This window comes from Actinosynnema sp. NPDC049800 (genome assembly GCF_040656635.1).
Classification (GTDB): domain Bacteria; phylum Actinomycetota; class Actinomycetes; order Mycobacteriales; family Pseudonocardiaceae; genus Actinosynnema.
In genome coordinates this window covers 113542-170742 of record NZ_JBFAMT010000009.1, presented here as the reverse complement: position 1 = coordinate 170742, position 57201 = coordinate 113542, and the positions used below count along the sequence as shown (strand labels likewise).

54 protein-coding genes, 1 tRNA gene and 1 pseudogene (2 of these 56 cut by a window edge) are annotated in these 57201 nt (G+C 69.0%); 13 read left to right on the top strand and 43 right to left on the bottom strand.

What is annotated here, in order from left to right; translation table 11 throughout:
- The 11 genes from atpD to AB0I91_RS14015 all read right to left on the bottom strand — a co-directional run.
- Positions 1-363: the beginning of a F0F1 ATP synthase subunit beta gene (atpD, locus tag AB0I91_RS14065; protein ID WP_498775136.1), read on the bottom strand. Its footprint begins 1065 nt before the window's first position; the window shows 363 of its 1428 coding nt (coding positions 1-363); the start codon lies at positions 361-363; its stop codon lies off the left edge, out of view.
- Position 364: 1 nt separating this feature from the next.
- Positions 365-1300 carry a F0F1 ATP synthase subunit gamma gene (locus tag AB0I91_RS14060; protein ID WP_498775138.1) on the bottom strand — a complete coding sequence of 312 codons (936 nt, stop codon included), beginning with the start codon at positions 1298-1300 and terminating at the stop codon, positions 365-367.
- Between the two features lie 7 nt (positions 1301-1307).
- Positions 1308-2951, bottom strand: coding sequence for a F0F1 ATP synthase subunit alpha (gene atpA, locus AB0I91_RS14055; protein WP_498775140.1), 1644 nt, complete (start codon positions 2949-2951; stop codon positions 1308-1310).
- Between the two features lie 59 nt (positions 2952-3010).
- Positions 3011-3847, bottom strand: coding sequence for a F0F1 ATP synthase subunit delta (locus tag AB0I91_RS14050; RefSeq protein ID WP_498775142.1), 837 nt, complete (start codon positions 3845-3847; stop codon positions 3011-3013).
- A gap of 10 nt (positions 3848-3857) precedes the next feature.
- Positions 3858-4409, bottom strand: coding sequence for a F0F1 ATP synthase subunit B (locus tag AB0I91_RS14045; protein ID WP_141980869.1), 552 nt, complete (start codon positions 4407-4409; stop codon positions 3858-3860).
- Positions 4410-4440: 31 nt separating this feature from the next.
- The gene (locus AB0I91_RS14040; protein ID WP_121231937.1) at positions 4441-4686 is read right to left on the bottom strand and encodes an ATP synthase subunit C-like protein; all 246 of its coding nucleotides are present in this window, start codon (positions 4684-4686) and stop codon (positions 4441-4443) included.
- Between the two features lie 76 nt (positions 4687-4762).
- Complete coding sequence (gene atpB, locus AB0I91_RS14035; RefSeq protein WP_498775145.1) at positions 4763-5542, bottom strand: F0F1 ATP synthase subunit A; 780 nt, start codon at positions 5540-5542, stop codon at positions 4763-4765.
- Between the two features lie 152 nt (positions 5543-5694).
- Entirely contained in the window at positions 5695-6141 is a 447-nt protein-coding gene (locus AB0I91_RS14030; protein ID WP_499637055.1) for a Cg1360 family ATP-synthase-associated protein, read from the bottom strand.
- Positions 6142-6222: 81 nt separating this feature from the next.
- Positions 6223-7383: a glycosyltransferase family 4 protein gene (locus AB0I91_RS14025; protein WP_082404575.1), complete on the bottom strand. Its 1161-nt coding sequence runs from the start codon at positions 7381-7383 to the stop codon at positions 6223-6225.
- A 110-nt stretch (positions 7384-7493) separates the two neighbouring features.
- Entirely contained in the window at positions 7494-8144 is a 651-nt protein-coding gene (locus AB0I91_RS14020) for an L-threonylcarbamoyladenylate synthase (protein WP_498775149.1), read from the bottom strand.
- A gap of 99 nt (positions 8145-8243) precedes the next feature.
- Positions 8244-8891, bottom strand: coding sequence for a hypothetical protein (locus AB0I91_RS14015; RefSeq protein ID WP_499607237.1), 648 nt, complete (start codon positions 8889-8891; stop codon positions 8244-8246).
- Between the two features lie 83 nt (positions 8892-8974).
- On the opposite strand from AB0I91_RS14015, the gene AB0I91_RS14010 reads away from it, so the two are divergent.
- Positions 8975-9610 (top strand): serine/threonine kinase C-terminal domain-containing protein, encoded by a 636-nt coding sequence (locus AB0I91_RS14010; protein ID WP_498775153.1) that lies wholly within the window; start codon positions 8975-8977, stop codon positions 9608-9610.
- Here AB0I91_RS14010 and prmC read toward each other — a convergent pair.
- The 5 genes from prmC to rpmE form a co-directional block, all read right to left on the bottom strand.
- Entirely contained in the window at positions 9607-10467 is an 861-nt protein-coding gene (prmC, locus tag AB0I91_RS14005; protein WP_499637053.1) for a peptide chain release factor N(5)-glutamine methyltransferase, read from the bottom strand. The genes AB0I91_RS14010 and prmC overlap by 4 nt on opposite strands.
- 18 nt (positions 10468-10485) lie before the next feature.
- Entirely contained in the window at positions 10486-11871 is a 1386-nt protein-coding gene (gene lpdA, locus AB0I91_RS14000) for a dihydrolipoyl dehydrogenase (protein WP_499607248.1), read from the bottom strand.
- A 10-nt stretch (positions 11872-11881) separates the two neighbouring features.
- A complete protein-coding gene (locus AB0I91_RS13995; RefSeq protein WP_498775159.1) occupies positions 11882-13087 on the bottom strand; it encodes an acyl-CoA thioesterase/bile acid-CoA:amino acid N-acyltransferase family protein in 1206 nt (401 codons plus the stop codon).
- 21 nt (positions 13088-13108) lie between these two features.
- A complete protein-coding gene (gene prfA, locus AB0I91_RS13990) occupies positions 13109-14164 on the bottom strand; it encodes a peptide chain release factor 1 (protein ID WP_498775161.1) in 1056 nt (351 codons plus the stop codon).
- Positions 14165-14262: 98 nt separating this feature from the next.
- Positions 14263-14475: a 50S ribosomal protein L31 gene (rpmE, locus tag AB0I91_RS13985; RefSeq protein ID WP_230572533.1), complete on the bottom strand. Its 213-nt coding sequence runs from the start codon at positions 14473-14475 to the stop codon at positions 14263-14265.
- Between the two features lie 248 nt (positions 14476-14723).
- Between rpmE and AB0I91_RS13980 the strand changes: the two genes are divergently transcribed.
- The gene (locus AB0I91_RS13980; protein ID WP_498775164.1) at positions 14724-15134 is read left to right on the top strand and encodes a hypothetical protein; all 411 of its coding nucleotides are present in this window, start codon (positions 14724-14726) and stop codon (positions 15132-15134) included.
- Positions 15135-15203: 69 nt separating this feature from the next.
- On the opposite strand, the gene rho is transcribed toward AB0I91_RS13980, so the two are convergent.
- The 6 genes from rho to argS form a co-directional block, all read right to left on the bottom strand.
- The gene (rho, locus tag AB0I91_RS13975; RefSeq protein ID WP_499607253.1) at positions 15204-17261 is read right to left on the bottom strand and encodes a transcription termination factor Rho; all 2058 of its coding nucleotides are present in this window, start codon (positions 17259-17261) and stop codon (positions 15204-15206) included.
- Positions 17262-17605: 344 nt separating this feature from the next.
- Positions 17606-18496 (bottom strand): homoserine kinase, encoded by an 891-nt coding sequence (gene thrB / locus AB0I91_RS13970; protein WP_498775168.1) that lies wholly within the window; start codon positions 18494-18496, stop codon positions 17606-17608.
- On the bottom strand, positions 18493-19569 hold the full coding sequence (thrC, locus tag AB0I91_RS13965; protein ID WP_498775170.1) for a threonine synthase: 1077 nt from the start codon (positions 19567-19569) through the stop codon (positions 18493-18495). Before thrC ends, thrB begins: the two co-directional genes overlap by 4 nt.
- Entirely contained in the window at positions 19566-20936 is a 1371-nt protein-coding gene (locus tag AB0I91_RS13960; protein WP_499607262.1) for a homoserine dehydrogenase, read from the bottom strand. The genes thrC and AB0I91_RS13960 overlap by 4 nt, the downstream gene beginning before the upstream one ends.
- 3 nt (positions 20937-20939) lie before the next feature.
- Positions 20940-22364, bottom strand: coding sequence for a diaminopimelate decarboxylase (gene lysA / locus AB0I91_RS13955; RefSeq protein ID WP_498775174.1), 1425 nt, complete (start codon positions 22362-22364; stop codon positions 20940-20942).
- Entirely contained in the window at positions 22364-24007 is a 1644-nt protein-coding gene (gene argS, locus AB0I91_RS13950; protein ID WP_499607265.1) for an arginine--tRNA ligase, read from the bottom strand. Before argS ends, lysA begins: the two co-directional genes overlap by 1 nt.
- A 169-nt stretch (positions 24008-24176) precedes the next feature.
- Between argS and AB0I91_RS13945 the strand changes: the two genes are divergently transcribed.
- Positions 24177-25007 (top strand): thioredoxin-like domain-containing protein, encoded by an 831-nt coding sequence (locus AB0I91_RS13945; protein ID WP_498775178.1) that lies wholly within the window; start codon positions 24177-24179, stop codon positions 25005-25007.
- Positions 25008-25010: 3 nt separating this feature from the next.
- The gene (locus AB0I91_RS13940) at positions 25011-25715 is read left to right on the top strand and encodes a DUF305 domain-containing protein (RefSeq protein WP_498775181.1); all 705 of its coding nucleotides are present in this window, start codon (positions 25011-25013) and stop codon (positions 25713-25715) included.
- Here AB0I91_RS13940 and AB0I91_RS13935 read toward each other — a convergent pair.
- Entirely contained in the window at positions 25681-26082 is a 402-nt protein-coding gene (locus AB0I91_RS13935; protein WP_499637050.1) for a hypothetical protein, read from the bottom strand. The genes AB0I91_RS13940 and AB0I91_RS13935 overlap by 35 nt on opposite strands.
- 258 nt (positions 26083-26340) lie before the next feature.
- Between AB0I91_RS13935 and AB0I91_RS13930 the strand changes: the two genes are divergently transcribed.
- Positions 26341-28227: an acyl-CoA dehydrogenase family protein gene (locus AB0I91_RS13930; RefSeq protein WP_499637048.1), complete on the top strand. Its 1887-nt coding sequence runs from the start codon at positions 26341-26343 to the stop codon at positions 28225-28227.
- 215 nt (positions 28228-28442) lie between these two features.
- Here AB0I91_RS13930 and AB0I91_RS13925 read toward each other — a convergent pair whose 3' ends face one another.
- Entirely contained in the window at positions 28443-29588 is a 1146-nt protein-coding gene (locus tag AB0I91_RS13925; protein WP_498775221.1) for an ROK family transcriptional regulator, read from the bottom strand.
- Between the two features lie 177 nt (positions 29589-29765).
- Here AB0I91_RS13925 and AB0I91_RS13920 point away from each other — a divergent pair, with 177 nt between their 5' ends.
- Positions 29766-34031: a GH92 family glycosyl hydrolase gene (locus tag AB0I91_RS13920; protein ID WP_499637046.1), complete on the top strand. Its 4266-nt coding sequence runs from the start codon at positions 29766-29768 to the stop codon at positions 34029-34031.
- 11 nt (positions 34032-34042) lie between these two features.
- On the opposite strand, the gene AB0I91_RS13915 is transcribed toward AB0I91_RS13920, so the two are convergent.
- Positions 34043-34951, bottom strand: a complete 909-nt coding sequence (locus AB0I91_RS13915; RefSeq protein WP_498775189.1) for a cation diffusion facilitator family transporter — start codon at positions 34949-34951, stop codon at positions 34043-34045.
- A gap of 43 nt (positions 34952-34994) precedes the next feature.
- Positions 34995-36590 (bottom strand): SDR family NAD(P)-dependent oxidoreductase, encoded by a 1596-nt coding sequence (locus AB0I91_RS13910; RefSeq protein ID WP_499637044.1) that lies wholly within the window; start codon positions 36588-36590, stop codon positions 34995-34997.
- A 65-nt stretch (positions 36591-36655) separates the two neighbouring features.
- On the opposite strand from AB0I91_RS13910, the gene AB0I91_RS13905 reads away from it, so the two are divergent.
- Positions 36656-36730, top strand: a tRNA-Arg gene (locus AB0I91_RS13905).
- Positions 36731-37421: 691 nt separating this feature from the next.
- On the opposite strand, the pseudogene AB0I91_RS13900 reads toward AB0I91_RS13905, so the two are convergent.
- From AB0I91_RS13900 to AB0I91_RS13850, 11 genes and pseudogenes are all read right to left on the bottom strand, one after another.
- Positions 37422-38435, bottom strand: a pseudogene (locus AB0I91_RS13900) (recombinase family protein); the annotation flags it as partial.
- Positions 38436-38437: 2 nt separating this feature from the next.
- Positions 38438-38851: a recombinase family protein gene (locus AB0I91_RS13895; protein ID WP_499637042.1), complete on the bottom strand. Its 414-nt coding sequence runs from the start codon at positions 38849-38851 to the stop codon at positions 38438-38440.
- Positions 38852-39063: 212 nt separating this feature from the next.
- Complete coding sequence (locus AB0I91_RS13890) at positions 39064-39834, bottom strand: hypothetical protein (RefSeq protein ID WP_499637040.1); 771 nt, start codon at positions 39832-39834, stop codon at positions 39064-39066.
- Positions 39827-40648, bottom strand: a complete 822-nt coding sequence (locus tag AB0I91_RS13885) for a replication-relaxation family protein (protein ID WP_499637038.1) — start codon at positions 40646-40648, stop codon at positions 39827-39829. The genes AB0I91_RS13890 and AB0I91_RS13885 overlap by 8 nt, the downstream gene beginning before the upstream one ends.
- Positions 40649-40859: 211 nt before the next feature.
- Positions 40860-43040 (bottom strand): type IV secretory system conjugative DNA transfer family protein, encoded by a 2181-nt coding sequence (locus AB0I91_RS13880; RefSeq protein ID WP_499637036.1) that lies wholly within the window; start codon positions 43038-43040, stop codon positions 40860-40862.
- Positions 43033-43263 carry a hypothetical protein gene (locus AB0I91_RS13875; RefSeq protein WP_499637034.1) on the bottom strand — a complete coding sequence of 77 codons (231 nt, stop codon included), beginning with the start codon at positions 43261-43263 and terminating at the stop codon, positions 43033-43035. The genes AB0I91_RS13880 and AB0I91_RS13875 overlap by 8 nt, the downstream gene beginning before the upstream one ends.
- A gap of 150 nt (positions 43264-43413) precedes the next feature.
- Positions 43414-43611, bottom strand: coding sequence for a hypothetical protein (locus AB0I91_RS13870; protein ID WP_499637032.1), 198 nt, complete (start codon positions 43609-43611; stop codon positions 43414-43416).
- Positions 43604-44197, bottom strand: a complete 594-nt coding sequence (locus AB0I91_RS13865; RefSeq protein ID WP_499637030.1) for an MT-A70 family methyltransferase — start codon at positions 44195-44197, stop codon at positions 43604-43606. Before AB0I91_RS13865 ends, AB0I91_RS13870 begins: the two co-directional genes overlap by 8 nt.
- A gap of 208 nt (positions 44198-44405) precedes the next feature.
- A complete protein-coding gene (locus tag AB0I91_RS13860) occupies positions 44406-45107 on the bottom strand; it encodes a hypothetical protein (protein WP_499637028.1) in 702 nt (233 codons plus the stop codon).
- Positions 45104-46204, bottom strand: a complete 1101-nt coding sequence (locus AB0I91_RS13855; protein ID WP_499637026.1) for a hypothetical protein — start codon at positions 46202-46204, stop codon at positions 45104-45106. Before AB0I91_RS13855 ends, AB0I91_RS13860 begins: the two co-directional genes overlap by 4 nt.
- Positions 46201-47022, bottom strand: a complete 822-nt coding sequence (locus AB0I91_RS13850; RefSeq protein WP_499637024.1) for a hypothetical protein — start codon at positions 47020-47022, stop codon at positions 46201-46203. Before AB0I91_RS13850 ends, AB0I91_RS13855 begins: the two co-directional genes overlap by 4 nt.
- Positions 47023-47343: 321 nt before the next feature.
- On the opposite strand from AB0I91_RS13850, the gene AB0I91_RS13845 reads away from it, so the two are divergent.
- Positions 47344-48978: a hypothetical protein gene (locus AB0I91_RS13845; protein ID WP_499637022.1), complete on the top strand. Its 1635-nt coding sequence runs from the start codon at positions 47344-47346 to the stop codon at positions 48976-48978.
- A 5-nt stretch (positions 48979-48983) separates the two neighbouring features.
- Here AB0I91_RS13845 and AB0I91_RS13840 read toward each other — a convergent pair whose 3' ends face one another.
- Entirely contained in the window at positions 48984-50144 is a 1161-nt protein-coding gene (locus AB0I91_RS13840; protein ID WP_499637020.1) for a hypothetical protein, read from the bottom strand.
- 146 nt (positions 50145-50290) lie between these two features.
- Between AB0I91_RS13840 and AB0I91_RS13835 the strand changes: the two genes are divergently transcribed.
- The 3 genes from AB0I91_RS13835 (at position 50291) to AB0I91_RS13825 (ending at position 52658) form a co-directional block, all read left to right on the top strand.
- Positions 50291-50647: a hypothetical protein gene (locus tag AB0I91_RS13835; protein ID WP_499637018.1), complete on the top strand. Its 357-nt coding sequence runs from the start codon at positions 50291-50293 to the stop codon at positions 50645-50647.
- A 473-nt stretch (positions 50648-51120) separates the two neighbouring features.
- Positions 51121-51582 (top strand): hypothetical protein, encoded by a 462-nt coding sequence (locus AB0I91_RS13830; RefSeq protein WP_499637016.1) that lies wholly within the window; start codon positions 51121-51123, stop codon positions 51580-51582.
- A 248-nt stretch (positions 51583-51830) separates the two neighbouring features.
- Entirely contained in the window at positions 51831-52658 is an 828-nt protein-coding gene (locus AB0I91_RS13825) for a hypothetical protein (RefSeq protein ID WP_499637014.1), read from the top strand.
- Here the strand turns inward: AB0I91_RS13825 and AB0I91_RS13820 are convergent.
- From AB0I91_RS13820 to AB0I91_RS13800, 5 genes are all read right to left on the bottom strand, one after another.
- Entirely contained in the window at positions 52639-53850 is a 1212-nt protein-coding gene (locus tag AB0I91_RS13820; protein ID WP_499637012.1) for a JmjC domain-containing protein, read from the bottom strand. The genes AB0I91_RS13825 and AB0I91_RS13820 overlap by 20 nt on opposite strands.
- Positions 53851-53957: 107 nt before the next feature.
- Complete coding sequence (locus tag AB0I91_RS13815) at positions 53958-54080, bottom strand: hypothetical protein (RefSeq protein WP_433268962.1); 123 nt, start codon at positions 54078-54080, stop codon at positions 53958-53960.
- Between the two features lie 91 nt (positions 54081-54171).
- Positions 54172-54489 carry a hypothetical protein gene (locus AB0I91_RS13810; RefSeq protein ID WP_499637010.1) on the bottom strand — a complete coding sequence of 106 codons (318 nt, stop codon included), beginning with the start codon at positions 54487-54489 and terminating at the stop codon, positions 54172-54174.
- A 5-nt stretch (positions 54490-54494) separates the two neighbouring features.
- Positions 54495-54881, bottom strand: coding sequence for a recombinase family protein (locus tag AB0I91_RS13805; protein ID WP_499637008.1), 387 nt, complete (start codon positions 54879-54881; stop codon positions 54495-54497).
- Positions 54882-54883: 2 nt separating this feature from the next.
- Complete coding sequence (locus tag AB0I91_RS13800; RefSeq protein WP_499637006.1) at positions 54884-55084, bottom strand: hypothetical protein; 201 nt, start codon at positions 55082-55084, stop codon at positions 54884-54886.
- A 360-nt stretch (positions 55085-55444) separates the two neighbouring features.
- On the opposite strand from AB0I91_RS13800, the gene AB0I91_RS13795 reads away from it, so the two are divergent.
- Entirely contained in the window at positions 55445-56617 is a 1173-nt protein-coding gene (locus tag AB0I91_RS13795) for an NsdA family TPR-like regulatory protein (RefSeq protein WP_499637004.1), read from the top strand.
- Between the two features lie 17 nt (positions 56618-56634).
- Positions 56635-57201, top strand: partial view of a 5-formyltetrahydrofolate cyclo-ligase gene (locus AB0I91_RS13790; RefSeq protein WP_499637002.1) — the 5' portion only. The gene runs 156 nt beyond the window's last position; only the first 567 of its 723 coding nucleotides appear in the window; its start codon is at positions 56635-56637; the stop codon falls past the right edge of the window.

Below are 57201 nucleotides of genomic sequence, written 5' to 3'. Positions count from 1 at the left end.
GATTGCCCACTGCTCGCCGTCGCGGCCGAGGCCGGGCTCGTCGAGGCAGTCGCCCAGCGCGTTGAACACGTGGCCCTTGACGACGTCGCCGACGGGCACGCTGATCGCCTTGCCGGTGTCGGTCACCGCCGCGCCGCGGACGAGGCCGTCGGTGGGCTGCATCGAGATGGTGCGGACCAGGTTGTCACCCAGGTGCTGGGCGACCTCCAGGGTCAGCGTCTTGGCCACCGCCTCGGCGGTGACCTCGGCGTGCAGGGCGTTGAACAGCTCCGGCACCGCGTCGCGCGGGAACTCCACGTCGACGACGGCACCGATCACCCGGACCACACGGCCGGTGCGGGTGGTGGTGGCAGTAGCACTCATGTCACTCATCACTTCCTGCGCCACCGGTAAGCGCGGAGGCGCCACCGACGATCTCGCTGATCTCCTGGGTGATCTGGGCCTGACGGGCCTGGTTCGCCTGGCGGCTGAGGTTGCGGACCAGTTCGGTGGCGTTGTCCGTCGCCGCCTTCATCGCGGTCCGTCGCGCCGCCGACTCCGAGGCCGCCGCGTCCAGCAGTGCCGAGAAGAGCCTGGTCTTGACGTACTTGGGCAGCAACGCGCCCAGCAAGGTCTCCGCACTCGGTTCGAACGAGTACACCGACTGGAGCTTCTGCGGCTCCGGCTCGAAGTCGACGACCATCGGCGCGATCCGCTTGGCGACCGGCGTCTGGCTCAGCATCGACTTGAACTCGGTGTAGACCACGTGCAGCTCGTCCACGCCGAGCACGCCGTCGGGGCCGGGCTGGTCGCCCTCGTCGTCGCTGCCCGCGACGAACGCCTTGACCAGCGCGTCACCGGCCTCGACCGCGTTGACGTAGTGCGGCAGCTGCGAGAAGCCGGTCCACTCGCCCGCGATGGCGCGCTTGCGGAACTTGTAGTAGCCCACGCCCTTGCGCCCGATGACGTAGAGGACGGGCTCCTTGCCCTCGGACCGCAGCAGCGAGAGCAGCTCCTCCGCGGCCCGCAGCACGTTGGCGTTGTAGCCGCCGCACATGCCCTTGTCGCTCGTCACGACGAGGACCGCGGCGCGGCGCGGGTTCTTGCGCTCGGTCAGCAGCGGGTGGTCGAGGTTCGCGGACGCGGTCGCCAGCGCGGAGAGGACCGAGGTGATCTCCTCCGCGTAGGGGCGCGACGCCGCGACCCTCGTCTGCGCCTTGGCGAGACGGGACGTGGCGATGAGCTCGTACGCCTTGGTGATCTTCTTGGTCGAGTTGACCGAGCGGATCCGCTGGCGCAGCTCCCGGATCTGTGCCGCCATGCCTACGTCACTTCTCGGTCGGAGCGGGCCGGTTGACCTTCACCGACTCCTGCCCGACCTTGTCGGCGTCCATCGCGTCGGCGGGCACGTCGACGACCGACGCGCCGTTGGAGGCGGTGAACTGCTGCTTGAACGCGGCGACGGCGTCGAGGATGCCCTTCTCCGTGTCGTCCGACAGCTTCTTGGACTCGCGGATGTCGGACAGGATCACCTCGTGGCTGCGCCGGACGTGGTCCAGGAACTCCGACTCGAAGCGGCGGACGTCGCCCACCGCGATGTCGTCGTAGTGGCCCTTGGTGCCGAGGTAGATCGAGACGACCTGCTCCTCGACCGGGACCGGCGAGTACTGGCCCTGCTTGAGCAGCTCGACCAGGCGCGCGCCGCGCTCCAGCTGGGCGCGGGACGCCGCGTCGAGGTCCGAGGCGAAGGCGGAGAACGCCTCCAGCTCGCGGAACTGCGACAGGTCCAGGCGCAGCGAGCCGGAGACCGTCTTCATCGCCTTGATCTGCGCGGCGCCACCGACGCGGGACACCGAGATACCCACGTTGACGGCCGGGCGCACACCGGCGTTGAACAGGTCCGACTCCAGGAAGCACTGGCCGTCGGTGATCGAGATGACGTTGGTCGGGATGTACGCCGACACGTCGTTGGCCTTGGTCTCGATGATCGGCAGGCCGGTCATCGAGCCGCCGCCCATGTCGTCGGACAGCTTCGCGCAGCGCTCCAGCAGGCGCGAGTGCAAGTAGAAGACGTCGCCGGGGTAGGCCTCGCGGCCCGGCGGGCGGCGCAGCAGCAGCGAGATGGCGCGGTACGCCTCCGCCTGCTTGGTCAGGTCGTCGAAGACGATCAGGACGTGCTTGCCCTGGTACATCCAGTGCTGGCCGATGGTCGAGCCGGTGTAGGGCGCGAGCCACTTGAAGCCGGCCGAGTCGGACGCGGGGGCGGCGACGATGGTGGTGTACTCCAGCGCGCCCGCCTCCTCCAGCGCGGCCTTGACGCCCGCGATGGTGGAGCCCTTCTGGCCGATGGCCACGTACACGCAGCGCACCTGCTGCTGCGGGTCGCCCGAGTCCCAGGCCTTCTTCTGGTTGATGATCGTGTCGATGCAGACCGCGGTCTTGCCGGTCTTGCGGTCGCCGATGATCAGCTGGCGCTGGCCGCGGCCGATCGGGGTCATCGAGTCGATGGCCTTGATGCCGGTCTGCATCGGCTCGTTCACCGGCTGCCGCTGCAGCACGGTCGCGGCCTGCAGCTCCAGCGCGCGGTTGTCGTCGGCGACGATGTCGCCGAGGCCGTCGATCGGCTGGCCGAGCGGGTTCACCACGCGGCCGAGGAAGCCGTCGCCGACCGGCACGGAGAGCACCTGGCCGGTCCGCTTGACCTCCTGGCCCTCTTCGATCTTGTCGAAGTCGCCGAGGATGACCGCGCCGATCTGGCGGACTTCCAGGTTCAGGGCCACGCCGAGCACGCCGCCGGGGAACTCCAGCAGCTCGTTGGTCATGGTGCCGGGCAGACCCTCGACGATGGCGATGCCGTCGTAGGTCTCCGCGACGACGCCGACCTCTTCCCGGCTGACTTCCGGGGAGTAGGTCGAGACGTACTTCTCGATCGCACTGCGGATCTCGTCCGACGAGATCGTCAGCTCCGCCATGTCGTTCCTGCTCTCACTTCGTTCTGGGAAAGGGGCTTGTGGGCCGCGGTTCCGGTCGGTCAGCCGGCGAGGTCGCGGCGCAGTGACGCCAGGCGACCGGCCACGCTTCCGTCGATGACCTCGTCGCCGATCTTGATCAGCAGACCGCCGCGCAGCGTGGGGTCGACCTCGACGTGCAGCGCGATCGGCCTGGAGTAGATCCGGGTCAGCGTGGCCTCGAGGCGGTCCTGCTGCGCCGCGTCGAGCTCGACGGCGGAACGGACGTAGGCGACGGAACGTTCCCGGCGCTTGGCCGCGAGCGACGCGAGGTCGCCGAGGCCGTTGACGACGCCCTGGCCGCGCGGCTCGCGGACGAGCTGGTCCACCAGGGTCTTGGTGGTCCCGTCGACCTTGCCCGCCACAAGGCTGTCGACCAGCGCGACCTTGCCCGCGGGCTCGGCCGCCGGGTCGGACAGCGCCAGCTCCAGCTCGTGGTTGCCCGCGATGATGCGACCGAGTCGGAACAGCTCGTCCTCGACGGCGTCGAGCTTGCCGTCCCGCTCCGCCCGCACCAGCAGCGTGGTGCGGGCCAGCGACTCGATGCCGTCGACCAGCTCGCGCGGGCTGGACCAGCGCGCGGTGACGACCGTGGCCAGCACCTGCACCGTCGCGTCGTCGACCTTGCCGTCGAGCAGGCCGTGCAGCAGCTGCTCCCGGGACTCGGGGCCCGAGGAGTTGTCGGCCAGCGCCCGACGCAGCGCGGGCTGCGCCGACAGCAGGCTGACGACCGCGAACAGCTCCTCGCCCAGCTTGCCCAGGGACTCGCTGGCGGTGGGGCCGGTCGTGCCGTCCACGACCTCCAGCAACCGCAGCTCGGCGGCGGCCAGGGCGTCACGGCTAGCGGCGTGCAGCGTCATCGGCGTTCCCTCACTTGGCGGCCGGAGCCGACGTGCCGTCGAGCTCGGAGAGGAACCGGTCGACGGTGCCCCGACGGCGCACCTCGTCCTCCAGCGACTCGCCGACGACCCGGTCAGCCAGGTCGATGGCCAGTCGGCCCAACTCGCCACGCAGCTCCGCGACGATCTGCGCGCGCTGCGTCTCGAGCTGGGTCTGCCCCTGCGCGACGATCCGCGCGGACTCCTCCTGCGCCTTGGCGCGCAGCTCGCTGATGATCTGCTCGCCCTCGATGCGGGCGTCGTCGCGGATGCGGGCCGCCTCGGCACGTGCCTCGGCGAGCTGGGCCTTGTACTGCTCCAGCGTGGCCTGCGCCTGCGCCTGCGCCTGCTCGGCCTTCTCGATCCCGCCCTCGATCTTGGCGGCGCGTTCCGCGTAGACCGCCTCGAACTTCGGCGAGACGAACTTCTTGATGACGAACAAGAGCAGCAGGAACGCGATCAGGCCGATGATGATCTCGGAAGTGTGCGGGAGAACCGGGTTGATCGGTTCCCCCTCCGCCGCCGCCACGATGAGGGTTTTCATCACAAACCTCTCTTATGCGATGAACGGGTGCTCAGGCTGCCGACGCGAGGAAGTACACGACGAAGCCGAGCAGCGCGAGGACCTCGACGATGGCGAAGGTCGTCCAGGCGAGGCTCAGCAGGACGCCGCGGGCCTCGGGCTGGCGGGCGGTCCCGCTGATGACCGAGGAGAAGATCAGACCCACGCCGATGCCCGGGCCGATGGCCGCGAGGCCGTAGCCGATCGCGGCGAGACCCGCGTTGGTCACACCGGAGGCGGCTTCCTGAGCAAGAACGATGGATGCGCTCACTTGTGCTGTTCCCTTTCCAACTCGGTCCGCGAAAGGCATCGCGGATCGGAGGCTTGAATGTTTTTCAGTGCTCTTCCGCCAGCGCGGCGCCGATGTAGTTGGCGCTCAGCAGGGCGAAGATGTAGGCCTGAAGGACCATGATCAGCGCTTCCAGGAACGTCAGCGCGATGGCGAAGAGGAAGGCAATCGGGGCCACCACCACCGTGATGCCGCCGTTGAGCAGCAGGAACTCACCCGCGAGGGTGAACACCAGCAGCAGGAGGTGACCCGCGAACATCGCTGCGAAGACTCGGATGGCGAGCGTGAGCGGGTTCAGGACGAACTTCTGGAAGAACTCGATCGGGATCAGCAGGATGAGCACGAACCAGGGCGCGCCGGGGGGCATGGTGGCGTGCTTCAGGTAGCCGACGAAACCGTGGCGCTTGAACCCCACGAAGTGGTAAACCGGGTAGATGACCAGGACCGAGACGGCGAGCGGGAAGCCGATGTGCGCCATCGTGGGGAACTGGACGAACGGGATGAGCCCGAACAGGTTGTTCACCAGGATGAACGTGAAGACGGTCAGGATCAGCGGAACGAAGGGCTTGAAGTCCTTGCCACCGATCTGCTCACGCGCGATCGAGTTGCGCCCGATGTCGTAGGCCGACTCGGCGAGGAACTGGAACTTACCCGGGACGAGCTTCATGTTTCGGGTCGCCAGGATGAAGAACGCCCCGATGATGAGGACCGACAGGACCAGCAGCACCATCGGCTTGTCGACCGAGCCGAAGATCGCCGGGGGGAAGAAGTCCTTCACACCGGGTGCGACGAACTCGCCACCCGAGGCCAGCACCAACGTGGTCACTGTGTTCCTTCCGGTTCTCCCGGCCGGCGTTCACTCCGCCGGGGGAATCGTCACGATCGGGACTTAACGTACCTTACGGACCGCAAGCGCCCGCGAGAGGCACCCCACCTACCTGGGTGTCCCGTCCTGCGCGCACCGTACCAGCCGGTAGATCAGGTGTTTCCAGGGGTCGGGATGACGATCTGACTGCGACTGCGCTTGGAGGCGCGCACCTCCATGGCGGTGGCCACCAGGATGGTCGCGGCCATGGTCAGGGCCAGCGCGTTGGTGTGCAGCACGGGGAACTGGCGCAGCAGCATCATCACCGCGAACAGCAGGATGAGCTTGCCCAGGAACCCGGCGAACGCCGCGACCATGATCACCTGGAGCGGCATCGCGGCGGTGCGGTGCATGAGCAGCAGCGTCGCGGCCGACGACAGGCACGCCATGGCACCGCCGATCAGCGCCGCGACCAGGCCGGGGACCCCCGCCAGCACAGTCCAGAGGATCGCGCCCGCGACCACCGTCGCGAGCGCCGCCCACAGCGCCGCGCGGTACATTTCGCCCGCGAGTCGCTGCACGACGGCTTCGTGGGTCCACTCCGTCTTGTCCTGGCTCATGTCACCCCCAAAGGGTCGAACACCGTCCACTGGTCGAGACCGAGTGTAAAGAAGCCTTGGTCCTCACCCCACCATCGGGGGTCATGTGCGGCGCACTTCGCGAAGTCTGGGTATCGCGGAGACCAACAGCGCGAGAACAAGCCCGATGGCCAGGCACCACACCACGACGACGACGTCGAACAGCGTCAACGCGACCGCGCCGAACGCCAGCACGCCCGCCCACAAGTAGATCAGCAGCACCGCGCGGCGCTGGGAGTGCCCGATCTCGAGCAGCCGGTGGTGCAGGTGCATCTTGTCCGCGGAGAACGGGCTCTCGCCCCGCCGGGTCCGCCGGACCACGGCCATGAGCAGGTCCAGCAACGGCACGAACAGGACCGCGGCGACCACGACCAGCGGCGACAGCAGGCCCAGGACGTCCGTGGCCCGCACCGACTCGTAGTTGATCTTCCCCGACGCCGAGATCGTCGCCGCCGCGAGCATCAGCCCGATCAGCATCGACCCCGAGTCGCCCATGAAGATCCGCGCCGGGTTGAAGTTGTGCGGCAGGAAGCCCAGGCACGCGCCCGCGAGCGTGGCCGCGATCAGCGCGGGCGGGTACGCGCCCACGTCACCGCCGTTGTTGGCCAGCAGCCCGATGGAGAACACGCAGGTGGCCGCCGCCGCGATCAGCCCGATGCCCGCGGCCAGGCCGTCCAGGCCGTCCACGAAGTTCATCGCGTTGACCATGGTCACGGCCAGCAGCACGCTCAGGATCGCGCCCTGGTTCTGGTCCAGCGAGAGCAGCGAGCCGGTGCCCTCGCCGTCGTCGCCCCACGGCACCCAGAACAGCAGCCACTGCAGGCCGAACAGCACGAGGATGCCCGCCGCGGTGACCTGGCCGGCGAGTTTCGTCAGGGAGTCCAGCTCGAACCGGTCGTCCAGCACCCCGACGAGGACGATCACGCCACCGCCCACGATCACCGCGTACGGGTCGTAGGAGAAGTCGAACGCCGAGCGCAGCACCGGCAGCTGGTGCGCCAGGAGCATGCCGCCGAGCACCCCGCCGTACATCGCGAGCCCGCCCATCCGCGGCATGGGTTGGACGTGCACGTCGCGCTGGCGGGGGTAGGCGACCGCGCCGATCCGGAACGCCAGCGCGCGCACCAGGCCGACGAGCAGGAACGTCACGACGGCGGCGGTGAGCGCGACGAGCAGGTACTCCCGGACGGGGAGGACGTTGGACACGGCAGGCAACTGGCCCACGGCAGGCTAGCCCCTCGGCGATGGGGTGTCGGGTGGATCTTGCTGCAGCTGATCCAGTCGGGCTGGTTCGGGCGACGGGAGTACCACGCTACTCCGATCGGGAAGATCCACTAGCGGGCGACCTCGACTTCGACGCCGAGGGCCTTCGAGACCTCGCCGATCGGCACCGCGCCCTCCCGCAGGACCACGGGGTCCGGTCCGGTCAGGTCGACGATGGTGGAGGCGGTGTTCTCGGTGGCCGGTCCGCCGTCCAGGTAGACGCCGACCTCCTCGCCGAGCTGGTCCCAGGCCTCCTGGACGGTGCCCGCCGGCGGGAAGCCCGACTTGTTCGCGCTGGAGACGGCCATCGGACCGACGTCGCGGAGCAGCTCCAACGCGACCGGGTGCAACGGCATCCGCAGCATCACGGTGCCGCGGGTGTGACCGAGATCCCACGCCAACGAGGGCGCGTGCGGCAGCACGAGCGACAGCCCGCCCGGCCAGAACGCCTCGATCAGCGCGCGGGCCTGCCGGGGCACCCCGAGGACCAACCCGTCGATCGTGGTCCACGAGCCGACCAGCACGGGGACCGGCATGTCGGGCCCGCGCCCCTTGGCCTCCAACAGGGCACGAACGGCCGCCGCGTCGAACGCGTCACACCCGATGCCGTACACGGTGTCCGTGGGCAGGACGACCAGCCGCCCGCCCCGCACCGCTCCCGCGGCGGCTTCGAGGCCCGCCGCGCGATCGGTCTGGACACCACAATCGTAGATCGTGCTCACCCTGCTGATCCAAGCACAGCGCGACCGGGCCCAGCGGCCGAGGTCACACCCGGACGGCGAGCGGCGGGCACGGAGCGGCGGGCGCGTTCCGCGGCCCGGTCACGAACCACCGCGGCCGAACGCCGCGTCCGCGTCGACCGCCCACTTCCGCTTCCGGTGCGCCACCACGAACCCGAACACGAGCGCCGCGCCCACCAGCACACCGGCCGCGGTCACCGCCGGGTTGCCGATCGCGCTGCCCACGAACGGCAGCACGAGCACGGCCAGCCCCACCACCGCCGCCGTCCACACGTCCGGCTCGACCCACCGCCACCGCCGCGCCTCGTCCAACCTCCGGCACAGGTCGGTCGCGAACGCGATCAACTCCGGGTGCGGGCTGAGCGCCAGGACCTCCTCGGCCAGCGCACGGCACTCGGCCGCCTGACGCGCGCCCGTCACGACCAGCGCACCCCCCGGCGTGACGGCGCGCACCTCCGCCGTCCGGGCCGCGAGCGCCAGGGCGAGGTGCGTGCGCAGCACGTCGTCCGCACGGGGCGCGCCGCCACGGGCCAGCTCCGCGCGCACCACGGCCGCGGCCAGGTGGCTCTCGCCGTCGTGGCCCTCGCCCAACGCCGACGTCAGCGCGGTCAGCGCGCGGGACAGGCGCACCCGGTCGGCATCGCCGAATTCGGTCAGGTCGACGCGGGTGATGCGCGCCGCCAGCCATTCCCGCAGTTCGCTCCACTCGTTCGGCCCATTGACAGCCATCGCGGGTTCTCCGATTTACTCGGCGGAGCGTTGACGTCCAGATTATCCCGATGGCGAGGCGTCCGGTGAATGCGAGAAACCCGATGGGCGCCCTCCCCCTGGCGCTGTCGGCCGCCGCCGCGTACGCCGTCCTGGCCGGAACCGCGGGCTACCTGACGCTGGACCGGAGTCCCCCGACGACCGCACCCGGCACCTCCGCCGCGGCGGCGCCCACCCTGCCCGTCATCACCACGACCACCACCGCGCCACCGCCCACGACCACCACGACCACCGCCGCCCTCCCGCCGGACCTGCGGCGGGTCGAAGCGCCGGGCGGCCTCACCACCGTGATCCCGGCCGGGTGGGCGGTCGCCACCGGCACGGTCGCCACCACCCTCGTCGTCACCGACCCGACGTCACCGCGCCGGGAACTGCGACTCGGCGGCGCGCCGGTCACCGACCCGTCGACACCGCTGCTGGACCGCATCGCGCGCGCCGCCGCGGACCGGGAACGCGAACCCGGCCACCGCCGCGTCACGCTCACCGCGACGACGATCCGCAATCACCCGGCCGTCACCTGGGAATTCGACGAGAACACGCCGTCGGGCGCGAAACGGGTCGCCACCGCGTTCTGGGAAACCGGCGGCGTCGAATACGTCCTCTACGCCGCGGGCCCGCCCGAGGAGTGGGAGCTGACCCGGTCGCGCCTGGCCGGGATGGTCGAGCGCGCCACCCCTTAGACCCGGCGCGCGGTCGCGAAGCGCGGTCGCCACGCCAGGTCGCGGTGGTCGGCGACGTCGGTGAGCACCCGGCGCGAGGAGAGCAGCGAGGGCACGACCACGCCGTGGCTGTCGTCGTGCTCGATCGCCACGTGCCCACCGGGCTTGAGCAACCGCGCGGCGACCGCCACGACGTGCCGGATCACCTCCAGCCCGTCCGGACCGCCGAACACCGCGTGCCGCGGGTCGTGGTCGGCGACCTCCGGCTGCACCTCGGTGCCGTCCGGCACGTACGGCGGGTTGCACAGCACCAGGTCCACCTGTCCGTCCAGGTCGGACAGCAGGTCCGGCTCGGTCACGTCGCCCGCGTGCAGGGTGATGGGCGTGTCGCCCGCGGCGGCGCGGGCGTCCGCGTTGCGCCGCGCCCAGGCCAACGCCGAGGGGTCACGCTCGACCGCGTGCACGGACGCGGCCGGCAACCGGTGCGCCGCGGCCAGCGCCAGGGCGCCGGAACCCGTGCACAGGTCGACCAGCACCGGGTCCTTCGACTCCAGAGTGGACAGCGCCCACTCCAGCACCAGCTCGGTCTCCGGGCGCGGGATGAACACGCCCGGACCGACCTCCAGGTCCACGCCGCCGAGGTGGGCCCGGCCGGTGATGTGCTGCAACGGCACGCGCGTCGCGCGCTCCCGCACGGCCTTGTGCAGCGCGTCGACCACCGGCGGGTCGACCAGCGGGATCAGCGGCAGGCGCGAGCGCTCGACGCCGAGCACGTGGGCGGCCAGCAGCTCGGCGTCCACCCGGGGACTGTCGACACCCGCCGCGGCCAGCAGGCGCTCGGCTTCGTTGATGGCCGTCCGCAGCGGGTGTCGGGTCATGGACCCAGCCTAAGCCGGTCAGAAGTTGATCATGTGCCCGGCCAGGCCGTGCACGGCTTCCTTGACCGCCTCGCCCAACGTCGGGTGCGCGTGCACGTTGCGCGCCACCTCGTGGACGGTGAGGTCCCACTGCTGGGCCAGCGTCAGCTCGGGCAGCAGCTCGGTCACGTCCGGTCCGATCAGGTGACCGCCGAGCAGCTCGCCGTACTTGGCGTCGCTGATCAGCTTCACGAACCCGGCGGAGTCGCCGATGCCGTGCGCCTTGCCGTTCGCGGTGAACGGGAACTTCGCGACCTGTACGTCGAACCCGCGCTCGCGCGCCTGCGCCTCGGTCCACCCGAACGAGGCGATCTGCGGCTGGCAGTACGTCGCCCGCGGGATCATCACGAAGTCCAGCTCCATGGTCTCCGCGCCCGCGATGGTCTCCGCCGCGATGATGCCCATGGACTCGGCGGCGTGCGCGAGCATCAGCTTCGCCGTCACGTCGCCGATCGCGAAGATGTTCTCCACGTTCGTGCGGCCACGACCGTCGACGGCGATCGCGCCGCGCTCGGTCAGCTGGACGCCGGTGTTCTCCAGCCCGTAGCCCTCGACCCGCGGCTGGAAGCCGATGGCCTGCAGGACCTTGTCGGCCTCCAGGACCTCCTCGGCGCCGTCCTTGGACACGGTCACCCGCACGCGCGGCCCGGAGTCGTCGATGGACTCGACCCTCGTGGACGTCCGCACGTCGATCCCGAGCCGCTTGTACCGCTTGGCCAGCTCCGCCGACACCTCGGCGTCCTCCAGCGGCACCACCCGGTCGAGGAACTCGACGATGGTGACCTTCACGCCGTAGTTGTGCAGCACGTACGCGAACTCGACGCCGATGGCGCCCGCGCCGGCGATGACGATGCTCTCCGGCAGGTCCTGCGACAGGATCTGCTCCTCGTACGTCACCACCCGTTCGGACAGCTTCGTGCCCGGCAGGAGCCGGGTCGTCGCGCCCGCCGCGATGATCGCGTGCGTGAACGTGACCCTCTCGTCACCCACCTGGATGGTGTTCGCGTCGAGGAACGTGCCCCGGCCGTTGTACTCCGTGATGCCGTTCTTCTTCATCAAGAAGTGCACGCCCTTGACGCGCCCGTCCGCGACCTTGCGGCTGCGGTCGTAGGCGACGCCGTAGTCGAACTTCACCGTGCCGTCGACCTGGATGCCGTAGGTCTTCTGCTCGTGGGTGAACAGGTGCGCGAGCTCCGCGTTGCGCAGGAGCGCCTTCGACGGGATGCAGCCCACGTTCAGGCACACCCCGCCCCAGTAACGCTCCTCGATGACCGCCGTCTTCAGCCCCAGCTGGGCCGCCCGGATCGCGGCGACGTACCCGCCTGGCCCCGCACCGAGGACCACGACGTCAAAGTGTGCGCTCATGAGCGACACATTAGGTGCCCAGTTGGTCCGACAAGAACTCAACCGTCCGACGCCACGCGTCGGCGCGAGCGGCGGCCGTGGCGGCGGGCGTGCCGCCCATCGCGAAGTCCACGCCGGGCCCCGGGACGACGACGTCGGTGGTGGGCCGGTGCGGCGGCCCCGCGATCAGGTGTCCTGCCTCGGGGTACACCACGCGCTCGTGCCGGTGCGCGTGCCCGCGGTCGGTCAGCCGGCGCCAGGCGACCTCGCTCAGCTCCGCCGACGGCCACGACCGGTCCTGCCCGGATGAGAGCAGCAACACACCGCCCGCGATCCGCTCGACCGGGATCTCGGTGTCCTCCGGGATGCCGTCGGCGAAGTCGAACGCCGAGCTCAGCCGCACCGGCTCGCCCGAGACGACCTGCTCGCGCAGCTCGTCGGGGACCGAGTACGGCAGGTACGGCAGCGGCCTGCCCTGCCACGTCCACGACGCCGCCTCGTGGTCCAGCTTCCGCAACAACCGCGAGCCGGGCCCGATGCACTGCGTGACCACACCACTGCCCACCACGCTCACCACGGCCTTGACCTGCGGGAACGTCGCACCGACCAGCAACGCCGCCTCGCCGCCGCGCGACCCGCCCACGACACCCACCTGCCCGGCCCGCGCGCCGAGCCACTCCAGGGCCGTCCCGAAGTGCTCCAGCGGGATCTCGACCAGGTCGTCCGGCACGCCCGGCACGCCGAAGTACGCCGTCGCCAACGCCGCGAACCCGTGCCCGGCGAGCAGGGCCGCGTCCAGCTCGTGCACCCCGCCCTCGGACCCGCCCAGCACGAGCACCCCGGGGTGGACCCGGTCGTCGTCGGGCTCGAACAGCACGCCGACCAGGCCGTTCTCGCGCACCTCGGTCCGCCTGACCCCGTCGGGCACGGTCAACCGGTCCACTTCCACCTTGTCGACCCCGACGACCTCGACCAGCGTCGGGCCGCTCGGCTCACCCGTCCGGGTCATCGACCAGAACAACCCCATCGGGTCGACGCCGGAGTAGCCGCCCTCGACGGGCGCGTGCCGGGTCAGGTCCACCACCCCGCGCTCGTCGGCCACGAACACCGCGGACGACGACCAGTCGCCCGTCGACGCGCGCACCTCGACCCGTTCGTCCGGTGGCAGGTCGACCACCCGGACCTCCAGCACGGCGTCGAGCGGGGCGCGCCGCGGGTTCACCAGGATTTCCGCCATCGCGCGCCCCCTCGTCTCGCCTCACCCGGCGGCTAGTCGCTCCGCGCGGTCGGCCGCCGCCAGGGCGTCCAGCACCGCGTCCAGGTCGCCGTCGAGCACTTGGTCCAGGTTATGGGCTTTGTACCCGACCCGGTGATCGGAGATGCGCGATTCCGGGAAGTTGTAGGTCCGGACCCGCTCGGAGCGGTCCACCGTGCGGATCTGGGTGCGCCGGGCGTCCGACGCCTCCTGCTGCTGCTTCTCCTCGGCCAACGCGGTCAGCCGGGCCTGGAGCACCTGCATCGCGCGCGCCTTGTTCTGCAGCTGGCTGCGCTCGTTCTGGCAGGACACCACGATGCCGGTGGGCAGGTGCGTGATGCGCACCGCGGAGTCGGTCGTGTTGACGCTCTGCCCGCCCTTGCCGGAGGAGCGGAACACGTCGACGCGCAGGTCGTTCTCGTCGATCTCGACCTCGACCTCGTCGACCTCGGGGAACACCAGGACGCCCGCGGCGGAGGTGTGGATGCGGCCCTGCGACTCGGTCACCGGCACCCGCTGCACGCGGTGCACGCCGCCCTCGTACTTCAGCCGCGACCACACGCCGTCCGGGGTGTCCACGCGGCTCTTGATGGCCACCGTGACGTCCTTGTAGCCGCCCAGGTCGGAGTCCGTGCCGTCGAGCACTTCGGCCTTCCACCCGTGCCGTTCGGCGTACCGCAGGTACATGCGCAGCAGGTCGCCCGCGAACAGGGCCGACTCCTCGCCGCCCTCACCGGACTTGATCTCCAGCACGACGTCCGCGCCGTCGTGCGGGTCGCGCGGCAGGAGCAGCTCGGTCAGCTTGGACTCCAGCGCCGGCACGGTCCTGGCCAGCTGCTCGGCCTCCTCGGCGAACACCGCGTCCTCGGCGGCCAGCTCGCGGGCCGTCTCCAGGTCGGACCTCGCCTGCTCCAGCTCACGGGCGGTCTTCACGATCGGGGTCAGCTCGGCGTAGCGCTTGCCGAGCTTCCGCGCGCCCGCCTGGTCGGCGTGCACCGAGGGGTCGGCGAGCCTGGCTTCCAGCTCGGCGTGCTCGGCCAGCAGGGCGTCCAGCGTCACGATCTTGCTCCGGTCTCAACGTCTGGCGAGGGTGCTTCGGGGTGTGGAGACGACAACGGCGCCCACCCGCGGATTCGGGGTGGACGCCGTCGGGGCAGCTACTTGGCGCGCTTGCCGTAGCGGGCCTCGAAGCGCGCGACCCGGCCACCGGTGTCCATGATCTTCTGCTTGCCCGTGTAGAACGGGTGGCAGTTCGAGCAGATCTCGACGTGGATGGCGCCGGACGTCTTGGTGCTGCGGGTGCTGAAGGTGTTGCCGCAGCCGCAGGTGACCTCGGTCGTCACGTACTCGGGGTGGATGCCGGTCTTCAACGTCTTGTCCCTTTCCTCGATTGGCCGCCGGGTCCTCGTCGGGATCGTGCGAGGTGAACCGGAGCCGGGCTCGACCAGACAGTGTGCCAGATCGGCCGTCACGGACTGCAACGCGCGGCTTCGCACGCTTGTTCCCCGTGGCCGGGGTCACAACCGCTCGCCGATGGTGGTCGACCATTTGGCGCACGAGGTAACCGCTGAACTACAGACAGCAGCGGCCCACGCTGCGTGGACGCAACACTGTCGGTGTGTTCTGCACTGTCGGGCGTCCCCTGTCGCTGTCCTCGTGGCTGGCCGTGCCGTTCCTGTTCAGCATCGCCGTCCTGGGCCTCACCGGGCTGGGTGGCCTGCTGGTGGGCGCTCCGGGGCAGCCCGCCCTGTCGAGCCCCGTGGTCGGCGCGGGCGTCGCCGTCGCCGTCGCGACCTCCGGTGCGGTCGGGTGGACCGCCCGGTGGCAGCGCGGGTGGCTGCGCTGGCCGTACCTGACGTCCGTGCTGGTGGTCGGGGTGCTGCTGGACGGCGTGCGCGTGCCCGTGGCGGCCGTCGTCGGCCTCGGCGTGCCGGTCGTGGCGCTGCTGGTCGCCCACTACTTCCTCGAACGCCGCCGCACCGCCGCGCTCGTCGAGGCGGGCGTCGCCTCGCCCACGCCGCCCTGCTGAGGACCACCCCGGACGCCCGAAGGCCCGCCCGGCGTGGGTGCCGGACGGGCCTTCGGAGGTCGGACGGGGTCAGTCGTTGTCCCCGCCCGGGGTGGTCTTGGCCACCTGCATCAGGAACTCGATGTTCGTCCGGCTCTTGCGGAGGCGGTCGAGCAGCAGGTCGATGGCCTGCTGGCTGTCCAGGGCGTGCAGCACCCGGCGCAGCTTGTGCATGACCGCCAGCTCGTCCGGCGAGAGCAGCAGGTCTTCCTTGCGGGTACCGGACGAGTCGACGTCCACCGCCGGGAAGGTCCGCTTGTCCGCGATCTTCCGGTCGAGTTTGAGCTCGGCGTTGCCGGTGCCCTTGAACTCCTCGAAGATCACGCTGTCACCCGCGGACCCGGTCTCGACCAGGGCCGTCGCGATGACGGTCAGCGAGCCGCCGCCCTCGATGTTGCGGGCCGCGCCCAGGAACCGCTTGGGCGGGTACAGCGCGGTCGAGTCGACACCACCGGACAGGATCCGGCCGCTCGCGGGGGCCGCGAGGTTGTAGGCACGACCCAGCCGGGTGATCGAGTCCAGCAGCACGACCACGTCGTGACCCATCTCGACCAGGCGCTTCGCCCGCTCGATGGCCAGCTCCGAGATCGTGGTGTGGTCCGACGGCGGGCGGTCGAAGGTGGAGGCGATGACCTCGCCCTTCACCGACCGCTGCATGTCGGTGACCTCTTCCGGGCGCTCGTCCACCAGCACCACCATCAGGTGGCACTCGGGGTTGTTCTTCGTGATCGCGTTCGCGATCGACTGGAGCACCGAGGTCTTGCCCGCCTTCGGCGGCGACACGACCAGGGCCCGCTGGCCCTTGCCGATCGGCATCACCAGGTCGATGACGCGCGTGGTGAGGATGTGCGGTTCCGTCTCGAGGCGCAGGCGCTCGTTCGGGTACAGCGGCGTCAGCTTGGTGAAGTCCGGCCGGTTGCGGGACTCCTCCGGGTCGAGGCCGTTGATCTTGTCCACCCGCACCAGCGGGTTGAACTTCTGCCGCTGCTGCTCGCCGTCGCGCGGCTGCCGCACGGCGCCGATCAGGGCGTCGCCGCGGCGCAGCCCGTACTTGCGGACCAGCGACAACGAGACGTACACGTCGTTCGGCCCGGCCAGGTAGCCCGAGGTGCGGACGAACGCGTAGTTCTCCAGCACGTCGAGGATGCCCGCCACGGGCAGCAGCACGTCGTCGTCGCGGACCTCGGTGTCCGTGGCCGGACCGCCCTCGTCACCGCGGCCGCCGCGACGGCGACGGTCGCGGAAGCGGCGACCGCGACGGCCGCCCTCTTCGTCGTCGTCGCCCGGACCGCTCTGCTGGCGGTTGCGGTTCTGGTCGCGGTCGCGGCCACCCCGGTCGCCGCGGTCGTCACGCCCGCCCCGGTCCTGCCGGTCGCCGCGGTTGCCGCGGTCGCCCCGGTCCTGGCGCTGTTCGCGCTGCTCGGAGCGGTCCTGGCGGTCACCGCGGTCCTGCCGGTCACCCCGGTCCGACCGCTCGCCGCGGTCCGGGCGCTCGGCGCGCTCGCCCTGCTGGCGGCCGTCGCCCTGCTGGCGGTCGGCCTGGACGCGGTCCGCCTGAGCGGGCCGGTCGGCCACGGCCTGCGCCTGCTGGGCGTCCGCGGCGGGAGCCTCGGGGCTGCCCGCCGGCCGGTTGGAGGAACGGCGGCGGCGGTTGCCGCGACGGCCGCCCTCCTCCTCGGCGGGACGGTCGGTCACGTCGAGCTGCTGCTGGGTCGGCTTCTCCACCGGAGCGGGGGCCGCGGCGGCCTTCTCCACCACGGGCGCCTTCTCGACGACCGCCTTGGGAGCCTCGGCCTTCTTCTCGGCCTTGGGCGGCGTCGCGGCACTGCCCCGACCGGAGGTGCCGCCCTGCCGCTCCTTGATGGCGGCGATCAGGTCGCCCTTGCGGAGGCCGGCCGTGCCGGTGATGCCCAGCTGACCTGCGAGTTCACGGAGTTCGGCCAGCACCATTCCAGAGAGGCCCGCGCGCTTGCGCGGCGTGGCGCTGCCGTTCGAAGGGGTGGTCAGAGCGTTCTCCTCGGCTCCGGAACTGGCAGCGGGGTTGGGAGCAGCAGGAGCTTGGCTGCTCAGTACATCGGTGTTGGTCACACATGTCCTTCCTGACCGGAGCGCGCCTCCTACGCGTTCCAGCGGACCTGCCGTCCGACGGAATGCGGTGCGGCAGTTTCGTCCCGGTTCAGGCGGACCTGGCGACGGCGCGGAACGCGCACGAAAGCGGAGTCCTCCGGTACCGGACTTCGGTCACACGGCGAGCGGGTGCCTTCCAGCGTCGGCCCCGTCCATACGGCACAGAGCCAGGTCACTGGAGGAATGCGACCCGGAACGAACGTCCGGGCACCACACCGGCGCCCGTGCGCGCGGTGACTGATGGCCCCGAGGGTAGACGCCGGTCCGGCCGGGTGCAACAACCGGGGTGCGGCGCGTCGCATCACTCAGCCGAGTGGCGCAACCCGGACTCCGGCCAGGTCGACCGGCACCCGACGCGCCTCGAACCCGGTCGTGTCCACCCGGGGCGGCAACACCCCGTCCGGTGGCAGGGCCAGGACCGTGGGTCCCGCACCGGACACCGCGGCGGCCACCCCGGCCTCGCGCAAGGACCGCACCAACCGCGTCGTCGCAGGCCAGGCGGGTTCCCGGTAGGGCTCGTGCAGCCGGTCGTCCAACGCCTCGACCAGCAGCGACGGGTCCGCCGTCAGCGCGTGCACGGCCAGCGCGGACCGCCCCGCCGCGAACGCCGCGTCCTCGTGCGGCACCTTCGACGGCAGCAGACCGCGGGTCGTGTGGGTGGACGACTCCTCCGAAGGCACCAGCACGACCGGCGTCACACCGGGGTGCGGGTCCACACGGACCGCGCGGTAGCGGTCACCCTGCGTCCACGCGATCACCACGCCGCCGAACATCGCCGCCGCCGCGTTGTCGGCGTGCCCCTCGAACTCCGCGGCGAGTTGCAACGCGCTCGTGTCCGACTCGCGACCGGCGAGGGCGAAACCGGCCGCCACACCGGCCACGATCGCCGCCGCGGACGAGCCGAGGCCACGCGCGTGCGGGATGGCGTTGCGGCACGTCAGCCTCAGCCCCGGCGCCTGGACCCCGACCAGCTCGCACGCCGCCCGGAACGCGCGCACGACCAGGTGGCGCTCGTCGGTCGGCACGTCGGCAGCGCCCTCGCCGGACACCTCCACCACCAGGCCGCCGTCGGTCACGGCGAACTCCAGCTCGTCGTGCACGCCCAGCGCCATGCCCAGCGCGTCGAACCCCGAGCCGAGGTTCGCCGTGGACGCGGGCACCCTCACGCGGACGCAACGGGCCGCCAGGGCCCTCACGCCAGCTCCAGGGCGGTCGCCACGGCGCCGGGGTCCACCGGCACCGGCTCGACCTCGGGCATGCCCAGCAGGGCCGTGTCCGGGTCCTTCAGGCCGTGGCCGGTGACCGTGCAGACGACCGTGGAGCCCTTCGGCAGCCGACCGTCGGCGACCGTGGCCAGCAGGCCCGCCACGCTGGTCGCGGACGCGGGCTCGACGAAGATGCCCTCGGTCGAGGCCAGCAGCCGGTAGGCCTCCAGGATCTTCTCGTCCGTCACGGCCTCGAACAGCCCGCCGGACTCCTCCTTGGCGGCCACCGCACCGGTCCACGACGCCGGGCTGCCCACCCGGATGGCGGTCGCGATGGTCTCCGGGTCCGCCACCGGCTGCCCGAGCACCAGCGGCGCGGAGCCCGCGGCCTGGAACCCGAACATCCGGGGCGCGGAGTCGGTGACGCCGTCCCTGTAGTAGTCCGAGTAACCACGCCAGTACGCGGTGATGTTGCCCGCGTTGCCGACCGGCAGGCAGTGGACGTCGGGCGCGCGGCCCAGCACGTCGCAGATCTCCCAGGCGGCGGTCTTCTGGCCGATCAGCCGCACCGGGTTGACCGAGTTGACCAGCGTGATCGGGTACTCGGTCGCGGTCTTGGACGCCAGCTCCAGGCAGTCGTCGAAGTTGCCGTCGATCTGCAGGATCCGCGCGCCGTGCGCGACCGCCTGGGCGAGCTTGCCCAGCGCGATCTTGCCCCGCGGCACGAGCACCGCGGCGGTGAGGCCCGCCTTGGCCGCGTACGCCGCCGCGCTGGCGGAGGTGTTGCCGGTCGACGCGCAGATCACCGCGCGGATGCCGCTGGCCAGCGCGTGCGTCATGGCCACGGTCATGCCGCGGTCCTTGAACGAGCCGGTCGGGTTCGCGCCCTCGACCTTGACGTAGACCTGGCAGCCGGTCAGCTCCGACAGGTGCCCGGCGGCGACCAGCGGCGTGCCGCCTTCGTGGAGGGTGACGACCTTGGCGCCCTCGGGGAGTTCGATCCGGTCCGCGTAGGCGTGGATGATGCCGGGCCACCCCGGTCGCACGCCTGCTTGGATCGTCATGTTTCTTCGCCTTCCACCCTCATCACGCTGACCACTTCCCGAACCACGGGCAGCCCGCCGATTTTGTCCACGGTCGACCGCAGTGCCGCGTCGGTCGCGGCGTGGGTGACGATCACCAGGCTGGCGTCGTCGACCCGGCCCTCCTGCCGCACGGCCGCGATGCTCACGTCGTGTTCCGCGAACACCGCCGCCACCTGCGACAACACGCCCGCCCGGTCGGCGACGTCGAGGCTGATGTGATAACGCGTGGGCGTCTGGCCCATCGGTCGCACGGGCAGCGCCGCGTAGGCCGACTCACGCGGCCCGCGCCCCTGGTGCACCCGGTTGCGGGCCACCGCGACGAGGTCGCCGAGCACCGCGCTGGCGGTCGGGGCGCCGCCCGCGCCCTGTCCGTAGAACATCATCTCGCCGGCCGCGTCGGCCTCCACGAACACCGCGTTGAACGCGCCGTGCACGCTCGCCAGCGGGTGGGAGGTGGGGATCATCGCCGGGTGCACCCGGACCGAGATCCCCTCGGTGGCCGGGGCGCCGTCGGCGGTCGGCCGGTCCTCGGCTCCGTTGACGGTCGTCTGGTCCTCGGCTCCGCCCACGGCTACCCGCTCGCAGATCGCCAGCAGCTTCACCGTGCGGCCGAGCGCCTTGGCGGCGGCGATGTCGGCGGCGCTGACCGAGGCGATGCCCTCGCGGTGCACGTCGGCGGCCGTGACCCGGCTGTGGAAGGCCAGGGACGCCAGGATCGCGGCCTTGGACGCGGCGTCGAACCCGTCCACGTCGGCCGTCGGGTCCGCCTCGGCGTACCCGAGCCTGGTCGCCTCCTCCAGGGTCTCGGCGTAACCGGCGCCGGTGGAGTCCATGCCCGACAGGATGAAGTTCGTGGTGCCGTTGACGATGCCCATCACCCGCGTGATGCGGTCGCCGGCCAGCGACTCGCGCAGCGGGCGCAGCAGCGGGATCGCGCCCGCCACGGCGGCCTCGAAGTACAGGTCGGCGCCGGAGCTGTCGGCGGCCTCGAACAGCTCGGCCGAGTGCTCGGCCAGCAGCGCCTTGTTCGCGGTCACCACCGACTTGCCCGCGCGCAGCGCGGCCAGCAGCAGCGTGCGGGCGGGCTCGATGCCGCCGATGACCTCCACGACCACGTCCACGTCGTCGGAGGCCACCAGCGCCTCCGCGTCGGTCGTCAGCAGCTCGGCCGGCACGTCCCGGTGCTTGTTCGGCCTGCGCACGGCGATGCCGGCCACCTCGACCGGCGCGCCGACCCGCGCGGTGAGGTCGGCCGCCTGGTCGGTGAGCAGCCGGACCACCTCGGTGCCGACCGTGCCGCAGCCCAGCAACGCGACCCTGATCGGTTTGCCCTCGTGGCTTGCCACTTCTCATACCTCCAGGCGGAACAGGTCTTCCTCGGTCTCCCGGCGCAGCAGCAACCGGGCCTGGCCGTCCACGACCGCGGCGAGCGCGGGGCGGGGGAGCCGGTTGTAGCCGCTGGCCATGGAGTAGCAGTACGCGCCGGTGGCGGCGACCGCGATCAGGTCGCCGGGCGCGAGGTCGTCGGGCAGCCAGCAGTCGCGCACGACCACGTCGCCGGACTCGCAGTGCTTGCCCACGACGCGGCACAGCACGGGCCGGGCGCCCTCCCCCGCGGCGCGCGAGACCAGCTTGCAGTCGTAGACCGCGTCGTAGAGGGCGGTGCGGATGTTGTCGCTCATGCCGCCGTCCACGCTCACGTACCGGCGGACCACGCCGGCGTCGAGCTGGACGTCCTTGATGGTGCCCACCTCGTACAGCGTCACCGTGCCGGGGCCGACGATGGCCCGGCCGGGCTCGACCGCGATCTTCGGCGCGGGCAGCTCGGCGTGCTCGCACTCCTTGGCCACGATGTTGTGCAACTGGCGGGCCAGCTCGGCGGGCGGCGGCGGGTCGTCGTCGGCGGTGTAGGCGATGCCGAGGCCGCCGCCGAGGTCCACGGTCGTGACGTGCTCGAGGATCCCGGCGCCGTGCTCGTCGCGCAGCTCCGCGAGCAGCCCGATGACCCGGCGCGCGGCGACCTCGAAGCCGCTGGCGTCGAAGATCTGCGAGCCGATGTGGCTGTGCAGGCCGATCAGCCGCAGCCCGTCGGACTTCAGCACCCGGCGCGCCGCCTCGGCCGCGTCGCCCGAGGACAGCGAGAAGCCGAACTTCTGGTCCTCGTGCGCGGTGGCGATGAACTCGTGCGTGTGCGCCTCGACGCCGACCGTCACCCGGATCATCACCGGCTGCACGCGTCCGCGTTCGCGGGCGACCTGGTCCAGGCGGGCGATCTCGTAGAACGAGTCCAGCACGACCACGCCGACGCCGGCCTCGACCGCGGCGGTCAGCTCGGCCACGGACTTGTTGTTGCCGTGCAGCGCGATCCGCTCGGGCGGGAACTCCGCGCGCAGCGCCACGGCCAGCTCGCCACCGCTGGCCACGTCGATACTCAGGCCCTCCTCGGCGACCCACCGGGCCACCGCGACGGACAGGAACGCCTTGGACGCGTAGTGGACCCGGGTCGGGTCGCCGAACGCCTCGGCGTGCTCGCGGCAGCGCGCGCGGAAGTCGCCCTCGTCCATCACGAACAGCGGGGTGCCGTGGTCCTGGGCGAGCTGCCGCACGTCCACGCCCGCCAGGCGCACCGCGCCGTCGTCGCCGCGCTCGGCGTGGCGCGGCCACACCTGCGGGTGCATCGCGTCCAGGTCGGCGGCCGTGGCGGGGCGGTTGCCCGCGGTGTTGGAGGGGATGAGGACGTCGGCGTGCCGGGGACCGGCCGGGTGCGCGCGCATCACATGCGCTCCGGCGCGGTCACGCCCAGCAGCGCGAGGCCGTTGGCGAACACCTGGCGGGTCGCCGCGCACAGGCTCAGCCGCGCCCGGTGCAGCTCGGTCGTCTCCTCGTCGCCCCTGGGCAGCACGCGGCAGGCCTCGTGGAACCGGTGGTAGGTGCCCGCCAGCTCCTCCAGGTAGCGCGCGACGCGGTGCGGTTCGCGCAGCTCGCCGGCGGTGGCGACGACGCGCGGGAACTCGCCGATGGTGCGGATCAGGTCGCCCTCGCGGTCGTGCGTGAGCTCCTCGACCGCCTCACCGGGCGTGACGCCCAGGTCGGCGGCGTTGCGCAGCACCGACGACAGCCGCGCGTGCGCGTACTGGACGTAGAAGACCGGGTTGTCGTTGCTCCGCTTGCGCAGCAGGTCGAGGTCGATGTCCAGGGACGAGTCCGCCGACGAGCGGGTCATCGCGTACCGGGCCGCGTCCACGCCGACCGCGTCCACCAGGTCCTGCATCGTGATCACGGTGCCCGCGCGCTTGCTCATCCGCACCGGCTTGCCGTCGCTGACCAGGTTCACCATCTGGCCGATCAGCACCTCCACCGACGCCGGGTCGTCGCCCAGCGCCGAGGCGGCGGCCTTGAGCCTGCCGATGTAGCCGTGGTGGTCCGCGCCGAGCATGTAGATGCACAGGTCGAAGCCGCGCGACCGCTTGTCCACCAGGTACGCGATGTCACCGGCGATGTACGCGGGGTCACCGTCGCTCTTGATGACCACGCGGTCCTTGTCGTCGCCGAACTCGGTGGACCGCAGCCACCACGCGCCGTTCTCGAAGTACAGCGCGCCGGAGTCCTTGAGCTGCTCGACGGCCTTGGTGACGGAGCCGGACTTGTGCAGCGAGTCCTCGTGGAAGAAGACGTCGAAGTCCGTGCCGAAGTCGTGCAGGTCCTTCTTGATCTCCTCGAACATGAGGTTCACGCCGATGCGGCGGAACACCTCGTGCGAGTCCTCGGCGGACAGCGCGCCGGGCTCCTGCCGCAGCACCTCGGCGGCGATGTCGCCGATGTAGCCGCCCGCGTAGCCGTCCTCCGGCGCGGGCTCGCCCTTCGCGGCGGCGATCAGGGACCGGACGAACCGGTCGATCTGCGCGCCCGCGTCGTTGAAGTAGTACTCGCGGGTGACGTCGCCCCCGTTGGCGGCCAGGACGCGGCCGAGCGCGTCGCCGACCGCGGCCCAGCGGGTGCCGCCCAGGTGGATGGGGCCGGTCGGGTTCGCCGAGACGAACTCCAGGTTGATCCGGGTGCCGGCGAGCTGCTCGCCGCGGCCGTAGGCCTCGCCGGCCTTGAGCACGTCGCGCACGATCGCGCCCTGGGCGTCCGCGGCGAGCCGCAGGTTCAGGAAGCCGGGGCCCGCGACCTCGACCGAGGAGATGGCGTCGGTGCCGGTCAGCGCGTCGGCGAGCCAGCCGGCCAGGTCGCGGGACGTCACGCCGACCTTCTTGGCGGTCTGGAGGGCCACGTTGGTGGCGTAGTCACCGTGCTCGGGGTTGCGGGGGCGCTCGATCGTGACCGCTGTGGGCAGGGCGGCGGGGTCGAGGCCGCGGGTGGACAGCACGTCCACGGCCGTCGCACGGACCAGTTCAGCGAGCGCAGCGGGAGTCACCCGACAAGTCTAGGGAAGCGTTCTCGCTGGTCTCGACCGGGATGCGCGTCCCGCGAAGTGGGATGGCAACTGTTGACGGCCACCCGCTGTGACGGCCAGTTGACGGTGATCAGACACGGTATCCCTACACTGGCCCGCGGCATGGGCGTATGACGAGACTGAGGCGGACATGACCAGCGGCAAGAAGACGAAGGCCGCGCGCTCCAGCGTTGCGGCGGCGCGCTCCTCGGTGGTGGCCAAGAAGCCGAAGCCGTGGGGGACCATCATCGCGGTGGTGGCCGTGCTGGCCCTGGCCGGCACCGTGTTCGGTTACGCGTACAGCCAGATCGCGGACCGCAACGCGAAGGAGCAGGCGCTCGCCAAGTGGAACCCGACCGAGGAGAACAAGGACCCCTCGGACCAGATCGCCGGCGTGGTCAAGGTCGAGTACGAGGCCAGCAAGCACGTCGACGCCACGCAGCGGGTCGCCTACGACCAGTCACCGCCGTTCGGCGGTCCGCACGACAACGTGTGGGCCGACTGCACCGGCACGGTGTACGACAAGGCCGTCCGCAACGAGAACATGGTCCACCCGCTCGAGCACGGCGCGGTGTGGATCGCGTACAACCCGGACCAGATCACCGGTGAGGCGCTGGACAAGCTGAAGGCGCGGGCCGAGGGCCAGCCGTTCACCATGCTGTCGCCGTACCCCGGCCTGGACAAGCCGATCTCGCTGCAGTCGTGGGGCCACCAGCTGAAGCTGGAGAGCGCCGACGACGAGCGGATCGACCAGTTCATCCAGTCGCTGCGGCGCAACCAGTACACCTACCCCGAGGTCGGCGCCACGTGCGACGCGACCCAGTTCGACGTGACCAACCCGCCGCCGTTCGTGGCGGAGGCGCCCGGTCCCGACGCGGTCCCGATGTCCGGTGGCACCGCGGACAGCACCGAGCCGACCGGCGACCCGTCGGCCCCGCCCGCGTCCGACGCCCCCGCGGCCACCACGACCGCGAGCAGCTGACCTGTGGCAGGCGTCGGGCAGGAGGACGAGGCACCCCCGTCACGCGGGGTGACCGCGACCAGGACGATCGTCGTGACCGTCGCGGTCGTCGCCGTCCTCCTGCTCGGCGCCGCCATCGGCCTGCTGATCAAGCTGCCGGGCGCGGACACCAGTTCGACGCCCGCGCGCGACTCGGTCGACGTGGGGTTCACCCAGGACATGTCGACCCACCACCTGCAAGGCGTGACGATGGCCAACATCGCGCGCGAGAAGACGGCGGACCCCGCCGTCCGGCAGCTCGCCTTCGACATCGCCTCGACCCAGTTGGAGCAGGTCGGGCGGATGAAGGGCTGGCTGTTCCTCTGGGGCTACCCCGAGCAGTCGGTCGACGGCAGGCACATGTGGTGGATGACCTCCGGCACGCACGGCCACGACGCGCCCGGCTCGGGCTCGGGCTCCGGTGACGCCGAGCGGATGCCCGGCATGGCGTCGTCCGAGGAGATCACCAAGCTGCGCTCGCTGACCGGCGTCGAGTTCGACGTGTACTTCCTGCAGCTGATGCTGCGGCACCACAAGGGCGGCGCCCCGATGGCCGAGTACGCCGCCACGCGCGCCGGGCAGTCGGTCGTGCGGACGCTCGCGGACAACATGCTCAAGTCGCAGACGGCCGAGAGCACGTACATGCAACAGCTGATCACCGAACGCGGCGCCGCTCCCCTGCCGAGCTGACCTCACCCAGCCGACGCCGCTCGGCCGCCCCACCTGGCCGGCCCCCTCTGGCCGACCCGGTCGCGTGATCGGCCGCGCACCGCCGGTAACAGTGCTCCCACCGCCCGACCGTCAGCTCGGCGGAGTTCCCCGCCGCCTCCAGCGGCAAGTGGCGCGAAGGGTCCTTCACGTTCACCGCGAACCAGGCCGGCGCGACGGCGTTCGAGTACACGGTCGACGGCGTCACCACCACCGTCCCGATCGGCCCGGACGGCACCGCGACGATCCGCTGGACGTCCACCCACACCGAGGACCAGCAGCTGCGGGTGGTCAGCCGCACCGCGGCGGGCGTGAAGTCGACCCACACCGACCACCGGTTCCGGATCACGCCCGAACGGGTCGCCCGCGCGGACGTGCCGGAGCGGAAGACCCCGTCGCACCGCCGATGAGCCCTCGGCACAGCAGGACCCGCTGACGGCGGGTGGGTCGCCCGGCGCCGGGCGACCCACCCGCCGTTTCGCGTCACCCGACTGGGGCTACCCGCCGGTAGTAGCGTGGTAGGCCCAGTCCGCGAGGTCGCGTCGACCGTTCCAGGCGACCGAGCCGCCGTCTGCGGAGCAGCGGCAATCCGACACGGAGGTCAGCGATGACCGCAGTGGATCCCGATCGGCACGTCGACGAGCGCACCGCCCGCAAGGTGGCCGAACAGGCCCGCGAGACCCGGTGGCGGCACCCCAGCTTCGGCCGCGAGCTCTTCCTCGGCCACTTCCGCCTCGACCTGATCCACCCCCACCCCAGCGGCTCGGCCGAGGACCGCGAGCGCGGCGAGACGTTCCTCACCGCCCTGCGCGAGTTCTGCGAGCACTCCGTGGACGGCGCGGAGATCGAGCGCGACGCGCTCATCCCCGACCACGTGCTGACCGGCCTCAAGCAGCTCGGCGCGTTCGGCATGAAGATCAAGCGCGAGTACGGCGGCCTCGGCCTGTCCCAGGTCTACTACAACCGGGCGTTGATGATGGTCGGCTCGGTCAGCCCGGCGCTGGGCGCGATGCTGTCCGCGCACCAGTCCATCGGCGTGCCGCAGCCGCTGGCGATGTTCGGCACGGACGAGCAGAAGCGGGAGTACCTGCCCCGCTGCGCGACCGGTGAGATCAGCGCGTTCCTGCTCACCGAGCCGGACGTGGGCAGCGACCCGGCCCGCCTGGGCACCACGGCCACGCCCACCGACGACGGCTACGTGCTCGACGGCGTGAAGCTGTGGACGACCAACGGCGTGGTGGCCGACCTGCTGGTGGTGATGGCGCACGTGCCGGACAAGGGCATCAGCGCGTTCGTGGTCGAGGGCGACTCGCCCGGCATCACGGTGGAGAACCGCAACCGGTTCATGGGCCTGCGCGGCCTGGAGAACGGCGTCACCCGGTTCCACCAGGTCCACGTGCCCAGGGCCAACCTGATCGGCAAGGAGGGCGCGGGCCTGAAGATCGCGCTCACCACGCTCAACACCGGCCGGCTGTCGTTGCCCGCCCTGTGCGCGGGCGCGGCGAAGTGGAGCCTGAAGATCGCCCGCGAGTGGTCGGCGCACCGCGTGCAGTGGGGCCGGCCGATCGGCGAGCACGAGGCCATCGCGGGCAAGATCGCCTACATCGCGGCCACCGCCTACGCGCTGGAGGCCGTGCTCGACCTGTCCAGCGAGCTGGCCGACGCGGGCGGGCACGACATCCGCATCGAGGCGGCGCTGGCGAAGCTCTACGGCTCGGAGATGGCCTGGCTGGTCGCGGACGAGCTGGTGCAGCTGCGCGGCGGGCGCGGCTACGAGACCGCGGCGTCCCTGGCCGCCCGCGGCGAACGCGGCGTGCCCGCCGAGCAGATGCTGCGGGACCTGCGGATCAACCGGATCTTCGAGGGCTCGACCGAGATCATGCACCTGCTCATCGCCCGGGAGGCGGTGGACGCGCACCTCGCCGTCGCCGGTGACTTCATCGACCCCGAGGCCGACGCCAAGCGCAAGGCGCAGGCGCTGGCCAAGGCGGGCGGCTTCTACGCGAAGTGGCTGCCGACGCTGGTGGTCGGCAAGGGCCAGGTGCCGCGCGCCTACGCCGAGTTCGGGCCGCTGGCCGGGCACCTGCGGTTCGTCGAGCGGTCCAGCCGCAAGCTGGCCAGGCAGACGTTCTACGCGATGTCGCGCTGGCAGGGCCGGCTGGAGCGCAAGCAGCGGTTCCTGGCGCGGATCGTGGACATCGGCGCGGAGCTGTTCGCCATCAGCGCGGCGTGCGTGAAGGCGGCGGCGGACGGCGACCGGGCGGTCCGGCTGGCGGACGCGTTCGCCGCGCAGGCGCGGGTGCGGGTGGACGAGCTGTTCGACCGGTTGTGGCGCAACTCCGACGACTCGGACGCGAGGCTGGCCCGGCACGTGCTGGACGGCCGGTTCACGTGGCTCGAGGAAGGGGTGCTGGACCCGTCCGGCCCGGGGCCGTGGATCGCGGACTCGACGCACCGGGCGTCCACCGCGGAGAACGTCCACCGCACGACGTAGTTAGTACACGGGGCAGGTGTTTGCGGGCGCGGCACCTGCCCCGTGGCACGGTCGAAAGGGGACCACGTCCCCCGTACTCCCCTTTCGACTCCCCTAACTACAGCGGAAGGAACAACACCCTCCAGGAGGAGGTTCCTGTCACGCTACGTCGTTACTGGCGAGTTGAGACCTACAACTTTCGAGTGAATCAGCAGGTGAGAGTCACTCGACTACTCTCAGAGAGTCACGCTGCCTCGCCGGTCGAACACGAGCTCGCGCGCCGACCGCAACCCGATCGCGATGGCGCCGCTGAGCACCGCGCCGTCACCCAGCTCGCCCGCCACGATCCGCGGCGCGAGCGGCGTCATCCGCCGCAGCGCGGCCTCCATCGGCTCCTGCAGCAGGTCGGTGTTGCTGCCGATGCCGCCGCCGAGCACCACCAGCTCGGGGTCGACCACCGCCACCACCGACGCCACCACGAACGCCAGCCGCTCCGCCTCGTCGCGCACCGCGAGCAGCGCCCGTTCGTCACCGGCCTTCGCCGCCGCGAACACCTCCCGCGCCGACCGCGCCGCCAGACCGCGCTGCTTCGCCAGCGCCACCACGGATTCCGCCGCCGCGGCGGCCTCGACCTGGCCGCGCTGCCGTCCGTCCTCTTCGGACTGACCGGTGTACGGCAGGTAGCCGACCTCGCCCGCCGCGCCGTGCGCGCCGCGGAACAACCGGCCGTCCACCACGATCCCCATCCCTATCCCGGTGCCCACGGTGACGCACACGAACACGTCGACGTCGCGCGCCACCCCGTAGGCCTGCTCGCCGACGGCGGCGAGGTTCGCGTCGTTCTCCACGACCAGGCCCGCGCCGAGCGCGGCCTCCAGGTCGTCCAGCAGGCCCGGTCGTTCCCAGCCGGGAAGGTTCGGCGCGTGGTGCAGGGTCCGGTCGCGCGGGTCGGGCACGCCGGGCGTGCCGACGACCTTCACCACCAGGTCGGCCGGCGTCAGCCCGGCGTCGGACACCGTGCGCTCGGCCAGCTCCCGCACCGTGCGGACCAGGGCCGTCGCCGAGCGGCACCGGTTGCGCTCGTCGGACCGCGCGATCACCGAACCGGCCAGGTCCGCCACCGCCACCCGGATCCGCTGCCTGCCGATGTCGACGCCGAGCACGTGGCCCGCCGCGGGGTTCGGCTCGTAGACCACGGCCGACCGGCCCGGTCCCGCCGACGTGCGGCCGATGGGGCGCACCAGGCCGTGCTGCTCCAGGTCGAGCAGCGCCTGGCCGATGGTCGGCTTCGACAGGCCGGTGTCCTTGGCGAGCTGCGGCCTCGTCGCCGGACCGCCCTCCCGCAGGCGGTCGAGCACCGCGCGCTGGTTGAGCACGCGCATCCCCGCGGGGGTGCCCACCTGGGGCGAGTTCGGGGCCGTCACGGTGAGTGAGTGTAGATCGGGTGGAGCAGCACCCGGACAGGCTTGCGGACAAGTTGCGCGGCCACTCTTGACAACGATGTCAGCTGGCCCTTTGCTTCGCTAAAGATCGGGTCGGTACGGCGAAGGGCGTGCGCAATGGGGCACATGCGGGGCAGGAGATCGCTGGTGGTCGTCTCGACCATCGCACTGGCGCTGGGGAGCGTGGGAGGCTGGAGCTCCGCGACCGCCGCACCGGGGGAGCCAACCGTGAGCGAGACGCTCTTCGCCACGTCGTTCGAGGACGGGCAGCCGCAGCCGACCTGGACGAGCACCGTGGAGACCGGCCCGGACGGCACGCCGAAGACGTCGGGCGTCGACGGCTCGGACTCCACCGGCATCCCCGGCAACGTCACCGACCGCGTGGTCGACGTCGTGGCCAACTCCGAGAACTCCGGCGCCGGCGAGGTGGCGGCCAACCTGGTCGACGCCAACGTGGCCTCGAAGTGGCTCACCTTCACGCCGACCGGCTGGGCGCGGTTCACCTTCAACGAGCCCGTCGCGGTCAAGCGCTACGCGATGTCCTCGGCCAACGACGCGCCCGAGCGCGACCCGAAGGACTGGACGCTGCGCGGCTCCCACGACGGCACGACGTGGACGCCGGTCGACGCGCGCACCGGCGAGGCGTTCGCCGAGCGGTTCCAGACCAAGGTCTACGACCTCGCCAACACCGAGGCGTTCAAGCACTACCAGCTCGACATCTCCGCGACCGCGGGCGGCGTGAACCTCATCCAGCTGGCCGAGGTGCAGTTCTCCGACGGCTCCACCACCCCGCCGGCGAAGAACATGCGCACCACCGTGGGCAAGGGGGCCAACGGCGGGTACAACGCCAAGGCGGGCGCCGGGTTCACCGGCGTGAAGGCGTTGCGCTACCAGGGCACGCACGTCGCCGAGGGCCGCGGCTACTCCTACAACAAGGTCTTCGACGTCGACATCCCGGTCACGTCGACCACCGAGCTGTCGTACCTGATCTTCCCGTCGTTCACCACGGACGACCTGAACTACCCGGCCACGTTCGTGTCGATCGACCTCGCGTTCGCCGACGGCACCTACCTCAGCGACCTCGGTGCGCGCGACCAGCACGGCTTCGAGCTGTCACCGCGCGGCCAGGGCGCGGCGAAGTCGCTGTACACCAACCAGTGGAACCGGATCGCCTCGGTCATCGGCGCGGTGGCCGCGGGCAAGACGATCAAGCGGATCCTGGTGGCGTACGACAACCCGAAGGGACCGGCCGGTTTCAACGGCTGGGTCGACGACGTCCAGGTGAAGTCCGCGCCGGTCGTGGTCGAACGGCCGCGCCCGTCGGACTGGGTGCTGACCAACCGCGGCACGAACTCCAGCGGCTCGTTCTCGCGGGGCAACAACTTCCCGGCCACCGCGGTGCCGCACGGCTTCAACTTCTGGTCGCCCATGACCAACGCGGGCTCGATCAGCTGGCTGTACGAGTACGCGAAGAACAACAACCGGGACAACCTGCCGACGTTGCAGGCGTTCACCGCGAGCCACGAGCCCAGCCCGTGGATGGGTGACCGGCAGACGTTCCAGGTGATGCCGACCGCGGGCACGCCGACCGTCGACCGGGCGGTGCGCGCGCTGCCGTTCAAGCACGAGAACGAGGTCGCCAAGGCGCACTACTACGGCGTGCGGTTCGAGAACGGGATGCGCACCGAGATCGCGCCGACCGACCACGCCGCGCTGTTCCGCTTCACGTTCGTGGACGACACCTCGAACCTGGTGTTCGACAACGTCAACAACAGCGGCGGGCTCACCCTCGACCCGGCGTCCGGCGTGGTGACCGGCTTCTCCGACGTCAAGAGCGGCCTGTCGACCGGCGCGACGCGGCTGTTCGTGTACGGCGTGGTGGACAAGCCGGTGAAGTCGAGCGGTCGGCTGACCGGCGCGGGCCGCGACGACGTGGCGGGCTTCTTCCAGTTCGACACCTCCGGCGACAAGACCGTGACGATGAAGATCGCCACGTCGTTGCTGGGCGTCGACCAGGCGAAGCGCAACCTGGAGCTGGAGGTGTCCGCCTCGGACACGTTCGACTCGGTGCGCGACCGGGCGCAGCAGGCCTGGGACCGGGTGCTGGGCATGGTCGAGGTGGAAGGCGCCTCGGAGGACCAGCTGACCACGCTGTACTCCAACCTCTACCGGCTCTACCTCTACCCGAACTCGGGCTTCGAGAACACCGGCACCGCCGACGCGCCCGAGTACCAGTACGCGTCGCCCGTGCAGCCCGCCGGGCCGTCCACGCCCACCAAGACCGGCGCGAAGGTCGTGGACGGCAAGGTCTACGTCAACAACGGGTTCTGGGACACCTACCGGACCACGTGGCCCGCGTACAGCCTGCTGACGCCCGGCAAGGCGGCCGAGCTGGCCGACGGGTTCGTGCAGCAGTACCGCGACGGCGGCTGGATCTCGCGCTGGTCCTCGCCCGGCTACGCGAACCTGATGACCGGCACGAGCTCCGACGTGGCGTTCGCGGACGCGTTCGTGAAGGGCGTCGACCTGCCCGACGCCAAGGCGGCCTACGAGGCGGCGGTGAAGAACGCGACGGTCGCGCCGCCGAACGCTGGCGTCGGCCGCAAGGGCCTGGACACCTCGATCTTCACCGGCTACACGTCCACCGCCACCGGCGAGGGCATGTCGTGGGCGATCGAGGGCTACGTCAACGACTACGGCATCGCGAACATGGCGAAGGCGCTGCACGAGAAGACCGGCGAGGCGCAGTACCTGGCGTCCTACGAGTACTTCTCGAACCGGGCGCAGAACTACATCCACATGTTCGACCCGTCGACGGGCTTCTTCCAGGGCCGCAACCCCGACGGCACGTGGCGCGTGCCCACCGACGAGTACGACCCGCGCGAGTGGGGCCACGACTACACCGAGACCGACGGCTGGAACATGGCGTTCTCGGTGCCGCACGACGGGCAGGGCCTGGCCAACCTGTACGGCGGCCGCGACGGGCTGGCGAAGAAGCTCGACGAGTTCTTCGCCACGCCGGAGACGGCGAAGTTCCCCGGCTCGTACGGCGGCGTGATCCACGAGATGACCGAGGCGCGCGACGTGCGGATGGGGCAGCTGGGCCACTCCAACCAGGTCTCGCACCACATCACGTACATGTACGACTACGCCGGTCAGCCGTGGAAGACGCAGGAGAAGGTGCGCGAGATCCTGTCCCGGCTCTACCTGGGCAGCGAGATCGGCCAGGGCTACCCCGGCGACGAGGACAACGGCGAGCAGTCGGCGTGGTGGCTGTTCAGCGCGATGGGCTTCTACCCGCTGCAGATGGGCAACGCGACCTACGCGATCGGGTCGCCGCTGTTCAAGAAGATGACCGTGCACCTGGACAACGGGCACTCGCTCGTGATCAACGCGCCGGCCAACTCCGCGAAGAACATCTACGTGCAGTCGTTGAAGGTCAACGGGAAGACGTGGGACAAGGCGTACCTGCCGCACGCGGAGATCGCGAACGGTGGCGTGCTGGACTTCGACATGGGCTCGTCGCCGTCGCGGTGGGCCACGGGTCCGGACGCCGCGCCGCCGTCGTTGACCACGGGTTCCGCGCCGCCTGCTCCGCTGCGGGACGTGACGCTGTCGGGGACGGTGACCGGGGCGCCCGCGTCGTTGGTGGACAACACCTCGCAGACCTCCGGCGCGCTGTCGTGGTTGCAGGTGGACCTGCCGTCGAAGAAGGAAGACGCGACGTTCTACACGTTGACGTCGGGCAAGGCCGCCGGCGACCCGACCTCGTGGGTGCTGAAGGGCTCGTACGACGGGACGAACTGGACCACCGTGGACGAGCGGTCCGGTGAGGCGTTCGCGTGGCGGCAGCAGACGCGGGCGTTCAAGATCGCCCGACCGGGTCACTACCAGCACTACCGGCTGGAGTTCCCGGGCTCGGTGACGGTGGCGGAGTTCGAGCTGCTGGCCAAGCCGTTCGTGACGTGCTCGAAGTCGGTGACCGGTGAGCACGCCGGGGCGTTGCGCGTGGAGTCGGGCGTGACGTGCGTGGACGGCGCCACCGTGACCGGTCCGGTGACGGTGGCGGCGGGCGCGTCGCTGTACGTGTTCGGCGGGAAGGTCGAGGGTCCGGTGAACGCCACCGGCGCGGCGGCGGTCGTGCTGGTGGAGACCTCGGTCGGCGGACCGGTGAACGTGACCGGCGCGACCGGCCCGGTGTCACTGGAACGGGTGTCCGTCGGCGGGCCCGTGCGGCTGGTGGACAACAAGGGCGGCACGGTCGTCGCCGGCAACACCGTCGGCGGGCCGCTGTCGTGCACCGGGAGCACCCCCGAACCGGTGAACAACGGATGGGTGAACTCGGCGAGCGGGCCCAAGACGGGTCAGTGCGCCGAGTTGTAGGTCCTTCAGGGTCACCAGGAGATTTCGCGGCACCTGCGCGCGGAATCTCCTGGTTCGACCTGGAGCGTGGCGTGCTCGATGTGGTACCGCTCGGCCAGCAGCGCCTGCGCGGCGCGCAGCACGTCGGCCGGGTCCACGTGGTCGCGGGTGGTGAGGTGCGCGGAGGCGACCTCCATGCCCGACGTGAGCGTCCAGACGTGCAGGTCGTGCGCCTCGGCCACGCCGGGCAGGCGGCTCAGGTCGGCCTGCATCTCGGCGACGTCCAGGCGTTCGGGCGCGTGCTGGAAGAGGATCCGCAGCGCGCTCGCGGCCAGCTTGTACGTGCGCGGGAGGACGAAGAGGCCGATCGCGACACCCATGATCGGGTCGGCGTAGCGCCAGCCGAAGACCAGGGTGACGACGCCGCTGACGAGCACGCCGACCGACCCGATGAGGTCGGCCAGGACTTCCAGGTACGCGCCGCGCACGTTGATGCTGTCCTTCGCGCCCTGGCGGAGCAGGAAGAACGAGACGACGTTGGCCGCGAGGCCCGCGGTGGCGGCCAGCACGACGGGCAGGCCGGGCACCTCGGGCGGGTTGCCGAACCGCCCCACGGCTTCGTACACCACGTAACCGGCCACGCCGAACAGCAGCACGGCGTTGGCCAGCGCGGCCAGCACCTCGGCCCGGTAGAGGCCGAACGTGCGGCTGCCGCCCGTTCGCGCGCGGCGGGCCAGCATGATGGCGGCCAGCGCCATGCCGACGCCCAGGACGTCGGTGAGCATGTGGGCCGCGTCGGAGATCAGGGCCAGCGAGCCGGTGGCGATGCCGACGACGAACTCCAGCACCATGAACGCCGCGCCGATGCCGAAGGCGATCCACAGCCGGCCGAGGTGCTTGGCGCTCCCCGACGACACACCGTGGCCGTGTCCGTGACCCATGAGCGGAACATATAGTCACATGCGCATGAGTGCAACTCGACTGTCAGGGGCGCCACAACCGGCCCAGGGCGCGGACCAGGTCGGGTGCGATGCGGTTGCCCAGGTGCGCCGCCTTCGCCTCCATGGTGACGGGTACCACCGCTTTGTGGTGGTCCACCACCTTGAGGACTTCGGCCGCCACCTTCTCCGGCCCGAAGCCGCGCCGCCGGTAGGCCTTCGTCGCTTTCCGGCGCTGTTCGTCCTGCTCGGCCGGGGTCGCGCCGGCGAACGTGAACGTCCGGGTGATGTCGGTGTCGACGATGCCGGGGCAGATCGCGGTGACGGTGACGCCGTGCTCGCGCAGCTCGGCGTCCAGGCACTGGGCGAGCATCAGGACGGCGGCCTTCGTGGTCGAGTAGGCCGACAGGGCGGCGGTCGGGAAGTAGCCCGCCGCGGACGCCGTGACGACGAGGTTGCCGCCTTCGCCCCGGTCGACCATGCGCGGCGCGAAGGCCCGCAGCGTGTGCACGACGCCCCAGAGGTTGACGTCCACGACCCGCCGCCAGTCCTCCTCCGACGTGCGGAGGAACGACCCGGCCAGCCCGATGCCGGCGTTCGCCATCACCACGTCGGGCACGCCGTGCCGTGCCTCGATTTCCGCCGCCACCGCCGTCATCGCGGTCGAATCGGCTACGTCGACCCGGTACGCGTGCCCACCGACCAGCTCGGCCGTCTCCCGCGCCTTCTCGTCGTCGACGTCGAGCACGACCACCTCGGCGCCCTGGTGGGCGAAGGCCACCGCCGTGGCCCTGCCGATCCCGCTACCGGCACCCGTGATGACCACCAGCCGCTTCCGCCGCTTGCCGTCGATGGCGTCCTCGATGTGCCGTGCGACCAGCTCCGGGTGCGTCCGCGGCGCCCAGTGCCCGGCGCGGATCCGGCTCCGGGTGAGCTCCTCGACCCAGGGCTCCGCCGCCTCCAGGTGCTCCCGCCTCACGTACGGGTCCTCGGTCAACTCGATCTGGTGAACCCGCACGGTGACCTTCGCCGGCTGCCGCCCCTGCCCCACGTTGGCCCGGTACATCCCCAGCCCGTTGACCAGCTCCCGCCGCCCCGCCCGCAACCACTTCCGGACCGCCGGCACCCGCCACACCAGCTCCGCCGCACCGGGCACCTTGAACCCCGCGATGTACCAGGACTTCCCCAACACCTTCGCCACCGTGACCGGCCGCAAGCGATTGCGCCTGACCCAGTCGCCGAGGTGCCCCAGGTCCGGCCCGGAAATGCTGGTGAACGAGAGGAACAAGTCGGGCCGAGCCGCCACCGCCGCCCACCCCTGCAACGACCCCCAGTCGTGCCCGACCAGGTGAACCGGCCCACCTACCGCCCCCACCACCGCCACGAGGTCCGCGACCAACCGCTCCAGCCGGTACCCCTGACTCCCACCCCCGACCGGCGCCCCCGACCCACCGGTCCCCCTCACGTCGTACCGAACCACCCGGAACCGCTCCCCCAGCCTCTCCGCCACCCCCTCCCAGACCTCTGACGTGTCCGGGAACCCGTGCACCAACACCACGGGAACCGCCCCACCCACCCCACCCTCGACCACCCGAATCGCCAGGTCATCCCCCTGCACCACCCGCTCACCCCACGTCTGCACAACCCAAGAGGGTAGGGGGTGAAACCCGCCGGCGGACGTGCGCTAAGCTTCCACCCGTAGCTGCGGCCCCCGTAGCTCAGGGGATAGAGCACCGCCCTCCGGAGGCGGGTGCGCAGGTTCGAATCCTGCCGGGGGCACCAAAGTAGTCACATTCAAACCTTCGACCCTCTGAACAGGGATCGAAGCAAGATCCAGAAGACCCCCAGCGGCGCCCAACGCCCTGGGGGTCTTCTCGTTGAGATCATCGCCCTCTTCGCCGTCGTTCAAGTCATCTGCCAGCGCAGATGCTGGCGACAGCCTTGCTCGCCCTCGCTCCAGGACCTCGCCTCCAAGCAGCACGTCGAACGGCTCCGCCAACGTGCCCCGCACCCCTCCGTCGTCGATGTACAGGTGCGTGAAGAACGCCTGGTTGAACAGCCGACGCAAGAACGGACCAGCCGCCCTATAGGCAGCGTGACAGTCACGGGCCAAGTCCAGAGCAGCAGTCAGGTTCGCCTCGATCCGGTCGAACTCCGCGGCCGCCCCAGCCAGGCGTTGCTCGATGCCAGCCAGCTGCTCGCTGATGCGCTGCTGCTCCCCCGCGATCAGGTCCATCGGGATCGCGCCGGTGTAAATCGCTTCGACCAGCTTCTCTCGTCGTGCCATCAAGGCGGATCGCTCCCCAGACAGGTGCTTGCGCTCCTGCTCAGCTTCACTGCGATGCGAGGCCAGCTCGGACCGAAGCCCTGCCTCTACGGCGTCGCGCAGTGCGGGATCCAGACCCACCGTCGCCCAGTAGTCCTCGACCAGCTTCTCGATCTTCGCTACCAGCAGCGCCTTGCGAGTACAGGTAGTGCGCTTCTGGTGCCGACCGAGACATATGAAGTACGGGTAGGTCATGCCGTGGCGGTTCTTGGCGTTCGTGATGATCAGCCTGCTGCCGCAGTCACCGCAGAAGACACTGGACTTAAGGTAGTGGCGGTGGTCGCGCTGCTTCTCGCCGACCAAGTGCGCAGCCAGAACATCTTGGACCTTCTGCCAGGTGACCGGGTCGACCAGGGGCTGATGCCTGCCGGGATGCCGAACACCTCGGTAGACGACCTCTCCCCTGTAGTACGGGTTGGTCAGGATCGAGTGCAGCACGTTCGGCCGTACCGGCCGCGCCGGGTACTTCGGCGTGCGACGCGTACGCAAGCCTCGAGTCTCGAGCTCGTCGGCAAGCGTCCGCAGCGTCCAGTCGCCGGAGGCGAACGCGACGAAGGCCCAGGCGATCAGCTCAGCGCGTTCCGGGTCAATCTCGACGGTGCGCTCCTCGCGCCCTTCGGGCGTGAACCGGCCGACGTTGCGGTAGCCGAGCGGAGCCTTGCCAGGCGTGCCGCCGGTCTTGGCCTTCTGGCTCATGCCCTTGTGCACCTCGGTGGCGAGGTTGCGCGAGTAGAACTCCGCGATCGAGGACATGATGCCGTGTAGCAGCATGCCTGACGGCGTCTCGTCGATGTTCTCGGTAGCCGACACGAGCGCGGCGCCCGACTTCTTGATCGCCATCGTGATCTCGACGTCGTCTGCGCGGTTCCGGGCGAGGCGGTCGACCTTGTGCACCAACACGTAGTCCACCCGGTTCGAAGCCAGGTAGCGCAGCATGCGCTGCAGGTTCGGCCGGTCAGCAGACTTGGCGGACTCCCCCGCGTCGACGAACTCCTCGATGATGACGGCATCGAGGCTCTCCGCCTTGCGCCGGAGCGCGTCACGTTGTGCGGGGATCGAGAAGCCCTCCGCCTGCCCGCCTTTCTCGGCTTGCTCCTTCGTGGACACACGAAGGTACGCGATCGCGGTCGCCAAGGAGCCAGGGTCGACGGTGCGCGCCATGGCTAATTCCGTTCCTGATCGCCGGGGTCCGGGCTGCCGCGTTCAACGATGCCCATGGACAGGGCGCGCAGCTCCTGCTGGCGGATAAACCGCTCAGCTACCTCCACCCCGGTCATCGTGATGACCTCGGCCCCGCAAGCGTGTATGCGGCCGATAACCTCCTCCAGCTGCCTCATGTCACGTGCCAGTCGTGCGTAGTCCCACACCACCACGGCTTGAATGTGGCACTGGACTTCGAGGTCGCCGAGCAGCTGCTGGAGAGCAGGCTGCCGATCGAGGTGTGCCGGTCGCCCCACATCGACGTACTCCCGCACGACGGCCAGCCCGTGCTTGTTGGCGATGCGTTGACACGTCTCGCGCTGCAGCGCGACAGCAGCGGCGTCATCGGGATGCGCGGAGCCCAGGCGTAGGTACATGACAGCGCGCCTCCTGCTAACTACTTCGTCGGCCATACCAAGCCCCCTTCCATTATTTCTCTTTATCGCAGTTTTTACCGGCATATTTACCTTTTCCGATCATACCTCTGATTTACTAGAATTCCAGTCCAATTTTTCGTAACCGGAAATTGCCGCATTTCTCCGCGACAGACACGTGGAACGATCGCAATGCAAGCACTCGACATGGAGCATCACTTCAAAAAGACGTATAGCCGTCCTTCGAGAAATACGATGTTCCACGTTTCGCGAGCGGCCATCGACAACCGCCCGTAGTCCAACGTGATGAAGTCGGCGAAGTCCCAGCGACTCGCGACCTCTCTGACCGCCTCCATGCAGGTTCGGGCGTCTGTCAGCTCGTCGACCAACGCCGCCATCGAGTCGAAGCTGCCGACGTAGCAGTCCTGGAAGCCCTTGAGGAGGTCCGGCTGGTCGATGGCAACGGTCGGCAGCCGCAGGTACGCCCTGAAAGCAGCACCGTGCTGCTGGAGCGCCTCGCCGACCCGATCAAGCAGTGGCTCGGACTGTGCGGCGTCCACCTCAGCCGAAGCTGTGTCGGCTGGCGAACTTCGAGCTTCGATGTAGCGGGTGAGCCAGCCGACCCAGGTACGTACTTCGTGCTGCTCCGGCGTCTGGCTGTAGATCAGGGCCAACTCACGACTCAGTTGCTGTGGGTCGAGGCGGCCTGTGGCCGCAAAGTGATGCAGCGCCGTTGGTCCTTCCGAGTACTCGTTGGCCAGCACCCGGGCGATGGGTCGGGCGCCCCAGTCCGGCAGCGCGCCACGTGCCTCGGCTTCGAATAGCGCATCACCGATGACGTCAGCGAGGTCCTCGTCCGTATCCACGGCACCGGTGAGGTCGATCTCGCCAGGGCTAAGCCGCTCCCGCTCGGGGATGCCATGGTCGTTGTCGTCAGGGTTGTGCGGTAGTCGTTCTATGGGATACCTCCTTTCGTCGTTAGTCATCGCTGGCCTCACCAGGCGTCGCGTGCCCACGGGTGATGAGCGCGGAGAACTCCGCCGTCGTGATGATTCGAAACAGCGCGGGCTGGATGGCCTTGTCTCCAGCGAAGGCGGTCTCCAATGCCGCACGCCGGACAGCATTAGGCACCACCCAGACCACAGCCGGAAAGAGACCGTGCTTCGCCTGGTGGGCACCTGTCCGGGCGTACCGCTGGTAGACCTTGGCCTTGCGCACGACGACTGGTGGATGCTCTGTCGCCAGATCGGCCTCGAACCACCAGTGGTCTTCGTAGTCACCGCTCGCCGTGACGGCGTAGAGGTCGGGTTTCAGCCACTCGACCGTGCCGTGTTCCCCGATGAACGAGCGCCAGCAGGACGGCTCGGTATCGACGGTGAGGACTTCCACAGCCTGCTGGGCCTGCAACTCGTACAAGCCGATCGCCAAGTCGGCCACGGCAAGTGTGTGAGCGGTGAAAGCCGGTGACGGTTCGACGTAGCGGCGACGGTGCTTCTCGCCGTGCATGGTGCGCTGCAACCGCTCCCCCGCGGCGCCGAGTTGCCAGGTGATGCCCGACGACCCGGCACGTACACCTCCGATGCGCCGTCCCAGCCGGGCGACCAGATTGTGAGCTTCGAGCCGACCGAGCACCCGCATGACAGCGGTGGCGGCTGCACCAAGACTGGCGTGGCCGGAGGCGAAGTGAAGCCTGCGAACCTGTGCAGTGGTGAGTAGCCGGAAGGAACGCAGCGACGCCAGGATCGCGAGATCGCGCTCCGAGAGATGCTGTAACAGGCTGGTCGTCGTACTTGGGCTCATGACCAGCCTCCTGGCGCGCGTCCGGGGCAGCCGTCCGGGACGGCACCGTGACCCCCGGATCGGGGGTCAGTCCCATCCGGGATAGGGCAACATAGCGACTTTGAGCTGCGAAAACGCAGCGCCAAGGTCGTCGCGGATACATGGGCGGACAGACGGCTGAACCAAGACCCGCCGCTAGCCACATCAGCTCTCGAAGTCACCTCGAACAAGCTCATCGCTGCCTCCGCTTTCGGCCGATGGGCTCAAACACACCGGACGACACAGCGGTAGAGGCATCGGCCTGTGCCTTACTGGTGTCGGTGCTGGTCTGTTCCGAGCTGTCTGGTGCGTAGTTGGCGCGCGTAGCGGCCCGCACTTGATCCGGATCGCGGGTCGCCGGAGGCGGTGGCAGCGTCCGCACCAAGGCCCAACCGGAGGGATGCCCGTCTGCAACGAGGTTGGCGTACGCGTGGAAACGGGGCAGGGCGAGGAAGTCCTCCGGGTCGAGGTCGCGTGCGAGCTTGGCCGCTTCGCGGGCGTCCTCGTGCTCGGTAGCGAAGATGATCTTGGATCGCGCGTTCATGTCCACGGCGGTCCGAAGCGCAGGCGGGAACTGCGCGCGGAACTGTGCAGCCAGGAACCACCCGACCGAGAGCGACCTCGATACCGCGAGTGCGTCGGCGAGCGAGAGCGGCAGGTTCAGGAAGCGGGGTGCCTCGTCGACGTACACCACGCCGGGACGCTTCTGGGCGTCAGGTTCATCGGCTCTCTCTTGGGTGGCCTGCCACAGATCGGCGACGATCAGGCTGCCAAGGAGCGACGCCGTGCCCGGACCGATGATGCCTTCGTTGAGCGGTACCAACACGACCTTGTTCTGCTGGAACGTATCCCGCAGCCGGAACCGGCCTCCGTGTTGGCCCAGCATCCGGATGAGCGCAGGCCGTAGTAGAAACTGGCGCAGCTTGTTCAGCGGTGCAGCGATGGCCGCCGCCTGGGCCGCCGTGGACTGACCGTCGTACCAGGCCCAGAACCCTGCTAGTGCTACGTCGTTTTGGAGGCGTCCCACCTGTTGGCGACGGAAGACCGGATCGGTCAGCAGTGTCGGCAGGTCGAGCAGCGTTGCCGGGCGCTTGGCGGTGCTGGCGCGGGCGAGCGTACGCAAGCTGGCGCTGAAAATGTCAGCCGTGCGTGGCCCCCAGCCGTCGCTGAACACCGCTTCGAAGACGGCCAGGATGCCGTCGACCACCACATCTGGGTCGCGGCCCGTGACGTCGAGCGGGTTGAAGCCGATGGGCACCTCGTCCGCCGCGTTAAGTTCAACAACGTCGTCCAAGCGGTGCTGGGGAATGCGCGCCAAGATGTCGTCGATGAGCTGGCGCTTGGGATCGAGTACGGCGACCGGTCGACCGCCATCAACGTCGGCGAGGATGAGGTGCAGGAGGGCGTTGGACTTGCCCGAGCCGCTCGGACCGAACGTGACCCCGTGGTACGTCTGGTCCTGTGCGCTGATGCCGAGTTGTCGGCTATCGCCTGGTGCGGCGCTCTCGGCGAACACCCGAGGACCGGTGTGGACGGACGTGGCGGCGCGAAGCGCCTTCGGATGAGCCGCGGGCAAGCCAGGAAGGTTGCCATCTCCCAGCGGCCAGCCGAGCAGGCCCACCAACTCGCTGACCGCGAGGTGCAGCGGCCAGTGCCAAGGAAGCTTAACGTTGTTGATCGCCTTCGCCTGCAGCCGCACCAAGTCGATGCGGACGCCAGGTGACTGGGCGGTCGCGATGGCGCTCAAGGCGCTCGTGATGAACCGCCGCGTCCTGTCGATGTCGGCGCTGGCAGCACCCAGACGCACCACCGCGGCGAAGCCACCGTGAGCCAGGCGCTCTCGCATCCGAGCGCGGAGTTCGGTACTGGCGGGCCGGTCGCCCTCCAAAAGCGCGCGCAGAAAAGAGCGCCCTGGTGCGGGCGCGTTGGCGGGAACGATGCGGGGAGCATGGCGCGGTCCGAGTGCTACCTGCACCACAAGGTGGTCCTCCGGATGCTTCGCAGCGGCGAGCGCCGAGAGCAGGGCTCGCGTGGTGCCTTCCGGCCGGTCGCTCAGCAGCGGCAGTCCTGGCGGCATGATGCGAAGCTCGGCAGCTACGTCGACCGCGCGGCGTGGGGTGGTGGTCCCGATGCTGGGCGAGGTTAGGACAGTTCCGGGGATGAGATCGCCGAGCAACCGCCGCACAACGTGGACATCGGTTGCTCGGCAGCCGATCAGGTAGCGGATGCCTGCACCATCGGCGCGGACTTCCAGCACAAGCCGCATACCCGTACGGTCAGCGGCCAAGCCCTCGAGGAAGCGAACGACGACGCCGAGGTCTAAGGGCCTCGGCAAGTGCAGGCCCGAGAAGACGATGTCGGCAGCCTTACCCATCGACTGCTCCCTCGCCACGCCCCGTGGGCCGCTCGTCGACGCTCCCTGTTTCCTGGACGTGCTCGGTTTGGGCCTGCTTCTCCAGGTCGGCCATCACCAAGCCGAGCAGCGCCTTGCTGAGCTTCTCAATGTCCACCGGCTCACGCCGGATACCGCGTACGGTGTAGCGACGATCGACGCCCCATAGACGACGGGACTGGCGGTGGTTCTTTTTCTTGACCATCTTGGACGGACCTCCTTTCGTTACACGACGAGCCGGAATGTTGCCGGAAACGCAACAGATAATTTCCGGATCAACTTATGACCGATATTTGCCGGCTCGTCAACTATGATTGTTAATTCCACAACGCTCTGCCCCTGCGGAGTGAAGCAGTCACCAGCGCGATCGCCGCCAGCGGATGAAGGCCGTGACGGCCCAGGTAAACACTGCGAGCACTGCACCACCGACAAGCCACGGCACGATGGGCTTCAAGTAGACGACCGCGAGGTGCAAGGCGATCACCGAGCCGAGCGCCAGCAGGCTGGCCCGGAACAGCCGCTCGACGGGACGGGGTGCCTTCTCGTCACCCACGGCCGTCCACCTCGCTGCGGTAGCTCGGTACGGGGTAGCCGGGGATGGAGATGTCCGACTCGATCTCGTTGCCCCACACCGCCCAGTCCGCATTGGACGGTGGTCGCCTGCGGGCGAACAGCTCCAGGTACGGGCCGTCCGAGATGCGTTCGATGACGGCGTACTGCTCCTCGGGCTTTCGCGAGTGCTCCTGCACTGGCGCATTGATCCACGTCGGCTGACTGCGGAAGTTCACCGGCGCGCGGCCCCTCGTGGCGAACAGCAGGTGCTCGGTGGAGTTACGCAGGTACTTCCCCAGACCCATCCGGAACTTGATCCACGTGAGTGGGCTGCGCACGGTGAAACCCCACGCCTCGGCAACGTCGTAGCCCTCGCGGAGCGTGGCGTTGGTGACCCACAACCAGAGGTGCGCATCCGGTGCCGCCAGGTCTCCAACCGGCATGACCTTGATGTCCTTCAGGCTCATGAGGTTGTAGTGGCGGGCGGCACCGCGTTCGCCTTGCTGTTGGATATCCCACGGCGGGTCCGCCAGGACGGTACGGAACCGCCCGGAAGGGCTAGGGGGCCTGCTGCTGTTTTGGTTCACGTATGAGACTCCTTTCTATTTGACCGAGCGACTGCTGGGGTGCGTGTTCGACACTGGATCTAGATATGTGACATCCACGCCAAGGGGGGAACCGTCGGTTCGCTCGAACCGTCGCCCGAAGCATCGAGCGAACCGACGACCGCCTGCCGCTGTTCTCTCCCGTTTTTGGGCAGCGTGCATCGCTCAGCGAATTGCGTTGTGGAATGAACTACAGGGAGGCACGGCTTCCCGGCCGGTGAGCGACGAGGCTCGAGAACAGTACTCTGGCTACCGCACCGGGTGGATCTTCCGGTCGCACCGTCGTCACCGCGATGCGGTCGTCGAACAGGGCGATCCGCGGCTGAGCACCCAGCACCACGGCATGCACCTGACCGGGGAAGTTCGCCAAATCGGACAAGGTCGCCGTGGGGTCCGGATCGAGTAGTTCGAAGTCTGATAGCACGACGAGCGTCGTCTCGTGGTCCTGGTAGGCGTTCGCCAGTGCGGCGGCCCTGCGCAAGCTCGGACCAAGTTCGCTTGACCCCGCTGCGCTCTGTGGCGTCCGCAAGCCTCGGCGCAGCCGCCGAAGACCACGGCCGATGAGCCGGACCGGGGCAACATCGGCGTCGCTCCCAACATCGAAGTGGATAACCGCCCCGAACTCGCGGGCGACGCCAGCCCGCGTCACGCTGACGAACGCCCGCTCCATCTCCCTGTACCGTGCCGCCACCGGGTCATTGCCGCCACTGCCGGTCACGGAACCCGAGTCGTCGGAGACGGCGATGAGCAGGGTCGGGTACGGCGCCGGCTGGCCAGCGTCGCCAAGCTGATAGACCGGGTCGGGTGTGCCGACCCGGTCACCCAAGCCGACCTCTCCAAGAAGCTGCGCAGGAAGCAGGGTGCTTCGAAGTACCGTCGGTCGCTGGTTCATGACCGGTCACCCCGTCGCGCCTTCCGCCCGATAACTCCGCTGGGCTCACCCGCGGGGAACCCGTGGCCCAGTACATGTGTGTTGTTCCGCTGCACTCGCCAGGACAGGGACTCGACACGCTTGGCAGCTCCTTGACCACGCAGCTGGTACTCGCTCTTGATCGATCGCGCTTCCTCCAAGGCGCGTGCACGCTGACGCGGAGCTGGGGATGACGCCAGCTTGAGGTGCCGCTTGATTGCCCGGCGCAGCCGGTTTTCCATCGTGCCGACCAGATCGGCCACCTCGTCAGCAGCGGCGTAGCCCAATAGTCCCGACCCGAGCGCCGTGGCGGCCGCGAGCAAGCCGAACGTGACACCGGCCTCGATGCCTTCGATGCCGCTGCGGAGGGTGGCGATGCCCAGCGCGAGCAGTGCCACTACGAGCAACGAGAGCAAGCCGACCAGCCGTACCAACGCCATGCCCTTGCCCGCGCCGGTGAACAGCCGCCAGTACCGCTGCTCGTCCTTGCCAAGCGACTCCGGGTCGCGCTGACGGGCTTGCGCCATCCGGAGATCCTTGAGTTCCGAACCAACGAGTCCGGCGCAACCCGCGGCAACGCCTGATGCCAGTGCCTGCCAGAAGGCAATGAACGGGATGTCGCCGTTTATGACGGCCGCCGACCAGACACCCGCCATGTCGCCCAAGATCAAGAGCGGCCAGCAGACCCAGTAGCGCATCTTCGAGCCCGGCTCTCGCCTGATGTACGGCGTGAGCACACGAACGGCGTCCTGGTAGTCGGCCTGGGCCTCCTGAACCTCCTTCTCACTCGCGGCAAGCACGAACGCGGTGGCGGTGTCCGCTGAGGTCAGGCCTTCAGCCTCGACCTGGTACGGCCGAGCCGCACTCTCACCCTCGGCGGGCCACACCAGCTCCTGCTCGTCGGCGAGGGCGCCGTACTCGTACTCGCTGTATACGGTGCCGACCGTGCCAGGGCGGCCTTGTGCCTCTACCTCGGAGACACGCGGCAACGTGACGGCGTCAGCTTCTCGTGTCCACGCATCCACAGAACGCTGTGGGTCGGTGTGTCCGCGGCGCTGCTGGCGAATCACGCGGCTCACCGGCCTTCGGTGGCGAAGTCCGACACTGACAGGCACTTGCTCGCCGCTGTCTTGGCGCACAAGGCGTTGTAGTAATGGACAAGTCCTTCCACCACCGAGGAGGGCGGCGTGCCCTCGGCGACCCGGCCAAGGCCAGCCACCGTTACGGACGCGCCTGCGAGCTCCGGCAGTGCGACCCGGTCGGCGAGCGCCACTGCTTCGTCCTTGCCGAGCGGCTTCGCGCCAAGGTCGACGCCGACGTTCTGGAAGCCATCGCTCAGGATGAACAAGTCGAGCTTGTAGGCACCACCGAGCTGCTGCGTCCACTCCGCGGCCAGCCGGTATTGGGCGGTGATGTCGCTTCCACCTTGTGGCAAGGCGGCGGTAGCCGGTCCGTACCCAGCGCGCACCTTCTCCATGACGCCCTTGACCGCCTCGGCCACCCGCTTCAGACGGGCGTTGTCCGTGGCACCAGGCATCTTGAGCTCACCGTCGAACAGCACCGTCGTGGCTGCGCTGGAGGCGGAGAAGACCAACACCCGAAGGCGCCCGGAACACACAGCCGTCCGCGTGGCGATGGACTCGACGGCCGCCATGCGCTCTGCGGTGATGGCGTCCGACGCGCTGGAGCCGGTGCCGTCAATCTCCACAAGCGAGGCGGGCGGCGACGCCGGGTCGCAGGTGGCGAGGAGCTGCTGGCTGTTGGCCAGCTCATCCCGCGGGGCGGAACCACCGCTGCAGCCCGACATTAGGAGCAGAGCCAGCACAAACCCAGTCACGAGGCTTGCCGTGCAGAGCCGAGAGAGCGTCCGTGGGGTCACGGAGACGTAGGTCGACATGAGCTTCCTCCAGTTGGTCTAACCGGGGCCGGGACCCGCTCGTACCGCCCGGCTTGAGACCAACCTTCGGCCTGACGTTGCTCGTAGAATGAGCAGGGAGTGAGCAGCTTGTGCGCTCTGAGCGTGGGGAGGTCAGACGCGGTGCTGCCAGCAGAAGGCGATCCCCTCGCATCGCTCGAAGCGGAGCTGGACGTCTGGCGCAAAACACCGTTTGGTCGCCTGGTTGCCCGTCGCTACTGTCCGCCGGCGCTCGCTTGGGCGACACGCAAAGTCCGCAACATCGATGATCAGGCGCCCGTTCGCCCAGACCACATTCGGGCGATGCTCACGGCTGTGACGGCCTCACCAGGTGAGGAACCCGCCGCTGGACGTGGAGACCCTGGCGAGGCGATCACCAGCACGCGGGTCATCAGAGAGGTCTTTGGGCTGACCAGAGATTCGAAGGAAGCAAGCACCCGCGTTCGGCAAGAGATTGCTGGGCAGGCAAGTGGACACGGACTGACGTGGCACACGATCCGCAAGCACAGCGAGGTGTACGTCGAGCAGCTCAGTGCCGCGATCCGTGCAACGCTCAGCACGTTGTGGTCAGCCGACGCGCCGACGGGTAGTGCTCCTGGTGTGATCCCGCGGCCTGACGAGCTGGCGTGGTTGCACGCGACGTACCGAGAAGCCCTTGCCGGTGGCGGTGGAGTCATCACCCTCTGGGGCCTGGACGGCGCGGGCAAGTCGAGCCTCGTCAAGCGGTTCGCCAGCGAGATCGCACCTTCCGGAGCCTTCGGGTTCATCCGCCTGGGGAGGCGAGGGCTGTTCGAGGAGGACGTACGGCAGGTCCTCCGGCTAGAGGGTGTCGATACGACTTCGCTGTCTGACGACCGCTGTCAGGCACTCTTCCGGACCACGGCGGTACGGTTCAGCGCCGTTCGCCTTCTGGTGCTCGACGACGCCCAGAAGGAAGGCGACGTCTCGGCGCTGCTTCCCCACGGGAGCAACGTCCCGGTCGTCGTCACCGCTCCGAGGCGGCTGCTGCAGACCGAGCCAGGTCGGTTCCGGCAGCTAGGGCACGTGACGGTCAGCGATACCGCCGCCTACCTCAGGCAAGAGCTGCCACATGTTGGCGAGGAGACCGCCCACAGGCTTGCCAAAGTCCTTGGAGGGCACGTTGAGTCGATGCACCACGTCGTTCGCTACCTCTCAGGCCAGCCAGCAGTGGACGCCAACGCCTTTCTCGGCGAGATCATCCAGGGAGCGAGTCAAGTGCTGGAAGATCTGGCCGAGGTGATCGACGCACCGCGGAGCTTGCCGTCGATCGTGCGTGAGCTCTACGGCGCCGTCCACGAGGACGCTCTCGCGAACGCGATCTTGATCACCGTTGTCTGGACGGCTAACTCTGGTGAGCGCCCGACCGAGCTGGTCGTCGAGATCGTGCGGAAGCTCGGTCACGCTCCCACGGAGTTGCAGTTACGAGCAGCTGTACTCCGCCTCGAGCGCGTTGGGTTGCTGACATCGACGGCGACGTCGCTTGCGGTCCCTCGCCTAACGGCACGCATCCTGCGCGAGTTCACGGTCGGCGACCGCGAGCCTGTCCTGGTTGCGTACGAGCGGGCGATCGCAGTGCCTCCTGAAGTGGGTGGTGGGTCGCTCCTGAACATCCTTCGGTGGGAGTACCAGTTCCTGGCCGAGCACCGAGTCGCGGTCGCGACAGCGCTCGGCAACCGCCAGGCACCGCTACCGGCTCTCATTGCGCTCGACGCCAGTGACTGGGCCTTGCTTATGACGGACGCGGATGGCCGCCGAACCGCCGAGATGTACCGAACTACCCCAGAGTCGCTCCTCCGCGCGCGGCCGTCTGCTCCAGGCTGGGAGGTAGTCGACGCTCAGCACAGGAAGCTTGTAGCTGGTCTTGCGTCCAAGGTCTATCCAGCTATCGCGGATGGCTGGACACGCCGAGATAAATAGCCTCGTTAACTCGTAGGTGCAACGACGCATGAAGTCTTAGCCGACGCAGTGCTCTGGTCTCCGTTCGAAAAGTAAACCTCGACATACACACAGCCGCGAGCGGTCGCGAGCATGGCTCCTAGCCCGTAGGGTACAGGGCTTGGATTCGACGGTTCAGGGAAGTCCACGCGAGTTTTCGTCTCAGGCCGATGGCTTACGATATGCAGCGTCCAACCCGCCGGGATCTGATACGTAGCGCTGGCGTCACCGCCCCAAAGAACTCTCGCCCAAACAACAGGACAGATGGGCGATGCTCGCAGTTCAACATGGCCGACCTGCTTTCCTTCGGGGTCAACCACGGGAGGCTTGCTTGCCGAGACTTCCTGACTGGGGGGCGGGTCAGCACATTTACTGTCCGCGCCGCTATGGCCGCGAGGGTCTTTGCCGTCATAGCGAGACTCAAGCTCTGTCGCTCTTGACTCATCCAAGGTAGGCTCATCTGGGCGGGACGCCATATAGGCGATGAGACTTGTGAAAATTACTGCTACTGCCCCAGCGGCCGCCCAGAGAATCAGCTTCCGCATGGAACGCTTAGTGCGGTTCGGAACTATCGACTCAAGCTTGCGGGCGACCGCAAGTGCGCGATCCCGATACTTCTCGTCGTAGAGAAAATCATGGAGTGCGTCAACTACGAGCGGAGCCCATCTCTTTTTTTGATGATCACGGGCGGACCGATGGTCCATAATGAGTGGTTTCTCGGTCTCGATTGCAGCTAGACGTGCAGGCTCGTCAAGTTGTTCGAGTTTTGCAAGGTGCAGTCTTACCGCTTTAGAGTCGTGCGTGTAGTCACTTGCAGGCGGAAGCGTTGCCTTGTGCCGCTTGATGATCGATTCGATTTCAACATCGGCGTACCGACTGAACCCTAGAAGTTCACGCGCTGAGTTCAGATCCTTGGGGGATCTGTTCGCCCTCAGGGCCTCAGTAGCCTCCCTGAGGAAGGTCGATACAACCACCCCTCGTTTCTCATCCGTTCTGGCCGGATGGATCGACAGTGCCTTGATGATCGAGTCGTGGATGAGATGGGCTCGCGGAAAGTGGTAGCTGGGCGGCTTGCTCGGCCCCGACGTGACGGTCATGATCATGTTGACTTGATCGACCAGATCGTCTCGCTGCCATTCGTCGTTCATCTCCGCCTCCAAAGGGATGGGCGAGCCTAGCAAGAGCCGATCGGCGCATCCGCTATGCGACCGTTCAGATCAGCACATCGTTGACTGATCAATAAAGTCCTGTTACAACTAATCTGGGGTCGACCTCGAAAGCGATCGAGGTCAACATGGGTGAATCACGCTACATCAGCAGCGCAGTTGTGCTCTTCGAATATTTCGTTAGGGATACCTTCCCGGAGCCGCTTGCCGCTGACATGTCCGTCGAGAAAGTGCTCTACACGTGGCTGACCGAAGGCGGGCAAGCAGTAGAGCACTGCTCCGGCGACTTTCACATCTTCCAAGCAGCCGTCGCGGTTATCTTTGCAAAGGTACTCGATGCTCACCGTCGAGGCGAGCAGTACCTGACACTGCCGAGGGGTATCCCTGCCCGCACGGACCCGGATGACCCCTATTACGGCGAGATTTTCGACCCGTACACGTTCATCGGCATCAAGGATGAACTTCGGCGAGGCAACTTCGGCTAGCGAGGCTCGTGCCTACCAGTTGTAGATGCCCTAACTATCGGTCGACCCCTGCCCGCTCTCTCAGAGAGCGGGCAAACCCCTGACTGAACCCGACGATGGCTGGTTACCAGCCGTTCCTTTGCACCTCCTTTCATTGTTCTTTCCGTCACCTTTGGCGGACTGTTTTACTTTTCTGGACTCGGCGTTTTCATGGTCCTTAACGTTCCCATTGGGTGCGCGCACCTCTCGCAGCCGCTTCGGCGGCCTGACCAGAGAGGTACCCGATGGGTTCTCGCGACAAGGGCAAAGAACAAGAAGAGAAGGAAGCCCGTGATGCCGAGTTGAGGGCGGCACACGACGCAATGGAGCGACTTGCTTCCGAAGAGAAGTAATCTTCGTCGGTGGGCTGGGTAGGTGTCAGTATCAGCACATGAAGCTGGCGCTCCGCCGGATGAAGTGAAACCGGCGGGAGCACCACCTCGAGTCTGTGGTCATTGCTGAGCACGTTCGAAGTGGGCTCCCGCCTCGCGGTCGGCTTCGACAACTCGAAGCTGGTACTACTCGCCCGCAGGCTTGCCTCGGCGCTGCGCAGGGCGTCCCGCGGCAACCTCGTCAGCCTGAGAGTCAGGCTTCGCAGCCTCATCGCCACCGAAGATCGCAGCGATAGCCCGTTGGCGGGTTTGCGCATCGCGCTCGATCTCGGCCCTAGCGGCTGCCGCCTTACGCAGGATCACAGGATCTGCTTTAGTCTTTTCAATCCAGTGTTCCAAGGCCATCCGGATTTCCTCGGTTGCTGTGCGACCGGTGAGCTGCGCCAGGACATCAAGTTGCGCACGCAGATCTTCAGTGATCCGGACGGCGAGCGTCCGAAGCTGACCGGTACCTGTGGGGGTAGTCGTTGGTTGCTCGCTCATCGAGCGAGTCACCTCCTCGGTTTAGTGCGGCCGACGACTTGACAGTCATCTGGAAGCCGCATGGCACCGACGAGATACGACTACTGCCACCGCGATCTACAGGACCGCGTTGACCTGCTCTATCAATCACTCAGAGCAGGAGTATTTGCAACGCTATCTTCGCTCCTGATGTGACAACTACGTCACTACGCAGCGATTGACGATCGGTGAGCCGCAATACGTATCGAGGTGACGTTGCACATCGGTCCAGGCGAGCTGGTGAGACACTCCACTTCTGCTACGTTCTTATCGTGTCCCCCGACCTCCGCAAAACCCCCACCGCAGCAGTCGTCGCCCGTGTTCAGCAAACCCTCGCTGTAGACTTCGACCTAGCGTCCGAAGTCCGCAAACGCCGCTCCCTCGGCTACGCCACAACCCGCGGCACCTGGGTCCGCATCGAAGTCAAAGACTTGGCGCGGATGAACGGGCAGGGCTGGGGCCTCGAACAAGCCGCCGTGCTCCAGGGCGTCGCCATGCCCGCCTGGCTGCAAGGCGTGTCCTGGATCGACCACGACCTTGGTGTCATGTGGCGCGCCGACGAAACCGAGCTCATCACGGATCAGCCCATCAAGGCCGGAGGCACCCTAAAGCAGAACCCCGACCTGCCCGAGTCGTGGTGGGAGACGTTCGGGAGCTCTATGCAGGCCCTCGCCGCCCACACCACGACTCGAACCGCGACGCCTCATCTCCACCCCGTCACCCAGGAGCGCGTCACCACGACCATCCACAAGCTGTTCCCAGCTGTGGACACCTCGGTCACCGAGTGGCGAGCCGCCCACGCCGATCTCGCCTGGGCCAACCTCACCGCCCCGAATTGCTACCTCCTCGACTGGGAGGACTGGGGCATGGCCCCGCGTGGCTGGGACGCCGCCAACCTCTGGGCTTCCTCCTTCGCCGTGCCCGAGCTGGCTGAGTGCGTCTTCGAGGCGCTTCATGACGATCTGCACAGCCGGACGGGCAAGCTCGCGCAGCTCTACCACTGCGCCGAGATCCTGAGCTACCCGCCCGGCTACGCCGATGAACTTGTGCCGCTCGCTGGTGACAACGCCGAGAGGCTGCTTAGCGACCTTCGTCCGTGAGCACGCCCTGGTAGCCCGAGGCCAGTTCCGGCGTCAGTGCGGCGCAGACGCCCTCCTCGACCAAGACCTCGGCGAGCATCGCCGCATCGACGCCGGTCTCGGCCGCCACCTCGCTCGGGAACATCGGCCTCCCGCTGAGCAGCAACTTCAGCGCCGGAAGCGCGGTCTTGCCGAACTCGATCCGCCGGGCGGCTGCGGCCAGGACCACCGTGTCGTCCAGCTCCTCAAGGTGCGGCGCGAACTCGGTCACGCAGACCACCGCCGTGGGCGGGCCGAACACGCCGTGCGTCGCGATGCGCCTGCTCGGCGGCATCTCCCGCTCGCGGGCCACGAGGAAGTCGTCCACGCTCGTTGTGGCGGCCAGCTTCACCACGGCGTCCGTGAGGGCGAACTGCTGCTCGCCCCTGAAGTGCACCGAGTCCCACCGGGCGAGGTCGTGCCGGAACACTTCGCTCCGCCGCGACTGGTCAGCCAGCCAGGTGAAGTAGTCCACGCCGGTGCGCTGAGGGAAGCCGAAGGTCAGGTGCAGGCTGAAGCCGTCGCCCCGGTCTTCCCGCGTCGCCTGGTGCCAGTAGCCCCTGGGGATGTGCATGACGTCGCCCGGCTGCATAGTGCCCTTCCAGACGATCTCCTCCGGCGGCTCGACGTTCGGCTCGGCGTCGCGGTACATCGGTGCCGGGCGGCTAAGACCCCGCACCTCCCACGACTTCTGCCCGGCCACCTGCACGATGAGTACGTCGTGGTCGTCCCAGTGCAGGTTGAACCCGGCCGCATCTCCGGTGGTGAGGTAAGTGTTGACTTGCACCAGCTCGTGCGTCCACCACTGGAGGGCCCGGCAGGCGACCTCCAATGTCGGGTCGTAGGTGTTGACGCCATCCAGGACCAGCGTGGCGCCTTCCTGGATGAGCCGCCCCAGCCGCTCCATGTCCACCATCGGGACGCCCTCGGAGCGCCGGACGGGCTTCGTCGAGATGAACGCGTTCGGGTGCAGGTCGCGGCCACCTTGCAGGATGCGCAGCCGCGACGCCGTCAGGCTCCGCCGCATGATGATGTCCAGCAACTTCTCGGGCGTCAGCAGCTGCGAGCCGAGCGCCGGGTCGGGTAGCGCGCCGCGGGCGAACTCCCGACCCAGTAACCCCGGCCCCATCCAGCCCAGGGCCTCCTCGATGCCGCGAACCAACTGATGATCCATCGCGTCGTGTCCTTATCTCTTCATGACAGAAGGGGCTCCGCGGCGTCGTGCTGTGCGGAGCCCCTTCTGCTCCTGGGTGGGTGTACATGGAGGAGCGGTCTTACGGCCTACGGGTCGCGGGTCTCACCCGAGTCGCCGACGGCGCCGTCCGACGCCTGCAGCTCCGTGCGGTTCTGGACGATCGGGGTGCGCTCGACCTGCACCACCAGTCCCAGTTCGGACTCATCCATGGCGTGATCACCTCCTTCCTCATCTCGAGCTTGATCCACCCCCTCACGGCTGAAGGGGTTGGTCTTGGGCTTGGGCCGCTAGTACGCGGCGCTACTCCGGCGGAACCGGGAGGCGTTGTCCGGGCGGCAGCAGCAGCGCCCCCGCGATGTCGCCGAGACGACCGCTGACGCGCACCAACGCAGCAGGCGGCGCGAACGGCGCGTCGCTGCTGAATGTGTTCTGCACCCGTGCGTGCGCCGCGTGGTACAGCTCGCGCTCGCCCGGCCACACCTGGATGACGTCGACCACACCGCCCGGTGTGGCGCGGTGAAGATGCAGCCCGGCGAACACGCCGTCGCCGTCGAGCAGTGGCAGCGCAGCGAAGCGCGCTTCACGCAGCAGCTGCCTCGTGAGGTCGTCCTCGAACATGGGCGCTACCACCACACCGACGTGTCGTCCTGGTGCTGGCTCATGACCACGATCTGCGCCTGCGTCTGCGAGATCCGCAGCGCCAGCACCATGAGCGCCTGCTTCGAGCGCCCCAGATGATCCTCGTGTGGTACGACGAAGCCGAACGTCTCCGGCATGGCAAGCACGTTCAGGAGGCCACCAAGACCGGGCCGCTGCACCGTGTCGCCAAGCGGCCCTCGGTCAACGAAGACGTTGGCCAGCACAAGACCGCGCGTGCGGCAGAAGTGCCGGATCTCCCGCTGCCAGGCCACGATCTCCAGTTCGTCCGGCTGCTCGGCCAGCAGGTAGCCATACACGACCTTGAGTGCCCCTCCTTGGATGGCGGGCTTTTCCTTCTTGGCGGGCAGCATGGCTAGAACGCCTCCCGCAGCCGGTATGCGCGGCGCAGGTGGTTGCAGGGCCACACCTCACGGCACCGCGGGCACGAGCCGTCGACGTCGATGTGCAGCAGGAATGCGATGACCGTCAGGTAGTAGAGGGTGGCTGGTTCCGGAACGTCGGCCGTGGACGCGGCGCTCTCGCCGAGGATGTCCTTGCCTTGGAGGGGGATCACGGCTGCGAGGTTGGTCATGGGGTTGCCGCCTGAGTGATCGGTAGCGGAGGTGGATGGCAGGGCCGACGACGGCGTCGGGGGCGCAACGTCGTCGGCCCTGCCGGTCTGGGGATCTCGGCTGCTCGGTGGAGACCGAGCCGAAGATCGTGGCCAAGCGGGTGGGGATGGGACCGGTGGGGAACGTTGGGGCTAGTCGATGGCACTCAAGTGCCGTTGTCGGGGTCGTCTTGGTGGCCGTACGCTCAGACAACCGGACGTAGCGGGTCGAACACAGGGCGTCCTCCGGGCGGTATCAGGGCAGAAACCGGACATCGACCCCGATGACCTGCACGAACAACGGCAGATCGGCGGGAGACCGACGTGGCAGCCAGACGGCGAAGCTTGGCGAGGCGCCGTAAGTCACTGGGGTTCAGTCAGGAGTCGCTGGCCGAAGCGCTCGGCGTCGACCCCAAGACCGTGCAGCGCTGGGAGCGCGGTGTCACCGGGGACGGGCCACAGCCGTGGCTTCGGCCCAAGCTGGCTCGTCTGCTCGATGTCTCACCGGACGGGCTTGAAGCGCTGCTCGTTGACGTCGAGCGTGACGACGGCGAACCAGACGAGCGCCTTGCCTACACGCTCCAGCATCCCGGCAGTGTCGATCTCACAGCGGTGGCGCGACTGCGGGAACGTGTTCACGAGCTGGATGAGCGTTATGACCGCGCGCCTTCGACGTCGCTGCTGGCCGAGACCGGCCAAGCGCTCGGGCAGGTCACGTTCCTTTCGAGCCACGCCAAGACGCAGCGGATTCGCCGCGAGCTCAGCGCGGTGGAGGCCGAGAGCGCCATCTTGATGGGCCAGCTGGTGTGGGACGCCTCCCAGCGCCGTGACCACGCCACCGCACACCGGTACTTCGACCAAGCGGTCACTGCTGCTCGGAAGGTGCACGACACTGCGGCCGAAGGGCTGGCCCTGCTGCGAAAGAGCTACGTCGCCCTCTACGGGGAGACCGACCCCGACACGGGGCTCGCCCTCACGCGCCAGGCAGCCGAGACGACCGCGGACACAAGCCACGTCCTCAGCGGCCTCGCCGTGCTCCATGCGGCTGAAGCCCACGCCATGCGAGGCGAGCTGGCCGAGTGCGAACAGGCCCTTGGTGACGCCGAGACTTGCTTCGAGCAGATCGACGAGGACGACGCGGCGATCGAACTGTTCTCGCCCACCCAGCACGGCCGGTTGGCTGGTTCCTGTTATCTGTTCCTGGGACGGGCCAAGCAGGCTGAACCCATCCTCCACGCCACTGCAGCCCAGCTCCGTGACCGCTCGAAGTCGCAGGCCATCGTGCTTGGCAACCTCAGCTTGGCCTACATCCGCCAAGCCAAGCTCGATGAAGCCGCGGGCACGTTGCACGGCGCGATGGACGTCATCGAGGCGACCTGGGGCGGTGGCGGGCTCAACATCTTGTTCGACGCCTGCCGCGAAATGCAGCCGTGGCGTCGTGAACCCAGCGTGCAAGATGTCTACGACCGGGTCATGACCCTGATGGCTACGCGCTGAACCCTAGGGAGCACCAGGTGGCGGACGTCGACCAGGCGAAGCAAGCCGCACGCGAGAAGGTGTGGTCGCTGCTCGAACGCGAGCATGCCGTGCCGCCAGGTGTCCACGGCCGCATCCCGGCGTTCTTCGGAGCCGATGACGCCGCCGCCCGGCTGGCTGAACTGCCCGAGTGGCGTGCAGCGAGTGTGGTGAAGGCCGTTCCCGACACGCCACAGGAGCCGGTCCGGGCCCAGGCGCTCCACGACGGCAAGCTGCTCTACATGGCCGTGCCGAAGCTCGCGGAGCCGAAGCCGTTCATCCTGCTCGACCCGGCAGAGCTGACCGTGACACCCGAGGAGGTGTCGGTGCGGCACACCGCGGTGAAGCTCGGCCGCCAGGTTGATGTTGACGCCATGCAGCCCGTAGACCTGATTGTGTGCGGCAGCGTGGCCGTGAACCGGCACGGCGTGCGGCTCGGCAAGGGCGCGGGCTACTCCGACATCGAGGTGGCGCTGCTGCAGGAAGCCGGGCTCATCTCCGAGAAGACGACGATCGTGACGACGGTGCACCAGCTCCAGGTCGTGGACGACGAGCTGCCCGAGACG

Excerpts from the sequence above, each read along its gene's own strand:
- AB0I91_RS13845 (WP_499637022.1), top strand. The coding sequence starts at position 47,344 with ATGCTCACGGCTGTGACGGCCTCACCAGGTGAGGAACCCGCCGCTGGA.
- lysA (WP_498775174.1), bottom strand. The coding sequence starts at position 22,364 with ATGCGCGCGCACCCGGCCGGTCCCCGGCACGCCGACGTCCTCATCCCC.
- prmC (WP_499637053.1), bottom strand. The coding sequence starts at position 10,467 with ATGACCCGACACCCGCTGCGGACGGCCATCAACGAAGCCGAGCGCCTG.
- AB0I91_RS13920 (WP_499637046.1), top strand. The coding sequence starts at position 29,766 with ATGGGGCACATGCGGGGCAGGAGATCGCTGGTGGTCGTCTCGACCATC.
- AB0I91_RS13890 (WP_499637040.1), bottom strand. The coding sequence starts at position 39,834 with ATGACTAACGACGAAAGGAGGTATCCCATAGAACGACTACCGCACAAC.
- AB0I91_RS13945 (WP_498775178.1), top strand. The coding sequence starts at position 24,177 with ATGACCAGCGGCAAGAAGACGAAGGCCGCGCGCTCCAGCGTTGCGGCG.
- AB0I91_RS13880 (WP_499637036.1), bottom strand. The coding sequence starts at position 43,040 with ATGGGTAAGGCTGCCGACATCGTCTTCTCGGGCCTGCACTTGCCGAGG.
- AB0I91_RS13895 (WP_499637042.1), bottom strand. The coding sequence starts at position 38,851 with ATGTACCTACGCCTGGGCTCCGCGCATCCCGATGACGCCGCTGCTGTC.
- AB0I91_RS13930 (WP_499637048.1), top strand. The coding sequence starts at position 26,341 with ATGACCGCAGTGGATCCCGATCGGCACGTCGACGAGCGCACCGCCCGC.
- AB0I91_RS13885 (WP_499637038.1), bottom strand. The coding sequence starts at position 40,648 with ATGAGCCCAAGTACGACGACCAGCCTGTTACAGCATCTCTCGGAGCGC.
- AB0I91_RS13815 (WP_433268962.1), bottom strand. The coding sequence starts at position 54,080 with ATGGATGAGTCCGAACTGGGACTGGTGGTGCAGGTCGAGCGCACCCCG.
- AB0I91_RS13840 (WP_499637020.1), bottom strand. The coding sequence starts at position 50,144 with ATGAACGACGAATGGCAGCGAGACGATCTGGTCGATCAAGTCAACATG.
- AB0I91_RS14015 (WP_499607237.1), bottom strand. The coding sequence starts at position 8,891 with ATGGCTGTCAATGGGCCGAACGAGTGGAGCGAACTGCGGGAATGGCTG.
- AB0I91_RS13875 (WP_499637034.1), bottom strand. The coding sequence starts at position 43,263 with ATGGTCAAGAAAAAGAACCACCGCCAGTCCCGTCGTCTATGGGGCGTC.
- AB0I91_RS13820 (WP_499637012.1), bottom strand. The coding sequence starts at position 53,850 with ATGGATCATCAGTTGGTTCGCGGCATCGAGGAGGCCCTGGGCTGGATG.
- atpA (WP_498775140.1), bottom strand. The coding sequence starts at position 2,951 with ATGGCGGAGCTGACGATCTCGTCGGACGAGATCCGCAGTGCGATCGAG.
- AB0I91_RS13925 (WP_498775221.1), bottom strand. The coding sequence starts at position 29,588 with ATGCGCGTGCTCAACCAGCGCGCGGTGCTCGACCGCCTGCGGGAGGGC.
- AB0I91_RS13810 (WP_499637010.1), bottom strand. The coding sequence starts at position 54,489 with ATGTTCGAGGACGACCTCACGAGGCAGCTGCTGCGTGAAGCGCGCTTC.
- thrC (WP_498775170.1), bottom strand. The coding sequence starts at position 19,569 with ATGACGATCCAAGCAGGCGTGCGACCGGGGTGGCCCGGCATCATCCAC.
- AB0I91_RS13860 (WP_499637028.1), bottom strand. The coding sequence starts at position 45,107 with ATGAACCAGCGACCGACGGTACTTCGAAGCACCCTGCTTCCTGCGCAG.
- AB0I91_RS14030 (WP_499637055.1), bottom strand. The coding sequence starts at position 6,141 with ATGAGCCAGGACAAGACGGAGTGGACCCACGAAGCCGTCGTGCAGCGA.
- AB0I91_RS13835 (WP_499637018.1), top strand. The coding sequence starts at position 50,291 with ATGGGTGAATCACGCTACATCAGCAGCGCAGTTGTGCTCTTCGAATAT.
- AB0I91_RS13850 (WP_499637024.1), bottom strand. The coding sequence starts at position 47,022 with ATGTCGACCTACGTCTCCGTGACCCCACGGACGCTCTCTCGGCTCTGC.
- lpdA (WP_499607248.1), bottom strand. The coding sequence starts at position 11,871 with ATGAGCGCACACTTTGACGTCGTGGTCCTCGGTGCGGGGCCAGGCGGG.
- AB0I91_RS14050 (WP_498775142.1), bottom strand. The coding sequence starts at position 3,847 with ATGACGCTGCACGCCGCTAGCCGTGACGCCCTGGCCGCCGCCGAGCTG.
- AB0I91_RS13995 (WP_498775159.1), bottom strand. The coding sequence starts at position 13,087 with ATGGCGGAAATCCTGGTGAACCCGCGGCGCGCCCCGCTCGACGCCGTG.
- AB0I91_RS14060 (WP_498775138.1), bottom strand. The coding sequence starts at position 1,300 with ATGGCGGCACAGATCCGGGAGCTGCGCCAGCGGATCCGCTCGGTCAAC.
- AB0I91_RS14045 (WP_141980869.1), bottom strand. The coding sequence starts at position 4,409 with ATGAAAACCCTCATCGTGGCGGCGGCGGAGGGGGAACCGATCAACCCG.
- AB0I91_RS13805 (WP_499637008.1), bottom strand. The coding sequence starts at position 54,881 with ATGCTGCCCGCCAAGAAGGAAAAGCCCGCCATCCAAGGAGGGGCACTC.
- AB0I91_RS13915 (WP_498775189.1), bottom strand. The coding sequence starts at position 34,951 with ATGGGTCACGGACACGGCCACGGTGTGTCGTCGGGGAGCGCCAAGCAC.
- AB0I91_RS14010 (WP_498775153.1), top strand. The coding sequence starts at position 8,975 with ATGGGCGCCCTCCCCCTGGCGCTGTCGGCCGCCGCCGCGTACGCCGTC.